The organism is Oceanospirillum beijerinckii DSM 7166 (genome assembly GCF_000422425.1).
Taxonomy (GTDB): domain Bacteria; phylum Pseudomonadota; class Gammaproteobacteria; order Pseudomonadales; family Halomonadaceae; genus Oceanospirillum; species Oceanospirillum beijerinckii.
In genome coordinates this window covers 1-45,749 of record NZ_AULT01000051.1, presented here as the reverse complement: position 1 = coordinate 45,749, position 45,749 = coordinate 1, and the positions used below count along the sequence as shown (strand labels likewise).

At 47.5% G+C, this 45,749-nt stretch carries 38 protein-coding genes; 21 read left to right on the top strand and 17 right to left on the bottom strand.

From position 1 onward, the window contains the following. Window positions 1-148: 148 nt before the first annotated feature. Together H579_RS0115215 and H579_RS0115210 are read left to right on the top strand one after the other, a co-directional pair. Window positions 149-1,042 (top strand): alpha/beta fold hydrolase, encoded by an 894-nt coding sequence (locus tag H579_RS0115215; protein WP_028301400.1) that lies wholly within the window; start codon window positions 149-151, stop codon window positions 1,040-1,042. A 130-nt stretch (window positions 1,043-1,172) separates the two neighbouring features. Beyond that, window positions 1,173-1,517 carry a cupin domain-containing protein gene (locus H579_RS0115210; RefSeq protein WP_028301399.1) on the top strand — a complete coding sequence of 115 codons (345 nt, stop codon included), beginning with the start codon at window positions 1,173-1,175 and terminating at the stop codon, window positions 1,515-1,517. A gap of 306 nt (window positions 1,518-1,823) precedes the next feature. Here H579_RS0115210 and H579_RS0115205 read toward each other — a convergent pair whose 3' ends face one another. From H579_RS0115205 to dctP, 5 genes are all read right to left on the bottom strand, one after another. Further along, window positions 1,824-2,606 carry a ZIP family metal transporter gene (locus H579_RS0115205; RefSeq protein ID WP_342662793.1) on the bottom strand — a complete coding sequence of 261 codons (783 nt, stop codon included), beginning with the start codon at window positions 2,604-2,606 and terminating at the stop codon, window positions 1,824-1,826. A 524-nt stretch (window positions 2,607-3,130) separates the two neighbouring features. Continuing rightward, entirely contained in the window at window positions 3,131-4,186 is a 1,056-nt protein-coding gene (locus tag H579_RS0115200) for a GlxA family transcriptional regulator (RefSeq protein ID WP_028301397.1), read from the bottom strand. Between the two features lie 319 nt (window positions 4,187-4,505). Further along, window positions 4,506-5,804, bottom strand: coding sequence for a TRAP transporter large permease (locus H579_RS0115195; RefSeq protein WP_028301396.1), 1,299 nt, complete (start codon window positions 5,802-5,804; stop codon window positions 4,506-4,508). After that, window positions 5,804-6,334: a TRAP transporter small permease gene (locus tag H579_RS0115190; RefSeq protein ID WP_028301395.1), complete on the bottom strand. Its 531-nt coding sequence runs from the start codon at window positions 6,332-6,334 to the stop codon at window positions 5,804-5,806. The genes H579_RS0115195 and H579_RS0115190 overlap by 1 nt, the downstream gene beginning before the upstream one ends. Window positions 6,335-6,403: 69 nt before the next feature. Beyond that, a complete protein-coding gene (dctP, locus tag H579_RS0115185; protein WP_051227683.1) occupies window positions 6,404-7,411 on the bottom strand; it encodes a TRAP transporter substrate-binding protein DctP in 1,008 nt (335 codons plus the stop codon). Between the two features lie 579 nt (window positions 7,412-7,990). Between dctP and H579_RS0115180 the strand changes: the two genes are divergently transcribed. Next, window positions 7,991-9,766 (top strand): protein adenylyltransferase SelO, encoded by a 1,776-nt coding sequence (locus H579_RS0115180; protein ID WP_028301393.1) that lies wholly within the window; start codon window positions 7,991-7,993, stop codon window positions 9,764-9,766. A gap of 117 nt (window positions 9,767-9,883) precedes the next feature. Here the strand turns inward: H579_RS0115180 and H579_RS0115175 are convergent, their stop codons facing one another. Next, complete coding sequence (locus H579_RS0115175; RefSeq protein WP_028301392.1) at window positions 9,884-10,783, bottom strand: LysR family transcriptional regulator; 900 nt, start codon at window positions 10,781-10,783, stop codon at window positions 9,884-9,886. 168 nt (window positions 10,784-10,951) lie between these two features. Between H579_RS0115175 and H579_RS0115170 the strand changes: the two genes are divergently transcribed. Then, window positions 10,952-11,800: an SDR family oxidoreductase gene (locus H579_RS0115170; RefSeq protein WP_036566385.1), complete on the top strand. Its 849-nt coding sequence runs from the start codon at window positions 10,952-10,954 to the stop codon at window positions 11,798-11,800. Window positions 11,801-11,904: 104 nt separating this feature from the next. On the opposite strand, the gene H579_RS0115165 is transcribed toward H579_RS0115170, so the two are convergent. Then, window positions 11,905-13,950, bottom strand: a complete 2,046-nt coding sequence (locus H579_RS0115165) for a putative bifunctional diguanylate cyclase/phosphodiesterase (protein WP_028301390.1) — start codon at window positions 13,948-13,950, stop codon at window positions 11,905-11,907. Window positions 13,951-14,820: 870 nt separating this feature from the next. Continuing rightward, the gene (locus H579_RS29695; protein ID WP_028301389.1) at window positions 14,821-15,360 is read right to left on the bottom strand and encodes a TRAP transporter large permease subunit; all 540 of its coding nucleotides are present in this window, start codon (window positions 15,358-15,360) and stop codon (window positions 14,821-14,823) included. A 384-nt stretch (window positions 15,361-15,744) separates the two neighbouring features. Between H579_RS29695 and H579_RS0115155 the strand changes: the two genes are divergently transcribed. From H579_RS0115155 to H579_RS0115140, 4 genes are all read left to right on the top strand, one after another. Next, complete coding sequence (locus H579_RS0115155) at window positions 15,745-16,662, top strand: LysR family transcriptional regulator (protein WP_028301388.1); 918 nt, start codon at window positions 15,745-15,747, stop codon at window positions 16,660-16,662. A gap of 163 nt (window positions 16,663-16,825) precedes the next feature. Beyond that, window positions 16,826-17,716: a TraB/GumN family protein gene (locus H579_RS0115150; protein WP_051227682.1), complete on the top strand. Its 891-nt coding sequence runs from the start codon at window positions 16,826-16,828 to the stop codon at window positions 17,714-17,716. A gap of 175 nt (window positions 17,717-17,891) precedes the next feature. Next, the gene (locus H579_RS0115145; protein WP_028301386.1) at window positions 17,892-19,940 is read left to right on the top strand and encodes a sigma-54-dependent Fis family transcriptional regulator; all 2,049 of its coding nucleotides are present in this window, start codon (window positions 17,892-17,894) and stop codon (window positions 19,938-19,940) included. A 57-nt stretch (window positions 19,941-19,997) separates the two neighbouring features. After that, window positions 19,998-20,876: an NAD(P)-binding domain-containing protein gene (locus tag H579_RS0115140; protein ID WP_028301385.1), complete on the top strand. Its 879-nt coding sequence runs from the start codon at window positions 19,998-20,000 to the stop codon at window positions 20,874-20,876. A gap of 137 nt (window positions 20,877-21,013) precedes the next feature. Here H579_RS0115140 and H579_RS0115135 read toward each other — a convergent pair whose 3' ends face one another. Further along, window positions 21,014-23,056, bottom strand: coding sequence for a methyl-accepting chemotaxis protein (locus tag H579_RS0115135; RefSeq protein WP_028301384.1), 2,043 nt, complete (start codon window positions 23,054-23,056; stop codon window positions 21,014-21,016). 727 nt (window positions 23,057-23,783) lie between these two features. On the opposite strand from H579_RS0115135, the gene H579_RS0115125 reads away from it, so the two are divergent. From H579_RS0115125 to H579_RS0115110, 4 genes are all read left to right on the top strand, one after another. Further along, window positions 23,784-25,946, top strand: coding sequence for a protein-disulfide reductase DsbD family protein (locus H579_RS0115125; protein WP_157834631.1), 2,163 nt, complete (start codon window positions 23,784-23,786; stop codon window positions 25,944-25,946). A gap of 25 nt (window positions 25,947-25,971) precedes the next feature. Then, a complete protein-coding gene (locus tag H579_RS25890) occupies window positions 25,972-26,715 on the top strand; it encodes a cytochrome b/b6 domain-containing protein (RefSeq protein WP_051227681.1) in 744 nt (247 codons plus the stop codon). A gap of 62 nt (window positions 26,716-26,777) precedes the next feature. Beyond that, window positions 26,778-27,248 carry a hypothetical protein gene (locus tag H579_RS0115115; RefSeq protein WP_028301382.1) on the top strand — a complete coding sequence of 157 codons (471 nt, stop codon included), beginning with the start codon at window positions 26,778-26,780 and terminating at the stop codon, window positions 27,246-27,248. A 289-nt stretch (window positions 27,249-27,537) separates the two neighbouring features. After that, the gene (locus H579_RS0115110) at window positions 27,538-28,020 is read left to right on the top strand and encodes a hypothetical protein (protein WP_028301381.1); all 483 of its coding nucleotides are present in this window, start codon (window positions 27,538-27,540) and stop codon (window positions 28,018-28,020) included. Here the strand turns inward: H579_RS0115110 and H579_RS0115105 are convergent. From H579_RS0115105 to H579_RS0115080, 6 genes are all read right to left on the bottom strand, one after another. Continuing rightward, entirely contained in the window at window positions 28,009-29,421 is a 1,413-nt protein-coding gene (locus tag H579_RS0115105; protein ID WP_028301380.1) for a GTPase/DUF3482 domain-containing protein, read from the bottom strand. The genes H579_RS0115110 and H579_RS0115105 overlap by 12 nt on opposite strands. Window positions 29,422-29,424: 3 nt before the next feature. Beyond that, a complete protein-coding gene (locus H579_RS0115100) occupies window positions 29,425-30,960 on the bottom strand; it encodes a DUF2868 domain-containing protein (protein ID WP_028301379.1) in 1,536 nt (511 codons plus the stop codon). A 363-nt stretch (window positions 30,961-31,323) separates the two neighbouring features. Then, window positions 31,324-31,827 (bottom strand): tellurite resistance TerB family protein, encoded by a 504-nt coding sequence (locus H579_RS0115095; RefSeq protein WP_028301378.1) that lies wholly within the window; start codon window positions 31,825-31,827, stop codon window positions 31,324-31,326. A 271-nt stretch (window positions 31,828-32,098) separates the two neighbouring features. After that, complete coding sequence (gene cydB / locus H579_RS0115090) at window positions 32,099-33,097, bottom strand: cytochrome d ubiquinol oxidase subunit II (RefSeq protein ID WP_028301377.1); 999 nt, start codon at window positions 33,095-33,097, stop codon at window positions 32,099-32,101. Window positions 33,098-33,140: 43 nt separating this feature from the next. Further along, window positions 33,141-34,502 carry a cytochrome ubiquinol oxidase subunit I gene (locus tag H579_RS0115085; protein ID WP_028301376.1) on the bottom strand — a complete coding sequence of 454 codons (1,362 nt, stop codon included), beginning with the start codon at window positions 34,500-34,502 and terminating at the stop codon, window positions 33,141-33,143. Between the two features lie 167 nt (window positions 34,503-34,669). Then, window positions 34,670-35,209 carry a GbsR/MarR family transcriptional regulator gene (locus tag H579_RS0115080; RefSeq protein WP_245583287.1) on the bottom strand — a complete coding sequence of 180 codons (540 nt, stop codon included), beginning with the start codon at window positions 35,207-35,209 and terminating at the stop codon, window positions 34,670-34,672. Between the two features lie 389 nt (window positions 35,210-35,598). Between H579_RS0115080 and H579_RS0115075 the strand changes: the two genes are divergently transcribed. The 8 genes from H579_RS0115075 (at window position 35,599) to H579_RS0115030 (ending at window position 43,784) form a co-directional block, all read left to right on the top strand. Continuing rightward, the gene (locus H579_RS0115075; protein WP_028301374.1) at window positions 35,599-36,354 is read left to right on the top strand and encodes a helix-turn-helix domain-containing protein; all 756 of its coding nucleotides are present in this window, start codon (window positions 35,599-35,601) and stop codon (window positions 36,352-36,354) included. A gap of 408 nt (window positions 36,355-36,762) precedes the next feature. Continuing rightward, complete coding sequence (locus H579_RS0115065; RefSeq protein WP_028301372.1) at window positions 36,763-37,362, top strand: hypothetical protein; 600 nt, start codon at window positions 36,763-36,765, stop codon at window positions 37,360-37,362. 349 nt (window positions 37,363-37,711) lie between these two features. Beyond that, window positions 37,712-38,563 carry a 3,4-dihydroxyphenylacetate 2,3-dioxygenase gene (gene hpaD / locus H579_RS0115060; RefSeq protein WP_028301371.1) on the top strand — a complete coding sequence of 284 codons (852 nt, stop codon included), beginning with the start codon at window positions 37,712-37,714 and terminating at the stop codon, window positions 38,561-38,563. 157 nt (window positions 38,564-38,720) lie between these two features. Beyond that, window positions 38,721-39,146 (top strand): GlcG/HbpS family heme-binding protein, encoded by a 426-nt coding sequence (locus H579_RS0115055; RefSeq protein WP_028301370.1) that lies wholly within the window; start codon window positions 38,721-38,723, stop codon window positions 39,144-39,146. Window positions 39,147-39,507: 361 nt separating this feature from the next. Then, complete coding sequence (locus tag H579_RS0115050; protein ID WP_245583286.1) at window positions 39,508-40,707, top strand: MFS transporter; 1,200 nt, start codon at window positions 39,508-39,510, stop codon at window positions 40,705-40,707. A gap of 403 nt (window positions 40,708-41,110) precedes the next feature. Next, window positions 41,111-41,920 carry a transporter substrate-binding domain-containing protein gene (locus H579_RS0115040; RefSeq protein ID WP_028301368.1) on the top strand — a complete coding sequence of 270 codons (810 nt, stop codon included), beginning with the start codon at window positions 41,111-41,113 and terminating at the stop codon, window positions 41,918-41,920. A 177-nt stretch (window positions 41,921-42,097) separates the two neighbouring features. Then, entirely contained in the window at window positions 42,098-43,048 is a 951-nt protein-coding gene (locus H579_RS0115035) for an amino acid ABC transporter permease (RefSeq protein WP_028301367.1), read from the top strand. Continuing rightward, window positions 43,041-43,784: an amino acid ABC transporter ATP-binding protein gene (locus tag H579_RS0115030; RefSeq protein WP_028301366.1), complete on the top strand. Its 744-nt coding sequence runs from the start codon at window positions 43,041-43,043 to the stop codon at window positions 43,782-43,784. Before H579_RS0115035 ends, H579_RS0115030 begins: the two co-directional genes overlap by 8 nt. 306 nt (window positions 43,785-44,090) lie before the next feature. Here the strand turns inward: H579_RS0115030 and H579_RS25885 are convergent, their stop codons facing one another. After that, window positions 44,091-45,005 (bottom strand): LysR family transcriptional regulator, encoded by a 915-nt coding sequence (locus H579_RS25885; RefSeq protein ID WP_051227680.1) that lies wholly within the window; start codon window positions 45,003-45,005, stop codon window positions 44,091-44,093. Window positions 45,006-45,163: 158 nt separating this feature from the next. On the opposite strand from H579_RS25885, the gene H579_RS0115020 reads away from it, so the two are divergent. After that, window positions 45,164-45,418, top strand: coding sequence for a PhzF family phenazine biosynthesis protein (locus tag H579_RS0115020; RefSeq protein WP_028301365.1), 255 nt, complete (start codon window positions 45,164-45,166; stop codon window positions 45,416-45,418). 73 nt (window positions 45,419-45,491) lie between these two features. On the opposite strand, the gene H579_RS25880 is transcribed toward H579_RS0115020, so the two are convergent. After that, on the bottom strand, window positions 45,492-45,749 hold a 258-nt coding region (locus H579_RS25880; RefSeq protein WP_028301364.1), incomplete at its 5' end, for a transposase.

Sequence of the window (45,749 nt, the reverse complement as noted above, 5' to 3'; positions counted from 1 at the left end):
ATCACTAATCCGTCCAAAATTTGATGGGTGTCCAGCTTTCTAATTAAGCGGAGTCACTATTGCGATCAATTATCAGGCCTGATCATTCTCGTCAGCTGGATTAATATTCAAACAACCGTTTAATCTTGCCGCAATATTGAGAATAACAATGATAAAGCAATGTTCACTTTTCCTGCCCCAACAAGATCATCAACTCCATCTAAGGCATATCTCACCCGAACAGGCCACTGATAAGGCGCCTGTGCTGATGGTGCACGGTGCTATGGAGGATGGCCGTATATTTTACACCGAGTCAGGTAAAGGGTTGGCCTGTTTTCTGGCGCAACAAGGGCATCCGGTCTATGTATTGGATCTGCGAGCCCGTGGGAAGAGTACACCGTCTTTTGCTCAGGATAACCAACATGGTCAATATGAATCCATTGCCCATACGATTCCTGCAGCTCACCGCTTTGTCGCAGGGCGTCACAGCCAGCCTATACACTGGATTGCCCACTCATGGGGCGGTGTGCTGATGGCCTCTGCTTTAATTCGCAGCCCGGAATTGAGTTCTGCTATTGCCTCCCAAATCTGGTTTGGTACCAAAAGAAGTATTCGTGTCTGGAACTTTGAGCGTTTGTATAAAGTAGAACTGATCTGGAAACGCCTAGCCCCTCTCTATGCGAAATATAAAGGCTACTTTCCTTTCAAGGAGTTGGGGCTGGGAGCAGACAATGAGAGCTTTTTATCGATCAGCGAAAGTGCGCAGTGGGTTCATAACAGGCCCTGGATAGATCCAAGGGATCAGTTTGATTATGGTAGCCGGGCCAAGGATATAACGTGGCCACCAATCTGGTCCATTGCGGCCAAAAATGACACGATTCTGGGTAATCCATCAGATGTAGAAGACTTTCTGGAAGAAGTGGGGCAAGGGAAATTAACTCTGTTATCCAAAGGTAATGGCAATGCTCAGGATTATGATCATATCAATATGCTGACTCATCCCGATGCGGTGCATGATCATTTTGTAGAGATCAAAGAGTATCTCAAACAGGGACAGCCATGAAATGACCAACAAACGGGGACAGCCATCATTTCTTCGTGCATTTTGATATCTGTTTGTCGGCATGAGACAACCTTCGATTGAATATCCCCCATACAATGGCAACTCATTAAACCGAATATTTGGAGCTGTCATGTCTGATTTCATTACTGTTATGCGCGAAACTTGTCCAACACCTGTTGTTGATGCGACAAAATGGAAACGTATCGAGGGCGAACCACATACCGTTAATCTAAACGCTTACCTGTCCGAAGATGGCAGCAAAATCATGGGAGCCTGGATCTGTACGCCTGGTAAATTTGAAGTGGCATACGACAAGTGGGAGTTCTGCCATTTCCTAGAAGGTTACTGCATTATTACACCTGAAGGCGAAGAGCCAAAGCACCTAAAAGGTGGCGACGTTTTCGTAATCGAACCTGGTATGAAAGGTACTTGGGAAGTGGTTGAAACAGTACGTAAGTACTTTGTTTTCGCATAACACTTGAGTATTGAGCGATAAGGCCGCATTTATGCGGCCTTATCGATTGCGGAAATGGAAATAAACGGGGACAGCCATCATTTAATAAAGTGCAAAACTCACCGCTCTGAGCAAACTTATACAAACAATGCATTAAACTGCCCCCTGATGAGATCCAAGCCAGCCTTTTATCCCGGGCAAACTGTTTCAGTCGTTTGACATGCCCTATGGCTCAGCTGATTTGCTAACCTTCTGGCTACATTGCTTTTAGCCAGGCGTTTTGGTCAATGTTGAGCCTGCCAAGGTTTGATGGATGTCCAGTTTTTCTTAATGATGTCCGACCATGATTGCACCGACCATTCCCAATAAGAATCCCATAACGGCCCCTAAAGAGGGAATCCAATGCTTTTCTAGCTTTGCCTGAGGAGCAATATCCTGAAAAATCAAATACAGAATCCCTCCCGCAGAAAACAGCATAATTCCTGACAGTAGTGCGGGGTACTCTGCTAGATAGTAAAAGCCTATTACCCCACAAATGGGCCCCAGCAGGGCCATCAGCGTAAAAATTCCTACGATATTTCTGGAACGAAAGTGTGTTGAACAACGTAATTCGCGGTAAGCATTAAATCCTTCAGGTAGATTTTGCAAAGCAATAATACCGGCAAGTAGAAACCCTACTGAGTGTGATGATGCAAATGTGGCCCCTAAAGCGATCGCTTCAGGAATAAAGTCCGACAACATGGCGACTAATTGGCTTGCAGAAGTTTTTTTTCGCGTTAGATAAATATCCAACCACATTAAGCTAACAGCACCGGCTGAGAAAGAGAGTACAACCATCCCAATGGATAGTCCCTCCATGCCTTCCGGTACTAATACCAATGCCACAGCGGCTAATAAAGCACCACCGCCAAACGCTATCACAAAATGACGGAACTCATTCTCCAACCAACGGGGCCTGATATTCTCGATTCGAGCGAGCAGGGCCCCTATGGGCATCGCAAGTCCGGCACATAAAGTGAGTAATATTATTTCAAACAGCTCAATCATATGGATCAGATCCTTGACCAAATTTACAGAACCGTCTTTTTCAGACAGTCCATCTTTCAGCATATCCTCTATTTTTCCTTTAACTCTCAGGGAAAATAACGGCTTAGTGATATGCGATACAGAAACGCCAACGCAGAATTATTATCCTCAACGCCCAGGCCTAATCATAAAAAACATTAATAAAGCAGGCATGATACTTGGGGCATTTCCTCGATAATGGCCAGTGTATTCATGGCATCAGGGACACTCTATTTCTACCTCCAGGCCAAGCAACCAGCGCAAACGCAGCATAAGTCTATTGGCCGGTATAATCTCTCCCTGGGGCACTATTGTCAAAGCCATCAGCTTGTTACATACCATCTATTTTGACTCCAATGATGTAACGTATTGTTGAACTATTGCGGATTGTAACGCTGAAGATTACTCGCGATTTAATGATGTGCCGGACGGTGCATGACTGGCTAAAAAATCACTAATAAATTGCTCTGGCCGAATGGTTAAATCGTCATATTGGAAAAGAAAAGCCTCGGCAGAAAAACTCCTGCTGAGGCTTTCAAATGGTAGCAACGGGGAAAACTTGAGTGCTATCACCCCTGGCTGCGATGCTTCTGTCGTACCTGACTGGGCGATGAGCCAAAATAATCCTTAAAACAGTGACTAAAGTGGGTTGAGCTTAAGAAGCCACAGGAGATGGCGATATTAGAAATGGACTCGTTACTCTGCAGCAGCAAGCGACGGGCCTGAGTAATACGCAACTCCAGGTAATAACGTGATGGTGTGGTTTCCAAATGAGCCTGAAACAAGCGCTCAACCCGACGGCGCGAAGCATTTACACAAGTTGCCAGTTCATCAATACTGAGCGGCTCTTCAATATTGGAGTTCATCAGCTGCAACAGCTCACGTAGCGCCTGGGGCAGATTAGGATCATCCTGACTTTGAATAATCTGATTGCCTTCCGTTTCCCCGGCTTTATCACAGCTTAAAATTTCACGAATCGCACGCACGATATCTTTACCGTACAGACCTGAGATCAATTCCAGCATCATCTCTAAGGCACTACTTGGACCGGCGCAGGTGAAACGTTGCCCCTCGGCTACCCAGGCGTTACCAGACACCGCAACAGTAGGAAAACGCTCCTGCATAAAAGCGTGGTTATCTGGGTGCAAGGCACAGGTTGTCCCATCTAACAGAGCAGCATGAGCCAAAGGAATCGCACCATTCCATAAGCCACCTATCACGAGTCCATACTTGGCTGCTGTTTTTAGTGTGGTATTTAAAGCCTTGTACATCCCAAGATCACAGCGGTAACCACCACAGACCATCAGAATATCCAGACCATTATCGCCGTCCAATGCGATATGACTCAAAGTGTCGTTAGCAGAGATATCAATCCCCAAGTCACTGCGTACCTTTAAACCCTCTATGCCATAAGTTGAGAAGGAGAACAAAGGTGAGGTACTAACCAGATTCGCAGTCACAATGGCATCCACGGCTGCAGTAAATGCCATCATGGAAAAGTGCTCCTGCAGGACAAAACCCACTCTTACAGGCCGTTCCTCTGACAACTGTCTATTGGGTAAAAAAGGACTGTTGGCATTTCGCATCAAAGAGCTGAAAGTGCGACGAGCCTGGGATTCTTTCATAGGTCTGCTTTCTTTTTCTTTTAATTGGATTGATAACGGTTAAGACACAGAACAACGGTTATTTCATAGGATGAGCCATTTTCTGGGTGAATGATAAAGTGTACCTCTGCTTTGATCCGGCATTGTAGCAATTTATTGTAAATCAGCCAGCGATACACTTCTCAAAGCCGAATACTCTTTAAATTCAGATAGATAGCAGGAATGAAATTCTTCGATTTTAAAAAAGAACAAGACAAAAAAGGGGGACTTTAGCCGTCCCCAACCCCGTTACGGGAATGCCATAAAGGCATGGCAGTAGAACAGTGCTTTACATGATGGGCTACATCAGCCCCAGTAGCTTCGGTAAAAACAGCGACAGCTCAGGCACAAAGCTGGTCACCAGCATTACCGGGATACCGACAAACACCATCAGGGCGATGGCAGGCATTACCGCCTGGTGAATGCTGACCTTACCGATACGGCAGGCCATATAGAGTATCGGTGCCACCGGTGGGCTGTTGGCACCAATCACCACGGAACAAGCCACAATAGAGGCGTAGTGAATCGGATCAACACCGCTACTGACCATCAACGGCAGAAACAGGGGCGCGACCACGACCGTCACCGAGACATCATCCATAATCATACCGGTAACAATTAGAAAGATATTCACTGCGATCAGGATCATCAAAGGGTCCTGCACCATGGCAGTAATCGCCTCTGTCAGCTCCTGGGGGATACGCTCTGATGCCAGAATCCGTCCGATCATAAAGCTGAACAGCAGGATCAGAATCACCGTCCCTGTGGTTTCAGCGGCCGAGATCACACTGTGACCTAAACGCTTAACATTCAAATCACGATAGATAAAGAAGCCGATCAAAATCGCCACAAAGGCTGCAATCGCGGCAGCTTCAGTCGGTGTACAGATACCGCCATAGATGCCACCCAGAATAATCACCGGCAGAGACAGTGCAGGCAGTGCCTTGACCGTTGCCTGACCTTTGGTCGGTAGATTTTCCAGACCATCCTGAGCACCGACTGACACCTCATGAAACAGGCGACCGATACTAAAACGGTTAGCCAGAATCAGACCGGCAATCAGCAGTAGCGCAGGCCCAATAGACGCAGCAAAACATGCCGCTACGGATTGACGGGTGACAACCGCAAACAGAATCATGGTGATCGAGGGTGGAATCAAAATTCCCAACAGCGACGAGATACCCAACAACGCCGAGGAGTAACCTCTGGGATAACCCCGCTTCTCCAACGGGTCGATCATAATAGTGCCAATAGAAGCCACCGCCGCAGTGGATGTCCCGGCGATGGCACCAAAGATACCGGAGGCCAGAACCATAGAAGCGCCCATGCCGCCTTTACGTTTACCCACTAACACCTCGATAAAATCGACCAGTCGATGGGCTATACCGCCGCTCTGCATCAGATAGCCGGTCAAAACGAATAGCGGTAATGCGATCAGAATCACGGAATCAATAGAGCGATACCCCTGCAGCATCAGGGTGTTGAAATTGGCGTCATAAATATACGCCAGATACGCCAATACCCCAGCAAAAGACCAGGCGACGGGAATACCAATAATCATCAGCACCAACAGGATGCCGACAGCGACTAAACCTTCCATCACTGCACCTCCTGGTCAGATGTTGTTTGTTGGTCATCAGGAAAAATACCCAAGGCACATTGAATCAGATCCCTCAGGGAATAAAGAGCACAGCCAACACTGGCAAACAGAATGGCGCTTTGCGGTACCCACAGAGGAATCGATAAACCCGGAGTATGCTGTGGGCGGCGCATGCCCCACTTCAACATCCGGTAGGAAAGATAAACAAAGAACAGAGTAATCAGCAGGGTAATCAAAGAGACCAGACCTTGGTGCAGGCGACGCATCCGGGCGTCATGAATATTGGTCTGCACAAAATCCACCACCAAGTGCTCACGTTTGCGGCTGGCAATTAATCCGCCTACCATATAAAGCCACATACCAAACACCATAATCATCTCCAGCAGGCCGACAATCGACCAACCGAAAATATAACGGGCTGCTACCAGAAACAGCATCAACCCCACTAATAACAGGCTGCTGATCAAAGCGGTGGCATTGAGCAGCAACCCCATCTTGTGATCAAGCTGAGTAAAAAAACGAACCATCATGGGACACCTTACAAAAGCAAAACGCGACGAAACTCAGGGAAGCTCCGCCGCGCAAAGAGAAACCGGGGGTTACAGCTGGGTAGCGTTCGCCCGGATGTTATCCATGATTTCCGAACCGATCTCTTTATCCATCAGCGGCCATACTTTTTCACGCGCTGCACGGGCAAACTCTTTGATCTGCTCATCAGACAGTTCAAAGTACTTCATACCGGACTCTTCGGCCTTCTTCACATAGAAGTTGTCCTGAGCACGGGCTGCAGTGAATTGCTGCTGCATCACCTCTTCCGCAGCTTTAGCGACAATCTGTTGATGCTCTGGGGACAGATCATTGTAGGAATCCGCATTCATACTCAGCACGCCGGTCATAAAGAAGTGCTTACTGCGCACGTAGTAGTCCAGCTGATCACGGAAGTACTCGTAGTCCCAATAGATGACATTACCGGCTTCACCATCCACTACACCTGTTTGCAGGGCGGTGTAAACCTCACCCCAGTCGATGGCAGCAGTCTGATAACCCAGTGCCTGCATAGTTTGTGGCGCAGGGAATACGGTCATGGTACGCACTTTCAGACCGTCTGCTTCTTCGATTGTGGTCGCATACTTGCCGCGCGTCGCGACACCATTAAAACCTTCTGGCCACGGGCCAAAGAATTTCAGCCCCAGATCGGAGTAGATACCACCCAGCATCTCGTTCACCCAACCGCCTGGGCTATAGGCCTTCAGTGCTTCACCCCAGGACAGCGTCATATACGGAGTGTAGATCACTCCAATACGCTTATCGTACGAGGTCATCGGCCAGTTCAGCATCACATCCACATCGCCAGCCACATGCAGATCGAAGACTTCGTTCTGACTGCCCAGCTCATTTTGGTAGAATACTTTGACGTCGATCTCGCCTTTGGAGCCTTGTTCAATAATTTCGGCCCAACGCTCCAGGGTGTCACCGGCCGGAGAACCTTTAGCGCCAGAATCTGTCGCCATCTTCAGCGTTACGGCCTGAGCTGATCCCGCGATCAGGGCACCGGCTGCAACCACTCCAGCGATCAATGAACGAAGCTTGTTTTTTCTAATTGCCATAGTCTTGCTCTTTTATTTTTCTGTTGTTTTTGGGGTATGGGTCTCCCTGCTATTACGCTTTATGATGCTGATGTTGCGAATGGCAGAGAGCTGTTTTAATCGTTTTATTTACGGCTCCCTAATATTGGTAACACCGCATGATTTATAGGGTCAAATACCCATAAAAACAGAATTAAAATCCAAAAAGAGAAAGGAAATCAGATTATAAAACTAATCAAATATTCAATTATCAGCTTTATAAGCTGAGTTTTTCTACACGGCTATTTGCATTAACTTAAGCTCTTTTGTTCCAGGTGTCGTCTACAGTAGACGGAGTGTCGCTTTTTAAGAAAGAAGAAAAAATCACAAAAATTAACGTTGAAGAAACGCACAGGAAGGAAGCACAAAAGCACCGTAACAGAGCAACAAAAAAGCTAAAAGCCAGCATGGGATAAACGACTATCCTACGATTTACGTATACCATGGCGACACTGCATATCAGTTTTAAGTTTTGAGCAACTAAGATCAGTAGATTATTTGTCCTGATCTACATATAACAGCGGTGTCTAAACCGCGAAATAACGACGAGATTTCCATCCAATGAGACATCCACCTGAATCTTCGGCATCTCTTCCAGCTACAACACGGGAAGTCGCCAGCTTTGAAGAATTCGCCCAACGGGCGGATTACTCTTTAATGAACAATCTTAATGCTGACCCTGATGCAACAGAGGACGGCTATGACCATCGTGCCCGCCAAGTATTTTCCGGGCACTTTGTTCCCGTTACACCCACTCCTATCGCAGATCCCGAATATGTCAGCCATAGCCACATCTTTTTTAATGAACTGGGGTTGAGTGATGAGCTGGCGCATAATCCAGCCTTTAGCCAGATGTTCTCCGGTGATCTGTCCACAGTGCCTGAACCTATGCGCCCCTACGGTTGGGCTACGGGTTATGCGCTGTCGATCTATGGCACCGAATACACCCAACAATGCCCATTTCGTACAGGCAACGGTTATGGTGATGGCCGGGCCATTTCAGTATTTGAAGGAGAGTTCAACGGCAAACGTTGGGAGATGCAACTGAAAGGCGGTGGTCCGACACCTTACTGTCGGGGCGCTGATGGTCGTGCGGTATTGCGCTCCAGCGTGCGGGAGTTTTTAGCTCAGGAATATATGCACGCTCTGGGTGTACCGACCTCCCGCTCACTGACACTGTATACCTCAAAATCCGAAACCGTGACCCGCCCCTGGTACGCTGAAGGTTCCCGCTCTGCCGACCCGGATATTATGGTCAGTAATCCGGTGGCTATCTCCACTCGTGTTGCACCATCCTTCCTGCGTGTCGGCCAGGTCGAACTGTTCGCCCGTCGTGCGCGTAAAGGTGCTTACCCTCACGCTCGGGAAGAGCTGAAAATGATCGCAGAGCATCTGATTAAACGGGAATATAAAAGCGAGATTGATCACAGCCAGCCCTTTAATCAACAAGTGGTTGAACTAGCCACGCAGTTCCGCCAGCGCTTAACGGCTTTGGTCGCCAACTGGCTTAGAGTGGGTTACTGCCAGGGCAATTTTAACAGCGATAACTGTGCTGCTGGTGGTTTCACGTTGGACTATGGCCCCTTTGGTTATTGCGAAGCCTTTGATCCCGAATTCCAACCCTGGACTGGTGGCGGCAGACATTTCTCCTTTATGAATCAACCCGCCGCCGCAGAAGCCAACTTCCATATGTTCTGGGGGGCGCTAAGAGTACTGCTGGTGGATGATCCCGAAGCTTTAGCGCAGCTTGATCAGGTGCGTCACGACTTTACCGACACCATGAAAGAACAGATGAAAACCATGTGGGCCAATAAACTGGGCTTAGTGGAGTTTGATCAAACACTGTTCTCAAAACTGATGGAACTGATGGAGCGTGCCGAGGTGGATTTCACTATTTTCTTCCGTGAGTTATCCAATATCCCGGAAGATATCGCAGCACTGAAGAAAAGCTTCTACGTCACCGCCTCTGAGCAATTAGATGAACAGTGGCAAAGCTGGCTCAACGACTGGCGTGCACTCCTTTTAGAACAACATCAGATTCTAGAGCAGACCAAGGAGTCAAAACAAGGCAAAGACTTAGAAGAAAACAATGATCTGGCTGAAGTTTCGGCGAAAATGAAGCGAACCAACCCGAAATATGCCTGGCGTGAATGGCTAGTGGCCCCAGCCTACCAACAAGCGATGGCCGGTGATTACAGCCTGATTCAAGAACTACAGGAAGTGTTTAACCAACCCTATGATGAGCAAACCAGCGAGATCGAAGCCAAATACTACCGCCTAAGACCGAAAGAGTTTTTTAATGCCGGTGGCGTATCCCACTATAGCTGCTCTTCTTAATGGCTTGATAAGAGTAAGGAATTACAGATGCCCGGTAGGCTATTTTTACCGGGTATCCTTGCGGCACACCCTTGCTGCAAATAATACAACACAGCCGGTTGAGCGCGATTTCTCATCTTAAACCACCACTCCCTCCTGTCCGGCAAAGGACTCAACCTCTTGTTCAATAAAGCGCAAAAAGCTCTGCGTTTTTTTCGAGATATACTCACGCTCAGCGTACACCATATAAAAATTGACCGGCTCAGCCTTCTGCTCAGGAAATACCTCAATCAAGGTGCCATTTTTTAGCGCATCGCGAACGTCAAAGCGACTGGTATAAGTACAGCCTAAACCGGCTACTGCCGCTCTGACGCATTGCTCAGGATCGTCAAATAACATGTCAGGTGTTTTAGGGTGCAACGTTTGGGACTTAAAACGCCAGGGCAGGGTTTGACCTTTTACACCAACGCAGATCAGCGGCAGCTTCAGCAGGTCGGTTAAACATTTGGCAACAGATTGAGAAGCCAGCCACTCAGGGTTAGCAAACACACCATACTCAATGCCAAACAAACGTTTAGCGATCAGTGTTGAATCTCCGAGCGGCCCCTGACGAAAAGCCACATCAAGCTGATGCTGCTGGAAGTCGAGGTAGTCATTACTGTGAATCAGCTCTGTTTTTACTTTTGGGTAAGCCTTACGGTAGTTCAACAACCAATCATTGAAAGGACCACGGGAAAAACTTCCGGGAGCGGTAATACGCAACACACCCGCAGGCTCTTCCTGCTGGCTTTGCTGCCACTCTTTCACCTCGGTCTGAGTGTCGGTCAAACGTTGGGCCATCGGCAATAGCTGCCGTCCCTGCTCCGTTAACACTAATGAACGTGTCGTGCGCTGCATTAACTTGTAACCCAAATCCGCTTCCAGTTTTGCGATACGACGGCTGACATTACTGCTGGGCTGCTTCAAATAACGGGCGGCCTCAGCAAACGAGCCCAACCGGGCAACGGCTGCAAACCAGATAATGGCTTCAATATCCACAATACCGATCTCCTTACCACGAACTTACTGACTACCGATCTCTACAACGACCACTTTGCACAACAACTATCCCAAATATGAATTAATAAAATCCAGTTTAGCCCACTAATAAAACCAATAGAACTACCCTAATCTTATCTCTATAGATAAATACCTTTCGGAGATAGCATGAAAACAATCGCAATTATCGGTGGCACCGGCATGCTGGGCGCACCAGTAGCAGAGCAACTGAAACAAGACGGTTATCAGGTTCGAATTCTGAGCCGCAATATCGATAACGCCAGACAACAACTGGGCGATGGCTTTGATTACCAACAGGCCGATATCCATGATCTGCCTAGTCTGAAAAGAGCATTGAAGGACGTGGACGCCGTGCACTTAAATTTGAGTGGACACAGTAAACAAAGCTATTACGCCAGCCACGTTCAGGGGACAAAAAATGTTATCCAGGCGTTAAAAGAGCGGCCTGATACCTTGATCTCTATGATCTCCAGTGCTATGGCCTATCCGGAATTTAATGACCGCTGGGATAACCACTACAAATGGGAAGCCGAGCAACTGCTGAAAGCCAGCGGTCATCCCTATTTGGCCTTTCTACCCAGCTGGTTTATGGAAACACTGCCACTGTTTGTGCAAAAGAACAAAGTCACACTGATCGGCCCTTCCACCAGACCGATCCACTGGGTTTCAGCCAAAGACTACGCCCAAGAAGTCAGCAAAGCCTACCAAAACCCGGAGTGCCGCAATCAGCGCTTATCAATCTTTGGCTGCTCAACTTTAACCATGGAAGAAGCTCTCGCTCGTTATGCCCAGCATCATGGCTTAACACTGCAACGTATGCCCGCCTGGGTCGCATCCACTATTGGTTGGTTAACTCGGGATGAAGTACTGATGGATATAGCAAACCTGATGACTCATTACGATAAACACGGTGAAAAGGCGCCACTGGATGTGATTAAAACTGGAACATCAGTACTGGACTGGATCAAGAGTTCACCATCGCCACAGGTAGCTTAGCGATCAGGAAGAAGCTTAAATAACAGTTTGGGACAGCCACTATTAATCCTTTGATTCTCAAGATCTATTTTGTAGCTGTCCTCTATTTTTTATCTTCCGCCGGTTCATGAAGCATTCTCTACGGAAAGTAAATGAGGTGTCAGCGTTTCAATAGAGGGACACTGTTGCCGATAAAATTGAATAAAGTCATCAGCGGCTAACGGACGGCTGAATAAATAACCCTGAGCATAATCACAGTTAAGAAGACAAAGCTCCTTGAGTTGACCTTCTGTTTCAACACCTTCCGCGACAACCTTCAAACCTAAGCTTTTGGCTAAACTGATAATCGATTTTGTGACAACCAGACTTTCTGAATTCGTTGTTATCGTATCGATAAAGCTACGGTCAACTTTTAACTTATCAATGGGGAAGCGTGTCAGGTAACTCAGACTGGAATAGCCTGTACCAAAATCATCCATTGAAAGGGTAAAACCCGCCTCTCTTAATGATGAAACAACGGATACTGCTGAATTGGTATCATTGATCATTGCAGTCTCTGTAATTTCCAGATGGATGCGATCAACCGGGATATCGTGGTTTCTGAGAATCGTAAGCAACTTATTAGGCAGATCGGCATACTGAATTTGTTGCGCAGATAAGTTAATCGCGACACTGCCAGCGTACTCACTTCCCCACTGTTTTAACTGACAACATGCGGTTTGAAAGACCCAAAGACCAATATCCAGAATAAGATCGCTTTGCTCTGCAATGGGGATAAAGCGGTCGGGACCGACAAAACCAAACTCCGACGAATGCCAGCGTAAAAGTGCCTCAGCACCAAAAACATGCTGATCGTTGAGAGCAATAAGCGGCTGATAGTGTAGTGACAACTCATCATTTTCTATGGCATACCTGAGAGCTTGCTCAAGCCTCAAACTCTCTCTGGCACTATTTTGAGACTCTGTATCGTAGAATTGCAGGTTATCGCCACCCTGGCTTTTGGCATGATGCATTGCAATATGCGCTTGTTCGATGGCCTTCCAGGCATCATTATCCCGCGCAAAGAAAGAGATCCCAATACTGGCCGTGATATTCCACTCGATATCATCATACCGTATCGTGCTATTGAGGCTCTGCAGTAACATCTGCCCAAGGCTGTTTGCGATATCGGGTGTCGAAATATTAGGGGATGCGACAATGAATTCATCACCAATAGACCGGGCAATAAGACCATTGGGCAAAAAAGTATCTTTTAGCCGTGCCAGTAAAATTTGCAGGATATGATCACCAAAAGACAGACCGCAAACTCTGTTAGCCTGATCCATTCGGTCTACACCAATATGATAAACCGCAACAGCTTCCAACTGTTGGCGGCGGTGCTCGTTAAGTGCAGTAATTAAAGCCTGCTGACTGATTAAACCATCAGAAAATTCACGCTGCTGAGGAGCTTCCCCGACATTGGGTAATATTTCTCCCGATGAGAAGTAATGGGTGAGTACACCATGCTCATTTGTTACTGCATAAATGGTCTTATGTTCAGGGTATTCCCGACCATCCTTGCGTTTATTCCAGACAACCCCGGTCCAATACCCTTCTTGCTGCAATGTGCGCCATAGCTCTTTATAAAATGCTTTGCTTTGTCGCCCAGAACTAAAACATCCTGGATCTTGCCCCAGAACCTCATATTTTGAATAACCGGAAATCTCTTCAAAATGGCGATTAGCCATCACGATACGATTATTCTCATCCGTAACGACAATTGAGGCACGCCCAGAGTCAAATACTCTCTCAAATAATGTCCACTGGTCCTTGTATTTCTGTCGCCAACGAATATCACGAATACAGCACACCAGCCCACCATCATCTGCTGCTGATACCGACCATTGGATATGGAATGCATCTCCCGCAGGTGACCTTCCCAGAGTTTCATCCAGAAGCGTATCTTGATGCTTTAGTGCATCAAACAAGTGAAGTGTGGTCGAATAACGCTCATTTTTTAACCATAAGAACAGGCTATCGATAGGTAAACGATAGTTTTTTGCAATCTGAGAGAAAGATTCATTAACGGAGGTGATCGTAAGATCCGAATCATTTTTTACATATACCAGGGCAAGCTCAAGCTTAGTTGCGGCCTGAGCAACCCCCTTTAATAAGTCAGTGTTTAATTGCATCTTCAATAATGCTCATTTAGCGGTGTGGCTGACTTATTATTTTATTTTTGCCATACCTATATCATTTAAATCCATCCCTGATATTGAGTTATGCATCCATACTAATAATACGCCTGCTAACTGCAACTTTAGTAGCAATACATTTGACTAATGCCTCATATAATTACCACTTAGCTGGCCCATTGCCATGTCATACCGTTCAGATAAAAAATCACATTCCTAGTCTAAAAGACTTCAACAATAAGCTAGGCACATAATAATAAGACTAAAAGGGGAGATAACGAGGATCGTGTCTAATTAGATTAATCAACGCTATCTGAGGGGCACTGCAAAAAACTCTTTACAGTCATTGCCTATATCTACTTTGGCAGTGCTATATACCGGTTTTTTGAGCGATAACTCGACTTTGCCAGCTTTGATGCATTAAGCATCATACTGCCTCTGCGTTGATCCAACTTCTCTTGGATCGCAACCATTGTCTCAAATAGCTCATCGCATAGCGAAGTGGTTCTTAAGAAAGAAGGATTATTAGAGAGCGACATACCTCTACTCCATGACATATAAAGTCGCAACCACCATTTCCGGGGTGGCATTCAATCAGGTTTCAATCAGAAAAATATTACGGATTATTACAAGCAGGTTTCAACGGGGAGGGATCATATATATAGAGAAAACAAATGTATTGTTTTTTTTTGTAAAACCCTATCTTCTTAATTGCTTTATATATACTTCATTCAACATTTATATCTTAACCCTCTCCAGCCACAGGCCGGAGAGGGTAAATACATTAATGCTTGCATGCTTAAAGCTTTAGCCTTAAACCATTATTCAAAGTACATCTATTAACAATCAATGTGTGATTAATAGAAGTTAATACCCCATCAACAGTCGTGGCAGGAACAGGGAGAGTTCAGGCACAAAGGTCACGAGGAACACCATCGGCAGGAAGATAATCGCCGCCAATACACTGCCGGAGATATCGTCCACGATCATGCCGATCAGCAGCAGTAACAGGTTGATCAGTAACAGCAGTACATACTTGTTTTCAGAGACCTGCAGCAGGGCTTCTGCCGTATCGCGGGGCACCTGCTCCAGAATCATGGCGCGACTCATAATAAACAGGAAGAAGAGCACGGCCATAATGGAACCGGTCATGGTCACTGCCCATACGGTGACTGCACTCAGGCTACGCAGGCTCATGCCTAACTGTAACGCAGTATACAGTTCAGCAAATGGCATAGGTACTGCGGTAAAACCCCAGTTTTTAAAACGTTCGATACCGATAGGTACTGGCGGTACACGCATTTTGATACCTTTGGCATCTTCCGGGAAGTTAGTCGGCACTTCACCAACGCCCTTACGAATCGCCACAGAACCAAAACCGGTTGAAAGAGGCTTAAATGTGAGCACCTGCCTTCAGGGTACATTGAAATTGGCGAGTACGACTTAAAGCCCCATACCTCTTAGGAGGTATTTTCTCCTGAGATGGACTCATTGTGAGAGAGGTCATTGTTTGGATAAATTTAAAATGCTTTGCATTCAGTTAATAGATTATTTAACTAATAAATGATCGATTTTGGAGCCGCATATTCTGTGCAATACAGAACAACCAAGCTATTTATGCACGGTCTTAGTGCACTCAATTATGGCCAGACAAGGTGTCAAAGGGTGCTCAAACAGATAATTTTTCCGCGGTTGACCCCATCCCATCAAGATTATATTTTAATAAAAACTCAAATAAAGCCAGCTTAATTAACCTATTGGTTAACTAAAATAAAAATTAAGGTCACCGCTATGCAAAATAAGCAATTTAAAGGACAGCTCAGCGATATTGATCTGCGTATGTTACGCATCTACCGTACGGTGGTGGAGTGCGGCGGTTTTTCGGCGGCAGAAGTGGAACTGAATATCAGCCGGGCAGCCATCAGTATCGCTATGTCGGATCTGGAAAGACGTTTGGGTTTTCGTCTGTGCCAACGTGGCCGCTCCGGCTTTTCAATGACGGAAGAGGGGGAGAAAATTTATGATTACACCCTGCAGTTATTGTCCTCTATCGAAGATTTTAAAACCCAGATCAATACCCTGCATACTCAGCTGATTGGCGAGCTGAATATAGGCATTACCGATAATATGGTGACTATTCCACAGATGCGCATTACCCGCGCGTTAAGTGCGTTGAAACAGCGAGGGCCTGAGGTAGTAATTAATATTCGCATGATGCCGCCCAACGAGATCGAAAGTGCCTTATTGGATGGACGGTTACATGTGGGCGTAGTACCCGAGCTACGTAGCTTGCCGGGGCTGAATTACTTTCCGCTCTATGAAGAACAATCTCTGCTTTATTGCAGTCAAAAACACCCTCTTTTTGAACACGCGGATCAACCGATTTCTGATGAGGCGCTGGCGGATTATGATGCTGTGGTACCGGCTTATGCTCAGTCGGTGGAAAACAAACAGCAACAAAGCCTGCTTAAAGCCAGTGCCACCTCCACAGACCGGGAAGGTATCGCTTTTTTGATTCTGAGCAACCACTACATCGGCTTTTTACCCACTCATTTCGCAGAACGCTGGGTAACCGAAGGGCGCATCAGAGCAATTCAGCCAAAAGACCGCTTTTTTCACACCCGTTTTACAACCATTACCCGCAAAGGCGCACGACCGAATTTAATTTTAGAAGCTTATATGGAAGAGATTGAAAAAATAGATACCTGATAAAAATCAGCTTTTTTGAATTAACCCGGCCTGTCGCAATCAAACAAATATATATAAATGACAGATCCATTTTTAGTCTGAGTGTTTACAGAGTATAGTGACCGTCTTCGCCTTCAAAGCTTTAAGGACGAAGATACACTTTTCTTAAGAGTACGCTTTTTTTATGTTTACTATTGTTAAAATCAAGCCATGGCTGGCATATTTTCTGCTGGCAGGCTTGAGCGTTATCAGCCAGGCCACTCAAGCTCAGTCTTCCGTGTGGAAAATCAGTAAAGACCAGGATCATTTTTATCTCGGCGGTACCTTACATCTGCTATCCGAAACCGATTACCCTCTCCCCCCGGAGTTCGATCAGGCCTATCAAGGATCAGATACACTGATCTTTGAAACCAGTCTAGACGCGATGGAATCCCCCGCATTTCAACAGCAGTTTTTATCCGCCATGACCTATGCGGATGAACGCACATTAGAAGGCTCGCTGAAACCAGGCACTTACCGCTCCTTGTTACGCTATATGCTGTCGCGAAAAATACCCATTCAGCAATTTGCCAACTTTAAGCCCTGGGGAGTATCGCTAACGATCGCCATGCTTGAATATCAACGCTTAGGCATATTGCCAGAATACGGCGTAGATCGCGTCTTTAGCGAAAAAGCCCTGGAAGATAATAAGGGAATCAAGGCACTGGAAACACCAGAGCAACAACTGGCTTTTTTAAGCTCTATGGCTCAGGTTGACCCGAATGTTTCAGTCAATAACACACTGCGTGAACTAAAACATTTACCAAGAGCACTGAATGAGATCACTGAGGCCTGGCGCAACGGTGATATGGACGCTTTCGGTCAAAGCTCTTATATAGAAGATATGAGAAACCTGCTCCCTAAGGTTTACCAAACCATTGTGGTAGAACGCAACAATAACTGGATGACGCTATTGCCCAGATTAACCAATAACAATGAGAAAGAGTTTGTTCTGGTCGGCACCTTGCATATGGTCGGAAAAGAAGGCCTGTTGGCTCAGCTAAAGCAGCAAGGCTTTACTGTTGAAGCGCTATAGTGCAGAAGCCAGCTCCGTATAGACAACCGTAAATACTCAACAGTAGCAATCTTTTTGCATTTTCAGGTTAACGCTTTGGACGGGCTTAATCGCCCGGGGTGCACCATCTCTTGATTAAAAGGCCGGTAATGATAGGGTAGCAGGGACAACAATAATAAAGCATAGGATTAATACCGTGAGCAGAGAGAGCCAGCATTCACCTCAATCCGTCGAATTCGCCCGTAAGCATCTGCAGCAAGAAGGTCAGGTGCCTCGCGGCTTTTTACGCAGTGAAATCGCCCACTCCTGGCAGCGCAGTGTTGATGCTGGACTGACCTGCTCAGCGCCTCTTGATCTGGAAAATCTGCCGAAAGATCGTATCGCGGACCTGAAAGATCTACATCGCCCGCTGTTAGAAGCCGCCCACCCCGAAATCAAACAACTGGCTGAGTATTTTGCGCCAGTGGGCGGTTTGGTGATGCTGGCCGATGCTGAAGCCACTATTTTATCGGTCAAAGGTGATCGGCGTCACTTGGATACGCCGACCCAATATGCGCTGCAGGCTGGCGCCAGCTGGAGTGAAGAGTTAAGAGGCACTAATGCTCTGGGAACAGCGATTATTGATCAAGCTTCTGTCACCATTAATGGCAGTGAGCATTTCCTGGACAGCGTAGGTTACCTCTCCTGTTGCTCCTCACCGATTACCAACGCTCAAGGTGAAGTCATTGGGGTACTGGACCTCCCCTCCCCTACGGATAATCGTAAACTATCACCCAATATGAGCCTGGTACAACAAGCGGTACGTTCGGTTGAAAACCGGATGTTCAGCAGCCGCTATCAACAGCAAGTGGTACTGAGCGTCCATAGTCGCCCGGAATACCTGCGCTCCTCCTGGCAAGGCATGATTGCTATGGAGCTGGATGGCTTTATTCAAGCGGCCAATGAACAAGCCTGTCAGCTATTGAATCGAAAACGCGCCGAGCTGCTCGGGCGTCATCTTGAGGAACTCTTTGGCGTAAAGCCAGAAGCACTGCTCAATGATTTACATCGCAAAGGCCGTGGCGTACTAAGAACCCGTATCGGGGATTTTGTCTGCGAACTACTGCATTTCCCCAATAGCCTACCCTTCAGCCGCAGCAGAACAGGCAACTCATCCGCAAGACTTTCCTCCAGTAATTCCACAAGAGCTAAATCGGCATCAAATGCACCGAAAATAGAAGCCCCTGCACTCTCTGAGCTTTCTGGTGATGATCCTCGCTTACAAAAAGGGATACGCATGGGCAGCCGGGCATTATCCCATGAACTTCCGGTACTGATACAGGGCGAGACGGGCTCAGGTAAGGAAGTGGTTGCTAAAGCCCTACACCTTGATAGCCGTCGACGGGACCAGGCCTTTGTCGCAGTAAACTGCGCGGCTATTCCAGAGGGGCTGATTGAGTCCGAGCTGTTTGGTTATCAGGAAGGCGCGTTTACCGGCTCACGTAAAGGCGGCATGACCGGGCGTTTACAACAGGCTAACGGTGGTACTCTGTTTTTGGATGAGATTGGAGATATGCCACTGGCACTACAAGCTCGTTTATTACGCGTACTGCAGGAGCGTACTATCGCACCATTGGGCGCTGCCGAAGAGATCGCACTGGATATTGCCGTTATTTGCGCTTCTCACCGCGACCTGAAAGCGTTAGTGGCAGAAGGCCTGTTTCGGGAAGATCTGTACTACCGTTTAAACGGCGTCTGTCTGCGCTTGCCAGCTTTTAGAGAACGTACAGATAAACACACCTTTATCTCTACGTTCCTGCATCAACTCACTCCAGATGGTCGTCAGATCAGTCTCTGCCGGGAACTGGAGCAGCAGTTACTGAGCTACCATTGGCCGGGTAATATTCGCCAGCTTGAAACCACTCTGCGGGTCGCTATCGCCTTTATGGAACCGGATGAAACACAGATCAATAGCGATCACTTAAGTGATGATTTCCTGGAGGAACTTGCAAGTAGTCCCACGGTTGCCGGTAACTCTCTGTCAATCCCGCAGCCAGAAACTATACAAGAAAACAGTATTCCAACAAGCAATCCGAAAACAAACCTCCCACCAATACCTCCCGCTTCTCATAGCCTAAAAGACAATGAAAGCCTGATGATCCAGCATACTCTGCAGCAGCATGAAGGCAATATCTCTGCTACTGCTCAAGCCTTAGGTATCAGTCGTGCAACCTTATATCGCAAGCTAAAAGATATTGAGCACTGAGTTGCCTAGAAACAGGCTGGGCAGATGATAATTTTTAGCCATTGAACAGGATAAAATATGATTGATTTAACACTGGGTATTCTTGGTGTCGGCCATCTGGCTAGCTATACCATTAAAGGGCTGCGTCGCGGAGAAAGTAACCATAGTAAAGGTGGTAGTCACAGTAAAGATGATCATAGTGAAGATAATGGCAATAAAGATATCAAGCGTAGCCAGCGCGACAATATAGCCAGTAGTGGTAATCTCAACATCATTCTTTCCCCAAGAGGCGCAAAAACAGCCGCTGAGTTAGCAAAGAGCTGTGATTGCCAGATTGCGGCTAATAACCAGGCGGTCATTGAGCACAGCGATATCGTATTACTGGCCGTTCGTCCAGATAACCTGAATGATCTGCTGAAAGGGCTAAACTTCAAAACAAATCAACTTGTGATCTCTGCTATGGCTGGCGTAACCTTAGACCAACTGCGAGAATTCCCATCTCTGCAAGCGTGTCAGCTAGTGCGCGTCTTACCCTCCACCAGTGCAGAGGTATGTTCTGGTCCTATTCCGCTTTACCCTGCACATCCAATAGCTGAGCAGCTGTTTGGCCAGATCGGTAAGGTGGTTACACTCCCTTGTGAAGATCTGTTCGATATCACACTCAGCCATGCCTGTTTACATGGCTGGAGCTATTTTCTGATACAGCAGCTCATTGATTGGAGTTGTGCGCAAGGTATGGATGAGATGACCGCCAGACAAATGGTCGCTTATTCCATCAGCAGCGCAGTGGACTTTGCCGAGGCAAAACCAAACCTCAGTTATGGCGAAATAGGCCGCTCCATTGCAACTGAAGGCACTTTTACCCAGCGAGGTATTGAGCGAATTAAGGCCCGCGGAGGGCTGCAAAGCTGGGAAGATGCTATGCAGTCGATGTTGGATGATCAGCACAATAGTTGATAATGGATAGGCATCCCATTAAGGAAAAAGACCGCCCTGAGTTCAGGGCGGTGTAACACCGATATCACTATTTCGGTGCGTACAATGGCAAAGTATGAAAAGCCAGATCCTTTGTCACCTTATTTACGGAAACAGATTTACAGCTGGAAACGGGATAGTTTCTGCTCGATCTCTCCAGCAACACGATCCAGATTAGCACTGGCAGATACGCTATTATCGCTCTGTACACGGGTATGGTCGGATAGCTGACGAATATTGTGCAGACTCTGAGTCACCGTTTCTGCTACAGCCGCCTGTTGCTCCGCTGCAGTGGCAATATTGATCCCCATATCGGCAATATGAGCCATATAATCACTGATCTCAACCAAGGCACCCCGCGCCTGATCGGCACGGTCTCGGCTCTCCTGTGAGGCTTCGTTGCTGGTTTCAATCGCTGATACGGCCTGATTGATCTTACCTTGCAGACGCTCTACCAACTGATGAATCTCACCCGTAGCATTTTGAGTTCTGCCTGCCAGTGTACGCACCTCATCAGCAACGACTGCAAATCCCCGGCCCGACTCACCAGCCCTGGCTGCTTCAATGGCAGCATTCAGCGCCAGCAGATTGGTTTGTTCCGCAACCTCGTTAATCGTGGTCATAAACTGACTGATATTGTTGCTTTCGGTGGACACTTCTTTGATCAGACCAGAGACCTTTTGCATCTCCTCTGCCAGGAAATCCAACGTAGAGTGAATCGCTTCGGAAGCCTGACGGCCCGCCGCAGCTTTATCCCGCCCCTGTGCTGTGGTGTTCGCGGAATCACGGGCATTTTCTGCCACATCGGCGGTAGTACTGGCCATCTCTTCCATTGCGGTAACAACCTGCTGGGTTTCGAGAGATTGCTGATCCACTGCCGCTTCGGTATTACTACTGGCCTGACGTACCTGACCGACACTCTGCTTCAGCGCATTGGAAGCCTGACTTAACTGACCGACCAACTCTACCAGACCATTACGCATGTTGTGCGTCCCCTGCCTCAAGAGCAGAATTTCGTTACTGCAATCAGAGCTCACTCGCACTTCAGGCAAAGGGGTATTCAACCGCCCCTGACCAATTGCAACCAGATCCTGTGTCACCTTATTTAAAGGTGCCAGACGACGGTGCAGCATCAAGGCACAGATAGCGATAATCAACGCGGTGCTGATAGACATCATCAGAATCATCATATTGCGCAGAATGACACTGGTTTCGGCAAACTCATCACTGAAGCTGCCCAAAATAACCACCCAGTTCCAACCCGCCACATGCTTAAAGGCAGCCACCTTATCTTTAGGCTGTTGCTGTTGATCGAACCAACTGTAGTGAATCAGGCCGGACTTCTGCTCATGGAACAGCCTGAACGGTTTGCTACCATCCGCGGCTGGTAGATCCGTGAGTACTTTACCCTCCAGGCTTGGATGCATCAGCACTGTACCTGCTTTCTTATGGCCTTTACCGGCAATAACGGTCGCATAGCCTGTTTTTCCGACGGTCATCTTAGCTAAAGTGGAGCGTAACTCAGTCAGCCCCTGCGTCAGATCAAAACCGATATAGAGCACAGCTACAGTTTGGCCATCTTGCTGAATCGGGCGATAAATCGTCATGTAGTCGCGCCCAAACAAGTGGGCTACGCCGTGAAAGGTTTCACCGGCGATCAGTTTATTATAGCCGGGATGCCCCGTGCCCAGCAGGGTGCCAAAGGCCCGGTCACCATTCTCTTTTTTCAGGGATGTACTGATACGTAAGAAGTCATCACCATGACGGGCAAATACTGTCGCAGTCCCTCCCGTCATGCGGGTAAACTGGTCCGGTTTGGTAAAGTTACCATTAATAACACCATTTTCATCCAATAGTGCTTTAGTACTATAATTGGCAACAGCTACACTCTTATCTGAGGTACTGACACTGGACGGAAACATATTAAAGAAGATATCGGACAGTCTTTGCGCATTATGAAAACTGTCCTGATAGTAGAACTCTAATAATTCACTGACCAGCAGGCTTTGTTGAGTCAAACTCAATTCAGCTTCTTTTTTCAGTTCCTTCTGAGCTTCAACTGTCAAGCTAAAAGTAATAACAGCACTGGCACACACCATTAACAGGGAGATAACGATAGTGAGCTGGGCTGCCAGGGACTTATTTTGAAATGCATTGACCACAGGTTTTATCCCTTTCGGTTTTCAATCTGTTTCGATAAGAATCTCTGCTCAATAAATGAGCATCAACAAGTATGTCATGGAGTAGAAGTTGTTATCGGTGCTGTTTCATAATTAGCTCGAAAAGCCCTTATTATTCTATTTATCCAGCCCAACACTTAAAAGAAAATAACATAAACCCTGTAAATTAAAACCCTGTTCAAACAGCTTTTTAAAGCAAGAAAATAACAACAAAAAATCCATAAAAACAACAATAAAACATCAAAAACAACCTATTATTGCGTCATTTTTACCCAATAAAGCATTATGACCGCCCCTTTTTTATACAGGCAACATAGTAAGGATGATACAGATCAATATTCAAACGTTTGACTAACCTCTTTATATATACTTTATGGACACTAGAGCTTACCCGACAAACAATACACAATGACTGAATAGTCATAAAAACCTCTGAAAGCATACTCTTTCAACTCTTAAAAGGACTATCGAAACAATTTCCTCCTAGAAAGCACTTCCTCCTAGAAAGCACTTCCTCCTAGAAAGCACTTCCTTCTAGAAAGCATTTCCTTTTAAAAACCACTCGCCTGGGAGAGCTACTCAACCTCGAAAACCATCCGGTCTGACACCCAAAGATACAGAGCAATGAACCTCTATAAGTTAGCAATGTCTACTTTGCACTTGGTTTGATATCCTTGCCAACTTGGCAATCAATGATGGGATTTAGGTTTTGCGCACGTTAAAAATGCCAGTATTTTCAGCCGCTTTGCTCTTTGTTGTTTTAATACTGCACACTCTGTTCAGCTTTGCGGCCAGCAGCGAATGGGTCAAAACACCTTATGGTCAGGCCAGACTCCTGGTCGCGGGCGTTTTGCCGCAGCAGGAGACCTTTACTGCAGGTCTTGAAGTCGAAATGGAGCCCGGCTGGAAAACCTACTGGCGCACTCCGGGGGCCGCAGGTATTCCCCCGAAACTGATCTGGGAGGGCTCCAGTGGCATCAATAATATTGAGCTGCACTACCCGGCTCCCCATCGTTTGGATTTTCAGGGCCTGCAGCTCTATGGTTACGAGGACAGAGTCATCTTCCCTCTGACGATCACTCGGGATCTGGCAGTCTCAGAACCTGACTTAAAGGTGGATGCTCGCTTACTGATCTGTAAGGAGCTGTGTGTACCCGCCAGCTTCCCGATGTCGCTAACCCTGGATAAAGCCAACCAAGCGACCGATATCGACAGCGCCTTTGCCATTGATCAGTTTAAAGCCCTGATTCCTCTGCCAGCAGCAGTCGCCAATATTCCCCCTGCTCGTATCACGCTTGATGCTGAGCAAAAGCTGCTGCAGGTGGATATTGATCTGCCCAAAAATTATCAACTGGAAGATCTGTTCCCGGAAGTACAACCAGAACCTGAGTTGGATGCGCCGGTTTGGCGTCAGCTGGAACAGAGGGGAGAACAAAACCCTCAAGCCGATCAGGCTGAAAGTGGAAAAACGATTCAAGCCCAGTTTTCTATTCAGCGCAAACAGCTACCTGATACGGCGCAGCCTGCCAGCGTTGTGATTCGCACAAATCTCGGGGCTTATGAATTGAATGCAGAGTGGCAAACTCTAGTAACATCTCTGACGCCTCTGCCTAAAAGCTTATCAACCGCCCCCTCTACCCAGACCTATCAGACGCAAAGCACAGGAGCGGGCTTATGGCTGATGCTACTCATGGCTCTGGCTGGTGGCCTGATTCTGAACCTGATGCCCTGTGTCTTACCGGTACTATCCATTAAGGTACTGCACCTGATAAAGCATCAGGACCTCAACGGCAGTCAGATGCGTACCAGTTTTTTTGCCACCGCTATGGGTATTATCAGCTCCTTTGCAGCTCTGGCGGGCGTACTTATCGCATTAAAAGCCAGCGGTCAGGCTATTGGTTGGGGCATTCAGTTCCAACAGCCACTTTTTATTGCCGCTCTGACCATTGCCGTCGTGTTGTTTGCCGCTAACTTATGGGGTCGTTTTGAGTTTTCCCTCCCCGGTTTTATCGCCAATCTGGGTACACCAAAAGCTGGTAGTTCAACGGATACACAGAACAATGCCTGGATCAGCTCTTTTGCTCAGGGGGCGTTGGCAACGTTACTGGCAACGCCATGCTCCGCCCCTTTCCTGGGAACCGCCGTCGGCTTTGCCTTTGCTCAGGATGCGCCACAGTTACTCGCGATTTTTATCACCATGGGGATCGGCCTTGCACTGCCTTATCTACTCTTGATGCTGCGCCCACAATGGGTGTATAAACTGCCAAAACCCGGCCCCTGGATGATCACCCTGAAAAAAATACTTTCTGTGAGCTTGCTGGCAACCGCCAGCTGGTTGCTGTGGGTGCTAGCTGATCTTGTGGCCTTATGGGGCGTAGGCCTGTTCTCGGGATTACTGCTAATCTGGTGGCTAAGCACCCGTATCAGGGCTGTTTTCTGGGCTTTACCTCTGGTCGCTTGGTTAAGTATCAGCCCTATGCCAATGGCCGCACCGCCTGCGCCAAGTGGCGGTGAAGTGGAAGATCAGATCAACTGGAAAGCCTTCAAACCAGATCAAATTGCTCAGCATGTCGCTGATGGCAAGCTGGTATTTGTGGATATTACCGCACGTTGGTGTGTCTCCTGTGTTGCCAACAAAATTGCAGTGATTCATACCGGGAAGGTACAAGACACATTAAATGCACCGGGCATTATTGCCATGCAGGGTGACTGGACCCGCCCGAATGCGGTGATCAGTGATTTTCTCAATAAACACCAACGCTTTGGCATTCCTTTTAATGCAGTCTACGGCCCAGGTGCCCCAGACGGTATTCTGCTCAGTGAAATTCTGAGTCAGGATGAATTGCTACACGCTATTGAACAAGCTCGTTAACGGTCAGATTCAGGGATTTATCACTATGACTCAACAATCAGCACAACCTGCACCAGAAAATTCTTCCGGGACTTCTGCTCAGCCTCCTGCGCAAGGACAGCAGCAGAAAGTTAAAGTATGGGATATCAGCATCCGCCTGTTTCACTGGAGTCTGGCCGCCCTGATTGGCTTTCTCTGGTGGAGCGGTACGGAAGGTGTTCAGATGGAAAACCATGTGCAGGCAGGTTATGCCGTACTGGCCCTGATCAGCTATCGCATCATCTGGGGATTTCTGGGCAGCTATCACGCACGCTTTATTAACTTTGTCCGTTCACCGTTTACCACGCTGAAATCCGTACCGGATGTGATTGCGGTACGCAGCGACTCCCATTATGTCGGCCATAACCCTGTCGGTGGCTGGATGGTGGTACTGCTGATTTTAACACTGCTGTCACAGGGGCTTACAGGTCTTGGCACAACCGATGATATCTATACCGATGGCCCCCTGGTGGCCTATCTTGATAGCGATATGGTTGAGCTGCTGAGCAGTCTGCATCATCAGATTGCTGATCTGCTGATTGCATTGGTCATTCTGCATCTGGCGGCGGTGCTTTACCACGATGCGATCAAGCGGGAACGCCTGATTCAGGCCATGGTAACGGGGTCTAAAAACACACCAACACCTGCAGAAGCTTCCAGTTTTTCCGCTAAGCGCTTTTTAATTGTGGTGGCCATTCTGAGTTTGATTGGCTGGTGGCTACTGAGCAGCTTTACCGGTGGCGGTTATTAATCAAGCCAATAATTCACGGGTAAAAAACATTTAAGAAGACCAAGCCTTCTCATGGAGATAATATGACAAAAACACTACCCGCTTGTTTGTTGCTGCTCGTACTACACCAGACAGTCAGTGCAGACCTGTTATGTCAGACTCATGAGAAGGTCTCTTTCTCCTGCCCTGTTGGTACAAAAAGCCTCTCTGTATGCTCTGCTAATGATAAAACCCTGATCTACCGTTTTGGCAAACCCGGCAATATTGAACTGGAGTTGGAATCTCAGGTCCATTTCAGCCGTACCGCCTATAGTGGCGGTGGCGAAGGCAACTTAACTTTCAGCCGTGGTCAATATAAATATGTGGTGTATTCCAGCATCAGTAATGGAGAGTGGCTTGAAGATGGCACCCGCGACAAGGTTGAGCGTGCCGGTGTCTATGTGGTGCAAAATGGCTGGTTATTAGCGGATGTGGCTTGTACACAACTTTCGGGTGATCACATTATTCGCTATCTTCCGCCCTATGAAGAGGAGCCTTTTCAGTACTATGATTAATCCTTGCTGTTTATCGTCCAGGCCTTTTTACCGCTGCCCTGGTTTACCTCTGTGCTTTTCAAGCCGCAACTGTTTTTAATGCCCTCGAGCTTTTAATCTCCGCATCTTTGTGAGTCACTGACAGATGACAGTTTTTCTCTTGCCTGCCAAAAACGACATATCCATTGACGCAAAACATCATTTACCCCAATTGTGATACGTAACATACTTTAGTCATATATCACGACTACAGTAGGCGGAACACGGCACTACATCACAAGTAAGCAGAATAAGAGAACGGAGTCATCCAATGGTTAATGAGTTTGCAGTTTATTCAGAGTATTCCAATCAGAAAGCATCTCTGCAACAGGGCGCGAATATTAGAAAGCTCACCCATGTTGACAGTGAACAGGGAGACAGCATCACACTGATGCCGGAGACGGGAGTGATTCGTCTGAAACAGGGTTTGTATCATATCACAGCCAGCGCAGCGACCGGTGTGGATGGCGCTGAAGCGAACACTCATGAAGCATACTGCCAGCTCAGCTATGCCTGCCAGACCAAAGCCCAGCAAGGGCCTATCAGTATTGGCTCCCAAGCGGTACCGGATATGATCCCAAGCCTGGTGGATACCTTCCTGCGTGTTGATGACGATACCGGTATTGTGCTGGAGTATCAGGTTGATCACTCTGGTGAAAAAGCATCAATTCTGGCTGAGAACGATGCCAATCTGCAGGTTTTCTCCCGTATCAGTATTCTGAAAATGGAAGACGCCTCCACCTTAACCAACTGAATGACGCAATAAACCGATCAGTTCTGCCAACTGGCCTGTTTCACTCTGACTCAGGCCTTTTGACGCCTTATGCAGCAAACGGGTCAATTGCACCTGTTGCTTTTTGCTTAAGCGGTCCAACCTGTGGCTCATGCCTCTTTCCTGCACAGCCACCGCAACACGATCGCCATGGTTTTTTGTACTGATCACATCCAGAAAGTCCAGTTGGCGTCCCAATACCACAAAAGCAAAAGCGGGATCTTTCACCGGCCCTGCACTGAGCTGCTTACCCGCAACCGGCACGCCTTTAATCTTCAGGCCATCGGTTTTCATCGTCGCTGCCAGTGATGCCAGACCACTGACCAAGCCCCCGGTTAGAGCACCCGCCATAAAAGAAGCACCGCCAACACCAGCATCAATAATGGCTCCCGAGGCAGCACCTGCCGCAGTCGATAAACCCACCAGCTTTTTGCGATCCAGACCAAACAGATACCAGGAGGACTGATCAAACAGGTCAGGGAAATCCGCTTCAAGTTGATGGGCATGAGTCTGTAACCGGGTCAGCGCGTATAACGATTGCAGCTGCTGCCAACACTGGTTTTCATATGTGCGCAGTGCTTGCTGATACTGCTTTGACAACTGTTTCTTTAGTGTCGATTCAACAAACTGAGTCGGCACCTTGATATGCTGTTTCTCTGAAAGAATACTGGACAGACACTCCGCCACCAGATAAGCACTTTGTACATCCAGCTTGGCCTGCTGGTCCTGCAAACGCTCCAGAGCTTGCTCGATATTTTTACGCCAGGGTTCATGCAGCTCCGCAAAGGCAGACAGTAACGCTGACTTTTTCTGCTCATTAGCTGTCATGGGATCAAACACCCGCACGATACTGAAAAACTGCGATAACGCCGCTTGCCACTGCTCAACATAAACCTCACCACCAATGGGGTTGATCAGCGCCATGCGGGGTTGGCCTGTCCACTGCAGGATCGACATTTCAGCTTCAAATTCCGGGGTATAGGGCAGAGAACCATCAACAACATACAAGATACCTGCACCGGCCATAATCGGCGTTAACAGCTCAACCTCATCCTTATAACGGCTGTTTTCCTTCCCTTGCTGTTCACTCAAAAAGGCCTGTACCGCCTCGGCCCGCTGAGAGGCGTTATTCACATGCTGCTGTAGCCATTCCAGCACCTGACGGGGACGTTGAAACCCCGGTGTATCCACCAACTCATAGAGGGGGACACCATCAACACTACACGTAAAACCCTGAGCCTGAGTTGTCGTACCTGAAACCTCAGAGATACTGACCGCATCCTGGCGGGTCAGCGTCGACACTATACTGGATTTGCCCTTATTGGGATGTCCTACAACAGCAAATTTAGGGATATCTTTTAAGACAGTTTTGACTGTGTCCACCTCTTACTTCCCTGTCTCTGAGTGTTGGTGTGTATCGCCTTGAGTGCTGGAGCCTTCAGCCGAACAGCCTCGAATACGCAACTTAATTTGATGTTGTTTAGCAAAAAACTGCCAGGTTTTTAGCATCATATCAGAGCGTTCGGGCTGGGCATCTAAACCAGTCAACCACAGTTCAATTTGAATCTTCTGTTCACTGACGATATCAACAACATCAGCCAGTTCACCGGTCGGTGTTTGCCAGGCCTCAACCAACAAAGCAATGCTTTGCGGGTCTGATAAAGAAGAAGATTGAGAGCCGGTGTGAAAAGTTATCTGAGAACTGACATGGACCGCAGAATCACTCAGGCTCTCCAGATAAGCCTCATCATCCAACCAGGAACCTGCACCCAAATTTTTACTTACCCGGCTATCAGGCTGAGCCAAACGCCAGCCCAACACTATGTCGGCATCTAAATCAGCAGCAGAAAGAGGGGGGCTTTTTTCCGACACGACATTTTGGTCTTGGTAAACACGTTCAACCGGCTCACTCTTTTCCAGATTATCTGCTTTATTGGTCGTTTTATCCGGCGCTCCCTGCGGCTGTTCAGGTGCATCTGGCATTAAAGGATCTATAGAAAAGGTCTGCTGATGGCGATTTAAAAACTGCTCAAATAGGCTGGATACCTCAATCGCCTGACTTAAGCGTCGCTTTAACTGTCCACGGAATATTGCAATCAACATCAGCCTTGGCAGCAAGCCGTAGCACAGTACCGCCATCACAATAAACTGCCACAGCGCCGATGAGTGTCCCTGAACAATAGCTTCTGCGGTTAATCGGTGCTGACTGGCAGCAACCAATACCTGACCCGGAGCGTCCAACCACCATTGCCACGGCAAGGCGATCCAATGAAATACCTGCGTCATAGTGGTGCTATCGGTAATAAAGGTGGATGACCAGTAAAAACTGACCTGCTGAAAAGTGGCAAAAACAAAAAAGCAGGCTAATCCGCCCAATAAAGCAAAGCTGGCACCTTTTTGTAGCTGACCAGATAGCCAGGGCTGTAACAGCATACGATGGCGTTCAAATTCGGGGAGATTCAGGTGTTTGGCTAACAGATTATACGCCATCGGTTTTGAGCGCCGCTCAGAAGAGATAAACAGAGGCAAAAAACCAGACAACAGAGAAAAGATAAAAGGCAGGAAAGCAAACAGAAACAGCGGTGCCCAAATATTAATGGCACTGCCCGCGTGGGCCATCAATACCCCCAGCATGGTTAATACGCCCAATACCAGGCATACCAAACCAAACCACCAAGGCACTCCAACCTGATTTTGAAACCCCTGTTGATTGCCATACCCCATATTACGGGCATCCCTGGTTTGCCGCTGCCATAATGCCAGCCACTGAACTAAAGATTGAGGTGGCGCCTGTCCATCGGACAAGTTCAGCGTACTGCCTCTTTCCACAAACTGACGAAAATCAAACCACCGAAACAGGCCTTGACTGACCGAAGGTTTAATAAAAAAGTCCCGCACATCCGAATTCGCAGCCTGACTCATCGCTCAGGAAACTCCTGCACACAGTGATTTGATTCGCAAAGAAAAGTAACACCAATGGCACACTTTTAATCTCTATTTTAGCCTCTAAATAGGATGGTACTTCACAGGCAGGATTTAGCAACTGAAGGACAATACATTTGTCCGGAGACATCGTGTGAAACGTAGATAATATGAACATTAGAGTGAAATATCAGGGGAGTACCAATATGAAAACGAATGCTCTAAGTGCTATAACCCCTTTGGGCGCTGCACTGTAAAGCCTCTACATTTTATATCCCCCGATAATGGAAAAGCCTGACCGCAGCATGCTACGGTCAGGCCCTTAAAACCACAGTAAAATCAATTCACAGCGACAGCCCGATCTTACTGAGACAGGCTTACGCGGAAGTTAGGGTCATTTTTCGGGTGATTCTCCGCTGTAAATACTGAACGATCATGTTTCAGCGCCAGCACTTCAAAGAATGGCTGGAAGCGCTCTTCAGTGATCTCAAACGCCTGTAGGAACTTAGCAAACATCGCTTGCTCTTCTGGCTCAGCCTGCCCATCAGACAGGGAAGAGTCCACCAGGTTAGTCAGAATGCACATCTTCTGAGCATCAGACAGCAGAGGTGCTGCTTCTGCCAGGAACTGGTCAATGCTGTTTTTACTCATATAACGCTGAGCAGAATCCAGCAGGGCACGGTTATTAGCACCAACACCGATAGAACCACCGCTCTTCTCACCACCCAGTACCGCCAGCAGCTGACCGATCTCTTCGTTGTCGAATTCACCATCTGCCGCGATCATGTAAAGCAGTGAAGTAGCAAATGCCAGGTGAGGTGTCATCTGATCACCACTGTCACCTTTAAACATATCAAACAGACCCATTACGTATCTCCTAGCTGATTCATTTCAGTGAAAAATTTAACAACAAGTTAATAGTCTGCGTGGATTCTGTTTAGTTCCCGACTCTGATGAAAATTCTTAAGAAAATTTACCGGATAGTGTTAACTCGGCAAAACACCCCTTAAAAATAAAGTTTATAGACTATTTCCGAGGCTGTAGATTCATCATTAAATGGCTCTCTCAGCCTCAATCAGCTATTTCCACGGAAGAAATTCATGCTAAGGCACTCAGCCCATTATGGTAGCTCAACCCATTAATAGTAGCTCAGCTCCCGCACCTTACCCCAGAATACCCGGTAGGAATACACGGTATAACTGATGATTACTGGCACCACCAGAATCGCGCCCCATAGGATAAAGCTCAGCGATTCCGGTGCCGCAGCGGACTCCCAGATGGTCAGTTGATCCGGCACGATATAAGGGAAGAAGCTTAGAGCTAAGCCAAAGAAACACAGGATAAAGATTGCCACTGCATTGACAAACGGCAGCCAGCACTTTTTATCGCCCGGTAAAGGCAACTGCTTCAGCAGTCGGTCGCTGATCACAAACAAGGTGAAACAGATCACCGGCAGAGGGGCAATCAGCAGCATATTAGGCCAGGTAAACCACTTGGCAAATACACTGGGATTGATCGCCGGATTGACGATAGAGACCGCGACCACACCGATAAAACAGACCCAACCGGATTTTTTCGCCCAGTTCACCGCTTGCTGTTGCAGTTCACCCTCGGTTTTCATCACCAACCAACAGGCTCCGATATAGCTATAGGCGGCGGCCACACCAAAGGCACTCAGCAGGCTAAAACCATAAGCGGCCGCCGTGCTCTGAAAGCCCATCACATACATGCCCAGCATATAGCCCTGACTCAAGGCCGCCAGCAGTGAACCAACTTTAAACACCTTGTTCCAGGTTGCCTTATGACTGAAAACCGCTTTGGCCCTGAAATCAAACGCCACGCCTCTCAAGATCAGGCTGATTAAAAGTACTGCTGTCGGCAGGTACAGCTCCTTAAACACCAGACTATGAGCGGCGGGGAAAGCGATCAATAACAGACCAACGGCTAAGACCAGCCAGGTTTCATTGGCATCCCAAAATGGCCCGATTGAGGCGATCATGGTGTCACTGTCCTCTTGCTGTTCCAGAGGTAACAAAATACCGACGCCCAGATCATACCCATCCAGCACGGCATACATCAGAACCGCAAGTCCCATCAAAGCGATAAAAATAACCGCTAAAGTATTGGCTTCAAACATAATCAGTATCCTGCGTTTTGTTTGACAAAAGTTGACATGGCCATCACGAGTTAAGCGCTAGCGTGCTCTTTGCTTGCTGAGCTTTTTCTTGTTCCGTAATCTCTTCGATCTCAACCGCACGACCGGCCATGGTAAACAGGGTATGCAGATAGGCGACGAGTAATACGGCATACAGCAGCAGATAAGCGCTTAACGAGAGACCAACATTGGTTGGGTCGATATCTGTCGCAGCATCTTTAACGCTTAAAACCCCTGTCACCAACCAAGGCTGACGACCGATCTCGGTGACATACCAACCCGCAAGCGTGGCAACCCAACCAGAGAAGCTCATCGCCACCAAGGCTTTTAACATCCAATTAGGCAGCGACTCACGACGGGCCAGCTGAATACGCGCGACCCAGGCGATCAGCAGCATTAACATGCCAATACCCACCATAACGCGAAAGCTATAAAACACAGGTGCCATCGGCGGAGTTTTGCCTTCAAACTCATTGAAGCCTTTGATCTCGCCATTAAAGTCATGGGTCAGAATAAAGCTGGCCATACCGGGAATAGCGATCTCGAAGTGATTGGTTTTAGCTTCTTCATCGGGGACCGCAAACAGTAGCAGAGGCGCGCTTTTTTCGGTTTCCCATACCCCTTCCATTGCGGCGATTTTTTGTGGCTGGTGTTTCAGAGTATTTAAACCATGCAGATCACCGACAAACACCTGTAGCGGTGTCAAAATAGCGGCAACCGTTAACGCGATTTTCAACGTCAGCTTTGGCGCCTGTTTATCGTCACCTTTCAGTAGGCGATAGGCGCTGATACCGGCAATAAAAAAGGATGCAGTCAAACCCGAAGCCAGTAGCATATGGCTCAGGCGGTAGGGAAAAGAGGGGTTAAAGATAATCTCAAACCAATCTACCGCATAGGCAACACCATCCCGTATCTCATGCCCCTGCGGGGTTTGCATCCAGGAGTTCAGTGACAGAATCCAAAATGCTGAAATCGTGGTGCCAACGGCGACGATCAAAGTGGATAAGGTATGTATTTTAGGTGAAACCCGGTGCATACCAAACAGCATGATGCCCAGGAAACCCGCCTCTAAGAAAAAGGCGGTTAATACCTCATAACCCAGCAATGGGCCTGCGATATTACCGACCGTTTCCATAAACATGGGCCAGTTGGTGCCAAACTGGAACGACATGGTGATACCGCTCACCACACCAATAGCAAAGGTCAGGGCAAAGATTTTCACCCAGAAACGATAGGCGCGCATCCATATCGGATGGCCGGTTTGATCAAAGCGCAGTTTGAAAAAGTAGAGAAACCAACTCAATGCGATAGTGATGGTTGGAAAGAGAATATGGAAACTGACATTCGTAGCAAACTGAATGCGCGACAACATTAAGGTATCTAGCATAACGTACCTCATAACCTTATTTAGTGCGCATCGGGTAGAAGTGAAGCGAAGTTATGATGCGCTCAAGGGGAGAAGACTGAGTTTGGCAGTCGCTCAAAACACATTTAATGCCTGGAAAGAACCAGTGAGGAGCGCAAAAAAGGTGCTTAGAGCAACTGCCAATTCGCTCAATCGTTTTTAAGAAGCCTGTCTTTCATATCGATAACCTTACTGACCCCCGCACCCAGTTTCATCAGGGTATTCAACTTGTCGGGGCTCAGGCCCTGTAGCTCGCTGGCCCACTCGGTTATCGTTTCCAGAAGATCATGAATCTCCCGCATTCGCTCCTGAGCATAGAGTTCCTGCGAATTGGCAGGTTCGTCCAGCAGATTATCCCTCAACAGCGACAGCGTCGGATCAACCTCGCGCTTACGGCGCTCTTCAAAGACACGAATTGCCATATCCCAGATCGAACCAGCGGGAGAGTAATACTCTTTGCGGTCTTTCGGTTTGTGATGAACCTGCACTAAGCGCCAGGATTGCAGTTCCTTAATCCCCATACTGACATTACCTCGGGAGATATTCAGTGCTTCCGAGATCTGAATCGCACTCAATGGCTCTTCACTGATAATCAGCAGGCCATACATCTGTCCAACGGTGCGATTAAACCCCCAGCGGCTGCCCATCTCACCGCAGTGCATCACAAAGGACTCAAGCTTATCGGTCATCTTCATATTTTATGTTCTGAACTTTCAGTATTTTCTGAAAGTTTATGCCAAAAATGATTTGGGTCAAGCTTTTTTGGGTTTTTAATTGCTAACAGGCAAGATTGAGGCAGAAAAATACTTGAAGGTGTTATTGGGGTGCCTGAAAGCATTTAGCTTAAAGGATGCCAATGCATTATATACTTCCATTTACTCTCATTAAACTCGCCGCAACCCAATCAATGCCGAGGTGGAGTACTCCAGCTTTCATATTCGGCTGACCGCTGGGTTGCTATCCCCATAAAATAGAGATAAAAATCCCGCACATTCGCTTTATCTTTCCGGTATGGTGAATATGCCGAGCAATTCAGAAGCCTGCGAAACGCTCACTACAATCACCCGGAAACCTAGTTATGAGCGATAACAACGCCCTGTTTAATCTGGTTAATCTGCCCCTGGCATCCTGTATTGACGCAATTGGCTACGAGCGTTTTTATCCGCGCTTTTTTAAATTGATGGGCCATATTGCCAAAATCGAACAGTATATGGTGTTTGAGTTTCCCAACGGAGAGAAAGAACCTCGCTGCCGCCTGGCCCATAATATTTACAATGCCGACCTTGGGCTTCAGTTCGCCTCACTCTATCTGGATGGTAGCTATCATAACGATCCTTTACTGGCCCGCCTGGCAGAAGAAGTGATTAAGAATCCGGCTCAACCGGCCTGTGAGTTGATGCTAAAAAAACATCTACCCCCAGTGTATCGCCGCCGTTTCTATAACGTACCGGATCTAACGGGTAAATTTGCTATCGCGGCTCATGATGAAGAACAGAATCGACTGTTCTATATCAACTTCTATCAATCCAGACAGGACTTCACAGAGCAAGAGATTGAAAACCTGGAGCAGTGCAGTGCCTTGGTCAGCTCGCTGCTACTGCGCCACTTTCGGGAAGAGAATCAGGGCCGTGGCGTACAGGGCCATCTATTAGCGGCCGGTCTATCCGAGCGAGAGGCCCAGATTTGCGAACTGATCGCCTCTGGCCATACCGCCAAAACCCTGGCTCGTAAGCTGGGTATCGCAGAATCCAGCGTTATTACCTATCGTAAACGGGCTTATCAGAAGCTGGGCATAAGCCGGAAATCCGATCTGATTGAGCGTTTAAAGCAGTAACTTTTGCCCAGACAATATTGAATATGTACGTATATCTGCGTACGCTGCTAAAAAGTACTCACATTTGAGTACTTTTCAAAGATCAGGGAAGGACTTTTGATATGGGATTTACTGACGTTAAAAAGCAACTCGTGGAGTGCATAGAAACTGGCTCATAAGACCATGAGACCAGGGGCAATATTGATGTCAAAAACCTGTTTCAGTGTGGTCAGATCACCGATGATTATGTCGTCGAGCTGGTCAAAAGAACTCGCGGTAATGAATATACAGTAAGTTCCCACCATAAAGCCCCTGAAGTTGATGTGCATGTTTTTACGCCGTTTAAGGATGGCAAACGCTGGTACATCAAGTTTTATTTTGTCAAGCCAGATGCTGTGTTTGTCAGCGTGCATGAAAGCGGTGTCTAACATGAAAATTGTTAAAGAAGGCGATAAAAGACAAGTTGTTTGCGCCAATTGTGGACTAACACAAGCCACCTATTTACTAAGGGACATAGACTTTAGTGACCAATCTGGCACAGTCAAAAATGTGCTGGCTGCCGTCTGTGACAGTTGTAATGAGATTGCCAGCATACCTAAGCAATCTACCGCAAAAGTGAAAGCTGAATACAACAAGATTAAAACGCCAGTAGATATCCGCTTACCGGCACATTTTTTGGATATTCTGACTCTGGCAGGTCAGAAAATAGATCCTACGTTGACAGATAGCTTCAATAAGCCACTGGTGCTGTACTATCTGCATGCCTTAAGTAGTGGGCGCTACCCTTCGAAAGATCTGAATGATCTTTTACATTCTGATCTGGCCAAAGCTAAGGCATCTAAGCGTTTCTCTTTCAAGCTTAACGACAATAGCCTCAGTGAAATAAAGATTCTTATAGATTCCCAAGGCCTGAAAAATAATACCGAGGTCTTTAAATCAGTTATTTTAAAAATCAACGAAGATATTGTTCAGCAGAGGAATCCAAAACATCTGCCTGAACTACAAAACTTCGCTGCAGCGTTTGCCTAAATATGAAGCATCTCTGTAAAAAGACGAGACAGTAATCTCAGCTCCATAACCTTGCTCTGATTTCATTGCCTGGTCTTTCTCCCTCTTCAACCTCCGCCATCCGGTGGATTTCCAGCTCCAGCCAAATCCTGCCACCCCAGCCAAAAATTGATTGAGCGCAAAAGATCTGTTTTCTGCCTTGCCATTCATTAACATGTTAATTATATTGAGCGCATTACTTAATATGTTAATTAGTTTTATGCCTATTTTGATCCTTGTTGATCAAAGTATGGGCAGACCACGACAAAGGCCGCTAAGCATCCCAAGGGCTTGGTAACGCAAGACAAAAAAATAACAGAGGTTTAACAAGATGGGTGAAATCGTTTTAGCCGCAAAAGTGACTCACGTTCCTACCATGCTGATGTCTGAGCAACCAGGCCCGTTGGAAGGTAAGCGTCAACAAGCCATTGATGGTCACAAGGAAATTGCCCGCCGTGCCCGTGAAGCTGGTGCAGATACTGTCGTTGTGATTGATACTCACTGGTTGGTTAATGCCGGTTATCACGTGAACTCTTCTGATAACTTTAAGGGCAACTTCACCAGTCACGAGTTCCCACACTTTATCCAAAACCTGGAATACGAGTACCAAGGCAACTCAACTCTGGGTGACCTGATTGCAGAGAAAGCGACTGCGAAGGGCGTTCATACCCTGTCTCACCAGGTTGAATCTCTGACTCTGGAATACGGTACTCTGGTACCGATGCGCTATATGAACCCGGAATCTGACCTGAAAGTGGTTTCTATTGCCGGTTGGTGTACGGTTCACAGCATTGAGTCTTCCCGCCTGCTGGGCCAGGCGATCCGTGAAGCCATTGAAGAAAGCGACAGTAAAGTACTGTTGGTGGCGTCTGGCTCCCTGTCTCATAAAATCTGGGCGAACGATGACTACGCTGCCAATAATGGTACTTTCACGATCTCCAGTGAATTTAACCGTCAAATGGATCTGCGTGTGCTGGACCTGTGGCAACAAGGTGAATATGCCACCTTCCTGAAAATGCTGCCAGAGTACTCCCAATACTGCTCTGGTGAAGGCGGCATGCACGATACGGCTATGCTGTTTGGTGCCCTGGGTTGGGATGAGTATAAGGGTAAAGCCGAAATTATCGGTGAGTACTTCCCAAGTTCAGGTACTGGTCAGGTGAATGTTGCGTTTGAAGTTTAAGCGTAGACTTTGATGGCTATTGGTTAACTCTCAGCGATTAACATCTGAAAACTCATCGACGCCCATTCGATGCGTAGATAGAAGCGTGATAGATGTGTCATAAAGGGGCTTCCTCAAGCCCCTTTTCTCTCTCTTTTTGGAAACGGCATTCAATCCTATGTTTATTGAAGAACACTCACTGGACTGGAAATCAGCGGCTTTAATCGCCCAGGCGGCTTGCGAGTATGCTGAAAGTCAGGGATTAAAGATCTGCGCCTATGTGGTGGACCGTCACGGTAATCCGCTGGTGATGCAGCGTATTAACCACGCCCCCTCCTACTGTACTCAGATTGCAGAAGGCAAGGCCCGCACCGCATCCAGCTTTGGTTTTCCGACCAGTGATTGGCAGACGCGCTTAGGCGAAAAACCTCACCTGTTAAATGGTCTGAGTCAACAACCCGGCCTGGTGACTTTTGGCGGCGGTATTCCAGTTAAACAAGGTGATATGTTGTTAGGCGCTATCGGTGTATCCGGTGCTTCCGAGCAACAGGATTGCGAATGTGCACAGGCGGGTATTGACGCCTTACTGGCACAAGCCATTTAAATTTTCTTCCGTTCTCGGCTTTATATTGAGTCTGGCTTTCGGCTTTATACTGAATCCGATAGCGGTTTAAAAATCAAACTCCTGCCAGTGAATCACAGGTCCACGGCTCTGCCAAAAAGCAGGGCAGCCTACACAAGCGATTCACTTGATTGAGTGCTTGCTAGCCCCCTCAGATTGACATTGTCATCTGAACTCTTGCCTGGACCATGGCCTGCGCTTGGTTCCAGGCTTTTTTACTTTTACAGCCCCGACAAACTATATGCGGATAAAAAAGCACTCATATAATCAAAGCACAATCACCATAAGAACATACACCATATTCCGTTTAGAATAGCCCTCTCTCATTCTGGAAGCCTCTGTTGTGACTGAAAAAAAACCATCTAGCGCCTCACCCTCCATCTCCCCCCCGATGGCCATGTTGATGGCGATGGCGGTAGCCAGTCCGGTGGCGCTGAATATCTTTGCTCCTGTGATGCCCGGCTTGGTTGAGGCTTTTGATACCGACCAGTTTACCGTGCAACTGGGCTTTACCCTGTATCTGCTGACTCTGGCGATAGGCCAGTTTGTAAGTGGTCCTCTGGCGGATCGTTACGGTCGTCGCCCTATTCTGCTTTGGGGTTTTCTGATCCATATCGCCGGTTGTTTGTTAGGCGCCCTGGCGTTTGAGATCTGGCAGGTGCTGCTGGGGCGTATCCTGCAAGCCCTGGGGGGTTGTACCGGAATGTTGCTGGCACGCAGTATTCTGGTGGAACAGCACGGACGGGATAAAGCGGCGGGGTATCTGGGCTATATCACTCTGGGTATCGCTTCGGCTCAGGCGATCGCACCCACTTTGGGCGGCTATATGAACCTGGCCTTTAGCTGGCAGTCGGTCTTTTATCTATCGATGTTTATGGGTTCACTGGTGTGGTTAGGGGCGATATTTTATGTCCCCAACAACACTCAACCTCTGGGACAAGGTGGCGGTATCGGCCAACTGTTTGGCAAATACCGGGAAGTGATCAAAAGCCGACAATATCTATATATGGTGCTTTCCAGCACCCTGATTGCCGCCTGTTTCTTTGCTTTTATGACCAGTGCGCCATTTGTGGTGGATCAGGCATTAGCAGGCAACTCAGCGGATTACGGCAACTGGTTTTTACTGGTCGCGGGAGGTTTCTTTCTGGGCAGCATGACCGCCGGTAAGATCTCGGCCAAACTAGGGGTCTACCGTATGATCCCGCTGGGTCATAGTTTGTCTCTATTGGCCGCAGTCGTGATGCTCGTGTTGTTTATCACGCAGGGCATCAGCTATCAGGCGCTGTTTATCCCTATGGCTTTGTTTACCTTTGGCCGAGGCTTAAGCCAGCCCAATGCGCAGTCTGCGGCGATCAGTACCGCCACCACTGCACCAGCGACCGCAACGGGCATGCTAGGGTTTATACAGTTGTTGGTGGGCTCTGCAGTGGCGCAAATCACCCCTTTGGTGATACAGATTGACCTGGTGATGCTACCGATCACACTATTACTCGCCACTGTTTTGGCTTTGGTAACATTTAAATTGGGTAAGGCGGAGGTATGAACCTCTGCTTTTCAGCCGATAAGCATAAGAATTCGCGACAACAATACCAATTTCGACCCAACGCCGGGTTTATTAGCGACATCTCTACAACAACAAAAGCCCGGATTGTATTGCAAAAGCAATTTCTGATAGAGTATTAACCCTACCTTAGGGATCACCTTTCTCATTTACAGTAAATAAATTTATTTTATCAGTACTGTGAAGAAATATTTACCGTTCTGTAATCACCACGTAACAACATATCACTCTATTCCTTGAATTCATTAGTGTTAGAGCTGATAATCCAATTCGATTGCACAAAGAGTTGAACCTGCTCCGCAATACCTCCTTGGTCGTATTAGCAGCGGCTAAAGAAAGATTGGGGCCCCTTTGTGACACAAAAATAATTTATAAGGTTTACTACATGAAAAAATTCCTGAAGTCAGCAGCAACGGCTGTTACTCTGGTCGGTGCCAGCGTTGCTTACACCAGTGCAAGTGCTAACGAGTCGGTACTGGACAACATTCTGGATCGCGGCGCGATGAAAGTTTGTTTCGATGCGGGTTATATGCCGTTCGAAATGAAATCCAAATCCGGTGATTTCATCGGCTTTGATATCGATCTGGCCAAGATGATGACTAAAGATATGGGTGTAGACTTTACACCTGTAAATACCGCTTGGGACGGTATTATCCCTGCACTGCTGACCGACAAATGTGATGTGATCATGGGCGGTATGACCATCACGCCTCAGCGTAACCTGAAAGTTAACTTCGCTGATCCGTATGTTGTGATCGGCCAAACCATCCTGCTGAACCCTAAGCTGGAAGGTAAAGTGAAGAGCTATAAAGACCTGAACAACGGCAATTACACCGTTGCGACCAAACTGGGTACAACCGGTGAAGCGGCTGTTAAGCGTCTTATCGGTAAAGCCAATATCAGCCTGTTCGAAACTCAGGCGGATGCAGTTCTGGAAGTGGCTAACGGTAAAGCAGACGCTTTCGTTTACGATCTGCCATTCAATGCGCTGTATGCTTCTCAGAACCCAAATCAGATCTCCCATATCGAAGTGCCTTTCACCTACGAACCACTGGGTTGGGCAATCCGTAAGGGTGATCCGGACTTCCTGAACTTCCTGAACAACTACCTGCGCCAGATTAAAGGCGACGGTCGTTATGAGCGTGTTTACAACAAGTGGTTCAAGTCTGACGCTTGGCTGAAACAGGTTCAGTAAATATTGGCGTTACAGCTGATATTAATACACGCCTGAATCAACGTGTTATTCAGAGGCTGTCCCCGTTATCGGTGAGACGATCATAAAGACGCGTTGCCCAGGTTGGCACAACCCGGTATAGCCGGGTTGTGCTTTTTTGTTTTTCAATTCATAAACATTCCAGGGCTTAATAAAGTTATGCAAGATCAGCAGAGAGTCTGGCTATGGAATAGTGTTTTTGTCGCCATTGTGTTCGTCTTGGGGTACTCCATATACCTGGCCAGCGGCAAAATCGATTACACTTGGCGCTGGGATCGCGTCACCCCTTACATCATTAACACTGAACCTCAGGAAATTATTGCTCCGGGGGATGGCACCTTAGAACTGGGTAGTGACGGCAAGTCCCTGCATCTGGTGCTGGACAGTGGTGCAGATCCTTTTATCGTAAAAAAATACACCGAGATGGTGGCCGCTGAAGGCGACCTGATTTTTGAAGGTGACACCCTCGCCACTCTGAACGATTGGCAGATCGGTCCTATTATTGAAGGCTTGATCGTTACCATCGAGATCTCCCTCTATTCGCTGGTCATCGCACTGGTTCTGGGCCTGCTAGTGGGCCTGATGCGCATCAGCGCTAACCCGGCATTGCGTAACCTGGCGATCCTGTATATTGAAGTAATCCGGGGCACACCGCTGCTGGTACAGATCTTTATCATGTACTTCTTCTTCGGCACGGTACTGGATCTGGAGCGTTTTACCGCCGGTGTGATTGCTCTGTCTGTCTTTACGGCAGCTTACGTGGCTGAGATCGTGCGTTCCGGTATTCAATCCATTCCCGTCGGTCAGATGGAAGCCGCACGCTCACTGGGTATGAGCTACCCGAAAGCGATGATCTATATCATTCTGCCGCAGGCCTTTAAACGCACACTGCCACCGCTGGCCGGTCAGTTTATCAACTTGATTAAAGACTCTTCCCTGGTCTCTGTAATCTCTATTACCGATCTGACCAAAGCGGGACGAGAGGTAGTAAGCGGTAGCTTTGCACCGTTTGAGGTTTGGTTCACCGTTGCCCTGCTCTACCTGGTACTGACCAGCGCGCTATCCTGGGCTATTCAACGTCTTGAGAAGAGGTTATCCGCCAGTGACTAATGCACCTGAAAAAATCATTATTGCTGAAGGCGTTGATAAGTATTACGGCAAACTGCACGCATTGAAAGATGTGACCACAAGTGTTCACCGTGGTGAAGTGGTCGTGATCGTAGGACCTTCTGGCTCTGGCAAATCCACCTTTCTGCGCACCCTGAATCAGCTGGAAAAGATTCAGGCAGGTACACTGGTGGTGGATGGTATCGATATGTACGCCAAAGATACCAATATCAATAAACTGCGTGAAAATGTGGGCATGGTGTTTCAGAACTTTAACCTGTTCCCACATAAGACTGCGCTGGAGAACGTGATGCTGTCCCCTCGTATTGTCGCTAAACGCGACAAAAAAGAGGTGGAAGAGCATAGCCGTGAGCTGATGTACAAGGTGGGCCTCGCTGAGCGTATGCACAACTACCCATCCCAGCTGTCCGGTGGTCAGATGCAGCGTGTCGCTATTGCCCGTGCACTGGCAATGCGCCCGGATATCATGCTGTTTGACGAACCAACCTCAGCACTTGATCCAGAGATGGTCGGTGAAGTACTGGACGTAATGAAGAGTCTGGCGGCTGAAGGCATGACCATGGTCGTGGTCACCCACGAAATGGGCTTCGCCCGTGAAGTGGCGGACCGCGTACTCTTTATGGAAGACGGTGCCTTGCTGGTGGATGAAGCGCCGGAGAAATTCTTCGATAATCCACCCCACCCGCGTCTGAAGCAGTTCCTGTCTAAAGTGCTTTAAAGCCTAACGGGATAAAAGCTACACATGGCTGCTTATCTCTGAATAAATCGGCCTTCTTTGCTCCTGCAGTAACCAACGAGGTTACTGTAGGAGTAAAGCAAACCTCCCGTTTCAAGCCCGCAATCAGCCCACCAACCGGTCCACTAATCAGCCCAAAACGCTGTATATCTTTTAGGCACTGTTAACAACTTAAAAACAGTGTAAATTCAGCGGCCTATCCGATAAGACAAACCAAAATCAAACAGAAACAAGATATTCACAAGCTTACCCACTTTTTCTGTGGATAACCTTGACCTGTTCAGCATATTAAAAAGGGTTGGTCACCTTTTCGCCATAAAAAACAGATCGCTTCTGCTGCACAATATCTTCGAGAAATTCTTTGCACGCCCTGACTCTGGCAGTTTCCCTCAAATCGGCATGATATAACATCCATATGCCCCACTTTGATGGCTGTGTAGCCAGATCCAACCGTTTTAAACCAGGTTCCGTTTCACCAATAAAACAAGGCAGCTTGACCAACCCCATGCCCTTAGCCGCAGCCGCAGCCATAGAACCAACATCATCGACTCTGAGTACGACGCTGAATTGCTCAAAGTGATCAGTGACCCAAGAAGGCGGAGTAATCTCATCGTCAAACAGAATCACTTTAACCTGAACTTCTTTCAGATTTTTCTCCCCTGAGTTTAGTTGATCAACTATAGCTTCTGGACCATAAACTCCGTGCCTCATAGTCACAAGCTCTCGACCGACCAAATCCTCTGGTGGATTGGGTGTCATACGTAACGCCAAATCAGCCTCCATCGCCCTCAAATCCATCAGGTTTTTGGTCATGATTAGTTCCAGCTCGATTGCTGGATACTTACAACAAAACCTCTCCAACTCGGGAATAATCAAGCGATTGGCTAGCTCATGGGCAATGGTCAGTCTCAATGGACCCGATAAAGCAGCATCCCTACCTGAGCCCTGTTGATCTACTCGCTGAACCCCCTCTTCCAGAGCAGCAACTTGTTCGAACAGGTTTTCTGCTGCTTGGGTCATGGCGTAACCAGAGCGGGAGCGATCGAATAAACGTGTTCCCAGATGGCTTTCCAATGCCTGAATACGACGAGCCACTGTCGTGTGCTTTACACCTAGCTCACGGCCAGCAGCACTAAGAGAACCTTGTCTTGATAGCGCTAAAAAAAACTTTAGGTCGTTCCAGTTCATCTCATTGATGTGCATTAATAAACACCCACTGTTCTTTTTTAAGTATTTCTGCTCAATATAAAACACCCTATAGTTTCGATAAATATGATGTCAATAAATACAGCGTCAATAAACACAATACCGATAAAACAGACCATAAATCTTACAAATTCAGTCACATAGGCATAACCCATATGACAACTGATACTTTAACAGCAGCAACGGTCGCTTCTCAAAATAACGCCCACACCGCAGCCAACAACACACAGGGTAACTTGCGTCGGCTCTCCGCTTTTACTCAAACACCCGAAGGTGGTAACCCAGCAGGTGTATGGATTGGAGAGCAATTACCCCCAGCACAAGAGATGCAGGCCATCGCAGCCGAAGTCGGTTTCTCAGAAACCGCTTTTATCGCACCTAGCAGCCTGTCGGACTTAAGCCGTCAATAGGCTTAAAAATCAGAAAAAATTGCGATTTATGCAGGGATATTCCTATTTTTTGAGAATATCCCTGTTCAATACCTTATTTTAGGCGCAACTTGGCTATTCGTTTTAGATTCCAGGCCATACACACCAAGCTCCATTCTCCTGTCACTCCCTTCAGTCCTCGTAGCGAGAACTGACGGAAGCCCAAGACCGATTTGATAATACCGAAGACCGGCTCAACCGTTTGTTTACGTAAGGCATAGATCGCTCGTCCTGCCTTGGTCCTTAACTTATGTGCCATCTTCTCTGCTGGAGATGCCCTTGTACCTAAAGGCCCTGGCTCAATAAATCGCTC

Bases quoted from the DNA above. Each gene is read 5' to 3' on its own strand.
- H579_RS0115215 (WP_028301400.1), top strand. From the start codon at position 149: ATGATAAAGCAATGTTCACTTTTCCTGCCCCAACAAGATCATCAACTC.
- H579_RS0115210 (WP_028301399.1), top strand. From the start codon at position 1,173: ATGTCTGATTTCATTACTGTTATGCGCGAAACTTGTCCAACACCTGTT.
- H579_RS0115205 (WP_342662793.1), bottom strand. From the start codon at position 2,606: ATGCTGAAAGATGGACTGTCTGAAAAAGACGGTTCTGTAAATTTGGTC.
- H579_RS0115200 (WP_028301397.1), bottom strand. From the start codon at position 4,186: ATGAAAGAATCCCAGGCTCGTCGCACTTTCAGCTCTTTGATGCGAAAT.
- H579_RS0115195 (WP_028301396.1), bottom strand. From the start codon at position 5,804: ATGGAAGGTTTAGTCGCTGTCGGCATCCTGTTGGTGCTGATGATTATT.
- H579_RS0115190 (WP_028301395.1), bottom strand. From the start codon at position 6,334: ATGATGGTTCGTTTTTTTACTCAGCTTGATCACAAGATGGGGTTGCTG.
- dctP (WP_051227683.1), bottom strand. From the start codon at position 7,411: ATGGCAATTAGAAAAAACAAGCTTCGTTCATTGATCGCTGGAGTGGTT.
- H579_RS0115180 (WP_028301393.1), top strand. From the start codon at position 7,991: ATGAGACATCCACCTGAATCTTCGGCATCTCTTCCAGCTACAACACGG.
- H579_RS0115170 (WP_036566385.1), top strand. From the start codon at position 10,952: ATGAAAACAATCGCAATTATCGGTGGCACCGGCATGCTGGGCGCACCA.
- H579_RS0115165 (WP_028301390.1), bottom strand. From the start codon at position 13,950: ATGCAATTAAACACTGACTTATTAAAGGGGGTTGCTCAGGCCGCAACT.
- H579_RS0115155 (WP_028301388.1), top strand. From the start codon at position 15,745: ATGCAAAATAAGCAATTTAAAGGACAGCTCAGCGATATTGATCTGCGT.
- H579_RS0115150 (WP_051227682.1), top strand. From the start codon at position 16,826: ATGTTTACTATTGTTAAAATCAAGCCATGGCTGGCATATTTTCTGCTG.
- H579_RS0115140 (WP_028301385.1), top strand. From the start codon at position 19,998: ATGATTGATTTAACACTGGGTATTCTTGGTGTCGGCCATCTGGCTAGC.
- H579_RS25890 (WP_051227681.1), top strand. From the start codon at position 25,972: ATGACTCAACAATCAGCACAACCTGCACCAGAAAATTCTTCCGGGACT.
- H579_RS0115115 (WP_028301382.1), top strand. From the start codon at position 26,778: ATGACAAAAACACTACCCGCTTGTTTGTTGCTGCTCGTACTACACCAG.
- H579_RS0115110 (WP_028301381.1), top strand. From the start codon at position 27,538: ATGGTTAATGAGTTTGCAGTTTATTCAGAGTATTCCAATCAGAAAGCA.
- H579_RS0115100 (WP_028301379.1), bottom strand. From the start codon at position 30,960: ATGAGTCAGGCTGCGAATTCGGATGTGCGGGACTTTTTTATTAAACCT.
- H579_RS0115095 (WP_028301378.1), bottom strand. From the start codon at position 31,827: ATGGGTCTGTTTGATATGTTTAAAGGTGACAGTGGTGATCAGATGACA.
- cydB (WP_028301377.1), bottom strand. From the start codon at position 33,097: ATGTTTGAAGCCAATACTTTAGCGGTTATTTTTATCGCTTTGATGGGA.
- H579_RS0115085 (WP_028301376.1), bottom strand. From the start codon at position 34,502: ATGCTAGATACCTTAATGTTGTCGCGCATTCAGTTTGCTACGAATGTC.
- H579_RS0115080 (WP_245583287.1), bottom strand. From the start codon at position 35,209: ATGACCGATAAGCTTGAGTCCTTTGTGATGCACTGCGGTGAGATGGGC.
- H579_RS0115075 (WP_028301374.1), top strand. From the start codon at position 35,599: ATGAGCGATAACAACGCCCTGTTTAATCTGGTTAATCTGCCCCTGGCA.
- H579_RS0115065 (WP_028301372.1), top strand. From the start codon at position 36,763: ATGAAAATTGTTAAAGAAGGCGATAAAAGACAAGTTGTTTGCGCCAAT.
- hpaD (WP_028301371.1), top strand. From the start codon at position 37,712: ATGGGTGAAATCGTTTTAGCCGCAAAAGTGACTCACGTTCCTACCATG.
- H579_RS0115055 (WP_028301370.1), top strand. From the start codon at position 38,721: ATGTTTATTGAAGAACACTCACTGGACTGGAAATCAGCGGCTTTAATC.
- H579_RS0115040 (WP_028301368.1), top strand. From the start codon at position 41,111: ATGAAAAAATTCCTGAAGTCAGCAGCAACGGCTGTTACTCTGGTCGGT.
- H579_RS0115035 (WP_028301367.1), top strand. From the start codon at position 42,098: ATGCAAGATCAGCAGAGAGTCTGGCTATGGAATAGTGTTTTTGTCGCC.
- H579_RS25885 (WP_051227680.1), bottom strand. From the start codon at position 45,005: ATGCACATCAATGAGATGAACTGGAACGACCTAAAGTTTTTTTTAGCG.
- H579_RS0115020 (WP_028301365.1), top strand. From the start codon at position 45,164: ATGACAACTGATACTTTAACAGCAGCAACGGTCGCTTCTCAAAATAAC.